The sequence below is a fragment of the Malaciobacter halophilus genome (assembly GCF_002837275.1).
GTDB lineage: Bacteria > Campylobacterota > Campylobacteria > Campylobacterales > Arcobacteraceae > Malaciobacter > Malaciobacter halophilus.
In genome coordinates, this window is the sequence record NZ_NXIF01000032.1 from 1 (window position 1) to 57,671 (window position 57,671).

The 57,671-nt window shown below is 27.7% G+C and carries 54 protein-coding genes, 1 tRNA gene, 1 pseudogene and 1 CRISPR repeat array (1 of these 57 running past the window's edge); of the genes and pseudogenes, 23 read left to right on the top strand and 33 right to left on the bottom strand.

Annotated elements, in window-relative coordinates:
• Positions 1-77: 77 nt before the first annotated feature.
• From CP960_RS08370 to CP960_RS08385, 4 genes are all read right to left on the bottom strand, one after another.
• A tRNA-Met gene (locus tag CP960_RS08370) sits at positions 78-154 on the bottom strand.
• A gap of 84 nt (positions 155-238) precedes the next feature.
• The gene (locus tag CP960_RS08375; RefSeq protein WP_101184965.1) at positions 239-694 is read right to left on the bottom strand and encodes a hypothetical protein; all 456 of its coding nucleotides are present in this window, start codon (positions 692-694) and stop codon (positions 239-241) included.
• Between the two features lie 9 nt (positions 695-703).
• Positions 704-1,204 (bottom strand): hypothetical protein, encoded by a 501-nt coding sequence (locus CP960_RS08380; protein ID WP_101184966.1) that lies wholly within the window; start codon positions 1,202-1,204, stop codon positions 704-706.
• Positions 1,205-1,247: 43 nt separating this feature from the next.
• Positions 1,248-2,102, bottom strand: coding sequence for a universal stress protein (locus tag CP960_RS08385; protein ID WP_162919086.1), 855 nt, complete (start codon positions 2,100-2,102; stop codon positions 1,248-1,250).
• 199 nt (positions 2,103-2,301) lie between these two features.
• Here CP960_RS08385 and CP960_RS08390 point away from each other — a divergent pair, with 199 nt between their 5' ends.
• A complete protein-coding gene (locus CP960_RS08390) occupies positions 2,302-2,964 on the top strand; it encodes a lysophospholipid acyltransferase family protein (protein ID WP_228152042.1) in 663 nt (220 codons plus the stop codon).
• Here the strand turns inward: CP960_RS08390 and CP960_RS08395 are convergent.
• Together CP960_RS08395 and CP960_RS08400 are read right to left on the bottom strand one after the other, a co-directional pair.
• Positions 2,961-3,665 carry an alpha/beta fold hydrolase gene (locus CP960_RS08395; RefSeq protein ID WP_101184969.1) on the bottom strand — a complete coding sequence of 235 codons (705 nt, stop codon included), beginning with the start codon at positions 3,663-3,665 and terminating at the stop codon, positions 2,961-2,963. The genes CP960_RS08390 and CP960_RS08395 overlap by 4 nt on opposite strands.
• Positions 3,666-3,676: 11 nt before the next feature.
• On the bottom strand, positions 3,677-3,976 hold the full coding sequence (locus CP960_RS08400) for a DUF6172 family protein (protein ID WP_101184970.1): 300 nt from the start codon (positions 3,974-3,976) through the stop codon (positions 3,677-3,679).
• Between the two features lie 170 nt (positions 3,977-4,146).
• On the opposite strand from CP960_RS08400, the gene CP960_RS08405 reads away from it, so the two are divergent.
• A complete protein-coding gene (locus CP960_RS08405; protein WP_101184971.1) occupies positions 4,147-4,428 on the top strand; it encodes a DUF3144 domain-containing protein in 282 nt (93 codons plus the stop codon).
• Positions 4,429-4,462: 34 nt separating this feature from the next.
• Here the strand turns inward: CP960_RS08405 and CP960_RS08410 are convergent, their stop codons facing one another.
• A complete protein-coding gene (locus CP960_RS08410) occupies positions 4,463-5,029 on the bottom strand; it encodes a pentapeptide repeat-containing protein (RefSeq protein WP_101184972.1) in 567 nt (188 codons plus the stop codon).
• Between the two features lie 262 nt (positions 5,030-5,291).
• Here CP960_RS08410 and CP960_RS08415 point away from each other — a divergent pair, with 262 nt between their 5' ends.
• On the top strand, positions 5,292-5,510 hold the full coding sequence (locus CP960_RS08415; protein WP_101184973.1) for a cold-shock protein: 219 nt from the start codon (positions 5,292-5,294) through the stop codon (positions 5,508-5,510).
• Between the two features lie 32 nt (positions 5,511-5,542).
• Here CP960_RS08415 and CP960_RS08420 read toward each other — a convergent pair whose 3' ends face one another.
• The 7 genes from CP960_RS08420 to cas13c all read right to left on the bottom strand — a co-directional run bounded on the left by CP960_RS08420 (position 5,543) and on the right by cas13c (position 12,595).
• Positions 5,543-6,010: an HAD family hydrolase gene (locus CP960_RS08420; RefSeq protein WP_101184974.1), complete on the bottom strand. Its 468-nt coding sequence runs from the start codon at positions 6,008-6,010 to the stop codon at positions 5,543-5,545.
• Entirely contained in the window at positions 6,000-6,893 is an 894-nt protein-coding gene (locus CP960_RS08425; protein ID WP_228152043.1) for a DMT family transporter, read from the bottom strand. Before CP960_RS08425 ends, CP960_RS08420 begins: the two co-directional genes overlap by 11 nt.
• Positions 6,894-7,437: 544 nt before the next feature.
• On the bottom strand, positions 7,438-7,962 hold the full coding sequence (locus CP960_RS08430; RefSeq protein ID WP_101184975.1) for a DUF7691 family protein: 525 nt from the start codon (positions 7,960-7,962) through the stop codon (positions 7,438-7,440).
• 177 nt (positions 7,963-8,139) lie between these two features.
• Positions 8,140-8,487: a hypothetical protein gene (locus CP960_RS08435; protein WP_101184976.1), complete on the bottom strand. Its 348-nt coding sequence runs from the start codon at positions 8,485-8,487 to the stop codon at positions 8,140-8,142.
• A gap of 121 nt (positions 8,488-8,608) precedes the next feature.
• Positions 8,609-8,956 (bottom strand): type II toxin-antitoxin system RelE/ParE family toxin, encoded by a 348-nt coding sequence (locus CP960_RS08440; protein WP_101184977.1) that lies wholly within the window; start codon positions 8,954-8,956, stop codon positions 8,609-8,611.
• Between the two features lie 6 nt (positions 8,957-8,962).
• Positions 8,963-9,235: a type II toxin-antitoxin system Phd/YefM family antitoxin gene (locus CP960_RS08445; RefSeq protein ID WP_101184978.1), complete on the bottom strand. Its 273-nt coding sequence runs from the start codon at positions 9,233-9,235 to the stop codon at positions 8,963-8,965.
• A gap of 245 nt (positions 9,236-9,480) precedes the next feature.
• Positions 9,481-9,977: a CRISPR direct-repeat array (repeat unit 36 nt; unit sequence GTTTTATTCCCCCTACAAACGAGGGTATAGTCCAAC).
• Between the two features lie 98 nt (positions 9,978-10,075).
• Complete coding sequence (gene cas13c / locus CP960_RS08450; RefSeq protein WP_101184979.1) at positions 10,076-12,595, bottom strand: type VI-C CRISPR-associated RNA-guided ribonuclease Cas13c; 2,520 nt, start codon at positions 12,593-12,595, stop codon at positions 10,076-10,078.
• 447 nt (positions 12,596-13,042) lie between these two features.
• Between cas13c and CP960_RS14095 the strand changes: the two are divergent.
• Positions 13,043-13,231 (top strand): annotated as a pseudogene (locus CP960_RS14095) (phage integrase N-terminal SAM-like domain-containing protein); the annotation flags it as partial.
• Positions 13,232-13,371: 140 nt separating this feature from the next.
• Here CP960_RS14095 and guaA read toward each other — a convergent pair.
• The 4 genes from guaA to nadB form a co-directional block, all read right to left on the bottom strand.
• Positions 13,372-14,907, bottom strand: coding sequence for a glutamine-hydrolyzing GMP synthase (guaA, locus tag CP960_RS08455; RefSeq protein WP_101184980.1), 1,536 nt, complete (start codon positions 14,905-14,907; stop codon positions 13,372-13,374).
• A 112-nt stretch (positions 14,908-15,019) separates the two neighbouring features.
• Entirely contained in the window at positions 15,020-15,205 is a 186-nt protein-coding gene (locus CP960_RS08460; protein WP_101184981.1) for a hypothetical protein, read from the bottom strand.
• A 72-nt stretch (positions 15,206-15,277) separates the two neighbouring features.
• On the bottom strand, positions 15,278-16,660 hold the full coding sequence (gene nhaD, locus CP960_RS08465; RefSeq protein WP_101184982.1) for a sodium:proton antiporter NhaD: 1,383 nt from the start codon (positions 16,658-16,660) through the stop codon (positions 15,278-15,280).
• Between the two features lie 145 nt (positions 16,661-16,805).
• Entirely contained in the window at positions 16,806-18,263 is a 1,458-nt protein-coding gene (nadB, locus tag CP960_RS08470; RefSeq protein WP_101184983.1) for an L-aspartate oxidase, read from the bottom strand.
• Positions 18,264-18,358: 95 nt separating this feature from the next.
• On the opposite strand from nadB, the gene CP960_RS08475 reads away from it, so the two are divergent.
• A complete protein-coding gene (locus CP960_RS08475) occupies positions 18,359-18,775 on the top strand; it encodes a hypothetical protein (RefSeq protein WP_101184984.1) in 417 nt (138 codons plus the stop codon).
• Here CP960_RS08475 and CP960_RS08480 read toward each other — a convergent pair.
• Complete coding sequence (locus tag CP960_RS08480; RefSeq protein ID WP_101184985.1) at positions 18,759-19,346, bottom strand: M48 family metallopeptidase; 588 nt, start codon at positions 19,344-19,346, stop codon at positions 18,759-18,761. The two genes, CP960_RS08475 and CP960_RS08480, sit on opposite strands and share 17 nt — an antisense overlap.
• 92 nt (positions 19,347-19,438) lie before the next feature.
• Between CP960_RS08480 and CP960_RS08485 the strand changes: the two genes are divergently transcribed.
• The 4 genes from CP960_RS08485 (at position 19,439) to CP960_RS08500 (ending at position 23,890) form a co-directional block, all read left to right on the top strand.
• The gene (locus CP960_RS08485; RefSeq protein WP_101184986.1) at positions 19,439-20,608 is read left to right on the top strand and encodes a pyridoxal phosphate-dependent aminotransferase; all 1,170 of its coding nucleotides are present in this window, start codon (positions 19,439-19,441) and stop codon (positions 20,606-20,608) included.
• Between the two features lies 1 nt (position 20,609).
• The gene (locus tag CP960_RS08490; protein WP_101184987.1) at positions 20,610-21,494 is read left to right on the top strand and encodes a cation diffusion facilitator family transporter; all 885 of its coding nucleotides are present in this window, start codon (positions 20,610-20,612) and stop codon (positions 21,492-21,494) included.
• Entirely contained in the window at positions 21,495-21,923 is a 429-nt protein-coding gene (locus CP960_RS08495; protein WP_101184988.1) for a rhodanese-like domain-containing protein, read from the top strand. It begins immediately after the preceding gene.
• Positions 21,924-22,018: 95 nt separating this feature from the next.
• Positions 22,019-23,890: a methyl-accepting chemotaxis protein gene (locus CP960_RS08500; protein WP_101184989.1), complete on the top strand. Its 1,872-nt coding sequence runs from the start codon at positions 22,019-22,021 to the stop codon at positions 23,888-23,890.
• A 39-nt stretch (positions 23,891-23,929) separates the two neighbouring features.
• Here the strand turns inward: CP960_RS08500 and CP960_RS08505 are convergent, their stop codons facing one another.
• From CP960_RS08505 to aceE, 6 genes are all read right to left on the bottom strand, one after another.
• Positions 23,930-26,053, bottom strand: coding sequence for a methyl-accepting chemotaxis protein (locus tag CP960_RS08505; RefSeq protein WP_101184990.1), 2,124 nt, complete (start codon positions 26,051-26,053; stop codon positions 23,930-23,932).
• Between the two features lie 172 nt (positions 26,054-26,225).
• Entirely contained in the window at positions 26,226-28,493 is a 2,268-nt protein-coding gene (gene metE / locus CP960_RS08510; protein WP_101184991.1) for a 5-methyltetrahydropteroyltriglutamate--homocysteine S-methyltransferase, read from the bottom strand.
• Positions 28,494-28,552: 59 nt separating this feature from the next.
• Positions 28,553-28,894 carry a hypothetical protein gene (locus tag CP960_RS08515; protein ID WP_101184992.1) on the bottom strand — a complete coding sequence of 114 codons (342 nt, stop codon included), beginning with the start codon at positions 28,892-28,894 and terminating at the stop codon, positions 28,553-28,555.
• A 102-nt stretch (positions 28,895-28,996) separates the two neighbouring features.
• Positions 28,997-30,427 (bottom strand): dihydrolipoyl dehydrogenase, encoded by a 1,431-nt coding sequence (gene lpdA, locus CP960_RS08520; protein WP_101184993.1) that lies wholly within the window; start codon positions 30,425-30,427, stop codon positions 28,997-28,999.
• 15 nt (positions 30,428-30,442) lie between these two features.
• Complete coding sequence (aceF, locus tag CP960_RS08525; RefSeq protein WP_228152044.1) at positions 30,443-32,098, bottom strand: dihydrolipoyllysine-residue acetyltransferase; 1,656 nt, start codon at positions 32,096-32,098, stop codon at positions 30,443-30,445.
• A 9-nt stretch (positions 32,099-32,107) separates the two neighbouring features.
• Positions 32,108-34,780: a pyruvate dehydrogenase (acetyl-transferring), homodimeric type gene (gene aceE / locus CP960_RS08530; RefSeq protein ID WP_101184995.1), complete on the bottom strand. Its 2,673-nt coding sequence runs from the start codon at positions 34,778-34,780 to the stop codon at positions 32,108-32,110.
• 406 nt (positions 34,781-35,186) lie between these two features.
• On the opposite strand from aceE, the gene CP960_RS08535 reads away from it, so the two are divergent.
• The 7 genes from CP960_RS08535 to CP960_RS08565 all read left to right on the top strand — a co-directional run bounded on the left by CP960_RS08535 (position 35,187) and on the right by CP960_RS08565 (position 44,254).
• Positions 35,187-35,906, top strand: a complete 720-nt coding sequence (locus CP960_RS08535; protein ID WP_101184996.1) for a lipoate--protein ligase family protein — start codon at positions 35,187-35,189, stop codon at positions 35,904-35,906.
• Positions 35,903-36,787 carry a lipoyl synthase gene (gene lipA / locus CP960_RS08540; protein ID WP_101184997.1) on the top strand — a complete coding sequence of 295 codons (885 nt, stop codon included), beginning with the start codon at positions 35,903-35,905 and terminating at the stop codon, positions 36,785-36,787. Before CP960_RS08535 ends, lipA begins: the two co-directional genes overlap by 4 nt.
• A 15-nt stretch (positions 36,788-36,802) precedes the next feature.
• The gene (gene mdh / locus CP960_RS08545) at positions 36,803-37,747 is read left to right on the top strand and encodes a malate dehydrogenase (RefSeq protein WP_101184998.1); all 945 of its coding nucleotides are present in this window, start codon (positions 36,803-36,805) and stop codon (positions 37,745-37,747) included.
• A gap of 285 nt (positions 37,748-38,032) precedes the next feature.
• The gene (gene abc-f, locus CP960_RS08550; RefSeq protein WP_101184999.1) at positions 38,033-39,991 is read left to right on the top strand and encodes a ribosomal protection-like ABC-F family protein; all 1,959 of its coding nucleotides are present in this window, start codon (positions 38,033-38,035) and stop codon (positions 39,989-39,991) included.
• A 34-nt stretch (positions 39,992-40,025) separates the two neighbouring features.
• The gene (locus tag CP960_RS08555) at positions 40,026-40,469 is read left to right on the top strand and encodes a GatB/YqeY domain-containing protein (protein ID WP_101185000.1); all 444 of its coding nucleotides are present in this window, start codon (positions 40,026-40,028) and stop codon (positions 40,467-40,469) included.
• Between the two features lie 12 nt (positions 40,470-40,481).
• Positions 40,482-41,741 (top strand): GGDEF domain-containing protein, encoded by a 1,260-nt coding sequence (locus tag CP960_RS08560; protein ID WP_101185001.1) that lies wholly within the window; start codon positions 40,482-40,484, stop codon positions 41,739-41,741.
• Positions 41,742-41,863: 122 nt separating this feature from the next.
• A complete protein-coding gene (locus CP960_RS08565) occupies positions 41,864-44,254 on the top strand; it encodes an HD domain-containing phosphohydrolase (protein WP_101185002.1) in 2,391 nt (796 codons plus the stop codon).
• 1 nt (position 44,255) lies between these two features.
• Here CP960_RS08565 and CP960_RS08570 read toward each other — a convergent pair whose 3' ends face one another.
• Positions 44,256-45,026, bottom strand: coding sequence for a TIGR02757 family protein (locus tag CP960_RS08570; protein ID WP_101185003.1), 771 nt, complete (start codon positions 45,024-45,026; stop codon positions 44,256-44,258).
• A gap of 60 nt (positions 45,027-45,086) precedes the next feature.
• On the opposite strand from CP960_RS08570, the gene CP960_RS08575 reads away from it, so the two are divergent.
• Entirely contained in the window at positions 45,087-45,671 is a 585-nt protein-coding gene (locus CP960_RS08575; protein WP_101185004.1) for a nitroreductase family protein, read from the top strand.
• Entirely contained in the window at positions 45,668-46,492 is an 825-nt protein-coding gene (locus tag CP960_RS08580) for an SDR family NAD(P)-dependent oxidoreductase (protein WP_101185005.1), read from the top strand. Before CP960_RS08575 ends, CP960_RS08580 begins: the two co-directional genes overlap by 4 nt.
• Positions 46,493-46,514: 22 nt before the next feature.
• Here the strand turns inward: CP960_RS08580 and CP960_RS08585 are convergent, their stop codons facing one another.
• The 5 genes from CP960_RS08585 to CP960_RS08605 all read right to left on the bottom strand — a co-directional run bounded on the left by CP960_RS08585 (position 46,515) and on the right by CP960_RS08605 (position 51,413).
• Entirely contained in the window at positions 46,515-48,221 is a 1,707-nt protein-coding gene (locus CP960_RS08585; protein WP_101185028.1) for a Na+/H+ antiporter NhaC family protein, read from the bottom strand.
• A gap of 110 nt (positions 48,222-48,331) precedes the next feature.
• Positions 48,332-49,126 (bottom strand): ABC transporter permease, encoded by a 795-nt coding sequence (locus tag CP960_RS08590; protein WP_101185006.1) that lies wholly within the window; start codon positions 49,124-49,126, stop codon positions 48,332-48,334.
• Positions 49,127-49,134: 8 nt separating this feature from the next.
• On the bottom strand, positions 49,135-49,728 hold the full coding sequence (gene rsmD, locus CP960_RS08595) for a 16S rRNA (guanine(966)-N(2))-methyltransferase RsmD (protein ID WP_101185007.1): 594 nt from the start codon (positions 49,726-49,728) through the stop codon (positions 49,135-49,137).
• 12 nt (positions 49,729-49,740) lie between these two features.
• Entirely contained in the window at positions 49,741-50,265 is a 525-nt protein-coding gene (gene purE / locus CP960_RS08600) for a 5-(carboxyamino)imidazole ribonucleotide mutase (protein WP_101185008.1), read from the bottom strand.
• Positions 50,262-51,413 (bottom strand): 5-(carboxyamino)imidazole ribonucleotide synthase, encoded by a 1,152-nt coding sequence (locus CP960_RS08605; RefSeq protein ID WP_101185009.1) that lies wholly within the window; start codon positions 51,411-51,413, stop codon positions 50,262-50,264. The genes purE and CP960_RS08605 overlap by 4 nt, the downstream gene beginning before the upstream one ends.
• Before the next feature lie 354 nt (positions 51,414-51,767).
• On the opposite strand from CP960_RS08605, the gene CP960_RS08610 reads away from it, so the two are divergent.
• On the top strand, positions 51,768-52,364 hold the full coding sequence (locus CP960_RS08610) for a hypothetical protein (RefSeq protein ID WP_101185010.1): 597 nt from the start codon (positions 51,768-51,770) through the stop codon (positions 52,362-52,364).
• A 34-nt stretch (positions 52,365-52,398) separates the two neighbouring features.
• Here CP960_RS08610 and rny read toward each other — a convergent pair whose 3' ends face one another.
• Together rny and CP960_RS08620 are read right to left on the bottom strand one after the other, a co-directional pair.
• On the bottom strand, positions 52,399-53,946 hold the full coding sequence (gene rny / locus CP960_RS08615; RefSeq protein ID WP_228152046.1) for a ribonuclease Y: 1,548 nt from the start codon (positions 53,944-53,946) through the stop codon (positions 52,399-52,401).
• 22 nt (positions 53,947-53,968) lie between these two features.
• Complete coding sequence (locus tag CP960_RS08620) at positions 53,969-54,508, bottom strand: 5-formyltetrahydrofolate cyclo-ligase (RefSeq protein WP_101185011.1); 540 nt, start codon at positions 54,506-54,508, stop codon at positions 53,969-53,971.
• Between the two features lie 61 nt (positions 54,509-54,569).
• Between CP960_RS08620 and CP960_RS08625 the strand changes: the two genes are divergently transcribed.
• The 4 genes in view from CP960_RS08625 to CP960_RS08640 are tightly spaced (at most 20 nt apart) and all read left to right on the top strand, a layout consistent with a single transcriptional unit that may run on beyond the window.
• Positions 54,570-55,130 (top strand): TlpA family protein disulfide reductase, encoded by a 561-nt coding sequence (locus CP960_RS08625; protein WP_101185012.1) that lies wholly within the window; start codon positions 54,570-54,572, stop codon positions 55,128-55,130.
• On the top strand, positions 55,131-56,189 hold the full coding sequence (ftsY, locus tag CP960_RS08630; RefSeq protein WP_101185013.1) for a signal recognition particle-docking protein FtsY: 1,059 nt from the start codon (positions 55,131-55,133) through the stop codon (positions 56,187-56,189).
• 20 nt (positions 56,190-56,209) lie between these two features.
• Complete coding sequence (locus CP960_RS08635; RefSeq protein ID WP_101185014.1) at positions 56,210-57,094, top strand: cache domain-containing protein; 885 nt, start codon at positions 56,210-56,212, stop codon at positions 57,092-57,094.
• Positions 57,091-57,671 carry the 5' portion of a response regulator transcription factor gene (locus CP960_RS08640; protein WP_101185015.1) on the top strand. 85 nt of this gene lie beyond the right edge of the window, so only the first 581 of its 666 coding nucleotides appear in the window; its start codon is at positions 57,091-57,093; the stop codon falls past the right edge of the window. Before CP960_RS08635 ends, CP960_RS08640 begins: the two co-directional genes overlap by 4 nt.

Consider the following 57,671-nt stretch of genomic DNA (forward strand, 5'->3'; position numbering starts at 1 on the left):
TAAATTTTAAGAAACAAACGATTTGATTTATTTCATTTCGTTATGTTCGATTTGAAATATTAATGAAGTATTTTAATTGGTTGCGGAAACAAGATTTGAACTTGTGACCTTCGGGTTATGAGCCCGACGAGCTACCTGACTGCTCTATTCCGCGTCAAACAAGGAACAGATTGTAGCCACATAAACTTAAATAGAACAAAAATATAAGAGTAAAAAAAAAGAATTTGAAAATTCTTTATTACTCTTCTTCTAATTTTAAGCAATCATTTTTATTTACACTATAATTAAATAAAGGTCTATAATCTCTATCTGTATAGTAATATTTTAAAACTAAACCTTTATTTATAATCATATGATTTAAAAAGTCCACTCTACAAACCATTTTTGAATCTTGGTCAAACATAACAGTTTTAAAATATTCTGATTTATTTTCCCATTTACCTTTCATGATTTCATGATTTAAATCAATACTTTTAAAGTAACTTATACTATTATCTAAAGCTATAACTTTAGTAACTGTTGTTATTGCATCAATCTTAATTGGAACAGCACTTGCAGTTTTATTTGCTAATATTCTAGCAAATTTTTCTACTGGCATGGCTTTTAATTTTTCTTTTAATTCTTCTTGATTATCGTCATTTAATCCTGCATTTAAAGAAAAAACAATTAACATACTTAAAATTAGTGATTTCATAACTTTCCTTTATTGTTCAATTATTTTTAGAGCTGATTGTTTAACCTCATTTGCTATATTATCTGTAATTAAATCTTTCCAATAAGCTGCTCTATCTTCAAGCTCATCATCAAAATGTAGTTGCATCTTTACATCAAAAAACTCATCTTTCATGATTTTTTCTTTATAAGAATTATAAACTTTTTCTTTATTTGTTAAATCACTATTTTGTTCTGTGAAATCTTTTAATGCATGTAAAAGAGAGTTTAGCTTAATATTGTCATCAAATATCTCTTCAAAATCTTTTTCATCACAAAATGAATCAATAAGTTTTATCATAACATTTAAGACATTTTCAACATCAATATCAAGCTTTAACTCTTCTAGCTTTTTAGTCATCTCATCTTTATCAAAACAAGTTTGTTTAACTAAAAGCCCCAATGCCATCTGGTAGTAGATTTGATACTTTGCAATAGTAAGTATCAAGTTTTGTTTATCAAATTTTTTATTTATTAGCTCTTTTTTTTTCATAGACAAATTTTAGTCTATATTATGTTGATTTTTGCTTAGTACTTTACTTTTTTGAAGGTACATATACTAAAACATCTGATGAAACAGACTTCATTAAAAATGAACTTTTTGACCCAAAAATCATTGAACTTGTAGTTCTCACTCCTGTTGAACCAAGAATAACTAAATCTTTGTCCTCTTTATTTGCATAATCTAGTAAAGCTTCATTAAAAGAGCCAGCCTCTTCTAAAACTTCAATATCTGAAAAACAAAGCTCTTTTTTAAATTTATCAATTTTCTCTTCTTTTTCCTCTTTTGCTTTTTTTATAAGTGCATTTGACTCTTCATTTATTTGATAATAATCAAGTACAAACTCACTTAATTTTTTTGAAGCATGCACTAATTTTATATCTAAATTATCAAAAAACTTTTGTGCAAACTTAATACTTTTTTTAGATACTTTTGACAAATCAGTAAAAGCAATAGCATTTTCATACTTTTCTACAAACATATTTTTTACAATCAAAACAGGCAGATTGCTTTTTTGAGCAATATTATGTGCATTTGAACCTAGAATTTTTGATTTTAAATTCTCTTCAGAGTATGCCCCTATAACTATAAGTTTGGCATCTAGTTTTTTTGCTTCATTTACAACAACTGTTGATACAGAACCACTTTTTACAATAATTTTAAAAGTTTTATTCTCTTTATTTATTGTTTTTAAACTTTTTTTAATCTTCTTTTTTGTTTGTGAAACAATCTCTTTTTTACCTTTTAATTTATTTATCCACGGAATATCAATACAATGAACAATATGCAATGTAGTATCTTTACTTGCTAAACTAAAAGCCCTTTTTAAAACTTCATTTGCCATGATAGAAGTATCAATAGCAACTACTACATTTTTTGATTTACTCATTTCATCCTCCATTAAAATTTGTAGTTTAATTATACCATTTTAGTGTAAATAGATTTTTAACCATTTTATATTGTACATAATGATGAAATAATTAAAATTACAATTTGTATATAATAAGATTAAAAGTGATATTGTGTTTTAATGATAAAAAATTTTGCAAAGGAAAATAAAAATCATTTTGAACTTAAAAAAGATAAAAATGGCTATTTATGCAATGTATCTTACAAATAGATACGGTATTAAATTAAAAAAAGCAAAATCATCACAAGAACAAATGAACTTAAGACTTCAGTACTCAAAAGAGTTACTTTCAAAATTGAATATAAAAATAAATGTAGAAAATAAAGAGTGCATTCCAACACAAGGTCAATACTTACTAATTTCAAATCATAGAAGTATTATAGACCCTTTGATTATTGAAATTGCTTTAGAAAATAGTAATATAAATGGATATTGGGTTGCAAAAAAAGAGTTATATAATTCATCTTTTTTTGGAACTTTTACAAGAAATGCAGGAACAATTTTACTTGATAGAGAGTCTTCAAATATGTCGGTTTTTTTTAAAAAAGCAAAAGAGGTTGTTAGTCAAAAACACTCTATTTATATATTTCCAGAAGGAACAAGAAATAAACAAAATACACCAATAAGTAGTTTTAAAGAAGGTTCAAGAATTATTGCATTAAAAAATAGACTAGATATTTTACCTGTGTATATAAAAACAAATGCAAATGATATTTTAAAAGAGGCAATTGAGAAAAGAACAAAAGATTTAACTATTAATATTTGTATAGGAGATATTATTAGCTATAAAGATAAAACACCTCTTGAAGAAAATTATAAAAAACAGTTTAATTTAGATTAAACTGTTTTCATCCACTCTTTAATATATTTTGCCAACTTCAAAGAGTGTTCTAAAGGAATATTGTGACTTGTTCCTTCAGTAAAAATGATTTTTAAATATTTTGAATCCATTTTTTTTAATTTTTCTACTGAGTTATAATTTAAAAGTCTATCATTTGTACTAAAAAAGTAATAAAGAGGAAAATTTAAATCTTTTATCTCATTATGTAAATCTTTTCTAAAAAAGGTACTTTTTAATTGTGAAATAAACTCATCTTTTCCAAGAGTTGTAAACATATCAACTATTAAACTAATTAACTGTTTATCTTCTTTATTTTGTTCTTGTACTAAAGTAGAAGCTTTTTCATAAGATAGAGTAAAAAAACCTTTTTTCTGTATTTGTAAAAGTTTTTGTTTTCTTCTTTTTATCTCTAATTCACTTGTATCACTTGGTGTTCCTGCAACTATAAAAAGTCGTCCAATTAAATCTTGATTATTAACTGCAAAATAAGTTGCAATATATCCACCAAGAGAAAAGCCTAAGAGATTTACTTTTTGTTCATCTTTAAAGAGTTTTTTTAATACTTCATTTGTCTTATCAAAATCAGTAGTTTTAGGAATAGGAATATGAATAAGTTTATACTCTTTTAATAAAGGTTTGACTCTTTGCCATAATCTTTCATCTGTCATTAGACCAGGTAATAAAAAAATTTTCTCTTTCATTAATATCTTACTTAATCTTCTAAATCTTCTTCTTTTTGTTTATATCCATTTGTTGCAACTATTTCTAAATATAATGTTTGAGCTTTATTAATAGCTGCTTCATCTATAACTTTAGTAATATCTAAAAATTCAATTGATTTAGGCTCTTCATCATTTATAGAACTTTTGCACTCAAACTTCCAAAAATCAACTCCTTGAGGTAAAACTTTTCTTTTCTCTCTTTTAATATATTTTCTAACTTCATGCTTAATTGCTTCAATAATTCTATCAGGATGTCTTTTTCCATCTTCTAATTTAAATACTTTTTTCACTAATTCTCTTTTATTTTAATTTATTAATTTCTAAAATTAATATATTATATTTTATCTAAATTATAAGGATTTACTACCCTACTTTTAATATAAAATGCAAATTAATCAAATAATTAAACTAAATATTGTAAAGTTAGCAAATAAAACTATATAATAATTAAGGAAATTTTATGAATAAAGAAGCATTTGTACAAAGAGCTGATGAACACATAATCTTAGCAAATAATCAAATGAGTGAAAAGATGATAACTCCAGGAGAAGCTAGTGCTTCTTTTATGTATGGATTAGCAAGATTCAATGCTTGGGTTGCAGCAACGGATTTTGAATCAGCACAAGATATGAAAGATGCTAAAGAAGAGATTATTGAATACTTTGCAAAAGAGTATAAAAATCTACTATCTCAACACATAGACCAACATATAGAATCATTTGATTTTACAAATAAACAGTAAACAATATCCCTTAGTTGGGGTATTTGTAGATATTTTATTTGATTTTTATGGGTAACAAACTTAAAAAACTCAATGCTTCAGGAAGAGAAAATATAGCATCTTGTATATCATTTAAATTGGGATTAATAAGATAATTTTTTGAGGTTTCAAAATCTGCTTTTTTTAGATTATTTTTAATAAAAGTTGTAAGTTCTAAATCACAATTGTCAAAAATAGCTTGTTGTAAATTGCACTCTTCAAAACCACTATCTTTAATAATAGAATTCTCAAACCTCATACATCTTAAATCTAACATATGAAATGAGTTTTGTGATATATTACAAGAATAAAAATTTATATTAAAAGGTTCTTCACAAGAACTCCAAGAAACTCCTATTAGTTTTGAGTTCTCAAATTTAACATCATTAAATGTAGAAGACTTTAAAATACTCAAAGACAAATCACAACCAATAAAAGTACACTCTGTAAATTTACAAGTATGTATAATTGATTTAGAAAAGTCACAATTTTTGAAAGTACAATTATCAAAATAGATTTTATACAAATCCTTTGATTTAAGATTAATAAACTCTTCTTCCCAATAATCATCTGTTTTAAACATTTTCGTAACTTTTTTGTTTGAATTCTATCATCATAGCATTAAATTAGGCTAAATTTCAATTCTTTCTAAAATCTAAGCTTATTTTAAGAATAAAAATAAAAAATTTCTGTATAATATGTTTTAAAAAAAAGATGGTTCGAGTTACATCTTTAGTCTGCTTTTTATTGATAACTTCTTGTTATACAGTACAATCATCCTAAGAGAGTCTCATATTATATTTTTTTTAGCCATTTTGGCACAATTTAACAAAGAAGGAATTACAATGGCAACATTAGTAAACGGAACTGTAAAATGGTTCAATAGTGAAAAAGGTTTCGGTTTTATCGAACAAAAAGACGGTGGTAAAGATGTATTTGTACACTATAGACAAATTAATAATGAAGGTTATGGAAGAGTAACATTAAACGAAGGTCAAGAAGTGACTTTTGAAATAGGTCAAACTGACAAAGGTCTTCAAGCAGAAAACGTTACTGCATTATAATAACTAAATAAAGTAGCTTTTGCTACTTTATATTAGTTTCTAAGAGTAGCGACTAATCTGTTTTTATTCTTTAAAAACTCAAAAACATCAAATATTGACTTTACTAAAATATCTGAATTCATCAATGTTTCAGTACAAATCCCCTCATCTTGTAATATACCAATACCTAAAATAGACTCTTTTAACATCAGTCTATCATTACGGCCATTTCCTACACTTAAAGTATTTGCACTACCTATTTTTTTTATAAAATCTAATTTTTTTATATCTTGAAAATCTTTTTCTATTTTTATAACTTTACATTTTGTATTTTGAAGTTGCTGTTCTACACTTCCATAAGTATCAGCAGTAATTACATAAAAATCAAAAATAGATGATAGTTCATCTATATAAGTTTGTACTCCTTCAATCAATTCTCCATCAATTGCAATAGTACCATTATAATCAAATACAATATTTTTTAGCTCAATAGTTTCACTATTAGGAATTTCAATTATCATTTTCTACCTTTTTATTATCTTTGTTACTTTTACTAACTAAAATACCACCTATTATAATAAGAATAATACCTAAAAGAGTATACAAATCAGGTAAGGAATCACCAAGTAATACACCAAATCCAACGGCAAATGGAATATTTGAGTAACTAACTACACCTACAATACTTGCTTTACTTAAACTATATGCACGAGTTAAAAACCATTGTGAAGCTGTTGAGATTATTGCCATAAAAATAATCAAAAACCAAATTGTTGGATTTGAATAAAGATGAAACTGCACAAAAGGTGTAAATAAAAATAATCCAAAAGGAATTATCATACCAATTCCCATAAAAGAAAGCATTATTACTCTTGCATCATAAATATTTTTGATTTTTCTTATTGTTGCATAAGCTGCTGCTGCAAAAAAACCACCTAGTACACCTAAAATATGTTCATAAGAAACCTCAATACCAAAAGGTTTCATTATAAAAATAATTCCTAAAAAACCAACAATTAAAGCAAAAAAAGTTGTTGTAGAAATACTCTCTTTCATCAAATAATATGCAAGAATTGTTACAAAAAAAGGTGAAGTTTTATTTAAAACTACTGCTTCTCCTAAAGGAATAGTTGCAATTGTATAAAAAAATAGAAGCATTGCTAAACTTCCAAAAATACCCCTTAAAAATAGTAGATGTAATTTAGAAGTATCAATTTTAACTTTAAATTTTTTTATACTATATAAGATAATTAAAACTCCCAATAAATTTCTATAAAAAACTACTTCAATGGGGTCCATAGTTTCGGATAAAAGTTTTGCAACTGCTCCATTAAGTGCTGAAATTAAAGCACTTAAAAGCATAAAAAGTACACCTTTATCCATTGATTTAAATTTTTCTGACATTAAAATCCTTTATTATTTGCAATTGTAGTCAAAGTTTTTGAAAATAAAGTTTTAAAAAGAAGTAGCAAAAAGATTTAAGAACTGCTATTATTAGTTATTTGCTTATAATATTTTTATAACTAAAGTTTGAATTATGCAAGAATACTTACGATTGAATTATAATCAGAGTTTTTATATATCAAAGAAGATTCTTGAAGATTTAAAGCTTCTTCTAGTTGAGTCATCAGTTTTGAATTATCTTTATTTTTAATATTTAAAACAAATTCATTTTCAAAATTTTTATCATCATATGCTAAGTGGGTTGAAGTATTAGTTGTTTGTGCATATACTGTATATGCATGTGTTCTTTTATCTTCTTCATCTAATTATTTTAAATATAGTTTTATTATCTATTTCTTGAGATTTGTTTAATATGGAAATATCTTTAAAAGAGTTATTAAATCCATTTGAATTTATCTGCATAGAAATACCTTTAAACTAGTATTAAGAATTGTAAGATTATAACCTTATGTATTTCTTAATACCAATAAAAAAGCGTATAGAGTTAATATGCAAAAAATACTAAATCTCTCTTATTTTCTTTTGCAAAATCAAAAATAGTGTTAACTTCATCTATATAATAATCTTCATGTGCATAAGATGGCTTAGTTAAAAATATCTTTTTAAAAGTATCTAAATCTTCATAAGCAATACTATAATAATCCGCACCTTCAAAATCTTTATCTGCTGGAATTTGTAAAAAAGCTGTTCTTGGAGTATCATCAATAGCATCTTCTAAATAACACATAAACTCTTCATGCTCAATCAACTCTCCATATTTTTGACAAAACATCTCATATAAAGAGTTGTAAATCCAAACATTATCATCTTCACCATAAGGCTTTGCATTTACTATTAAATCTAACCTACTTTCAAAATCGCTAAGATTTACATCAAAGTCTTCAGCTAACTCTTCAATCTCATCAGAGAATTCACTCATAAAATCACTAATAAAATCTTTATCTTTACAACCATATATCTCTTTAATCTTTTTTCTATCTACTGCATACGCAATAACTTCACTACTCATTTAATATCCTAAAATTAATTTAATTATTTATTCTATTATATAATTTTTTAATTAAAATTAGTTTTTGTATGAGCTATATTTGGGGGATTTAAAAATATCATTTACTAGACTTAGAATACTTAAAATTCAAAAGTATCTATAAGCAAATAACTTTTATCTGACTCTACTTTTAGTTTGTTAGAGAATCTCGAGCAAAACTTGGAAATCCCAAGCTTTTGGTTGAATAGGAAAAGAATAAACTTTACCTGGCTCTTCTTCTGCTTCCACTTTAAATTTTCTGCCATCAGTGAGCGTCAGACAATACTCTAAACCAGTAGTATCAATATCTTCTAAATACCCTAATTCTGGATGATAAATAGACAATATTTTACAATTAACATTTACAATAGGGATACCTGAAATAAATCCACTGTGTATTTCTAAAGGATTGCTATCTTGAATACAACTAAGAGCAGTAACTTCTCCAACTTTAAGAGCTTGATCCAATTCATACCAATAAAATCGATATTTACAAAGCTTCTGCATCTGTATGATTTCCTCCCTTATTACCAAATTCTCTAAAGGGGCAGTGATAACAATAACCCTAAACCTACCCCACCTATTCTAAAATAATCATAGTAAGAGTATTTTATTATTAATAAATATCCTATCCGGTGCTAGGTTTGTTATCAGTTTTAATTAATCGTTGAAATAAAATATCTTCTAAATTTCTACTTGAATCTACCATTAATAAAATATATGCTTTTTCATTTTCAATTTTATATATTACTCTCCATCTTTGATAGATAACTTCTCTATACTTTAAAATTCCAATTTGCTGAAGTTCTGGTACAATTCTCTTTCTCTGGGGAAAGTAATATAAATTATTACACTCTTCTTTTATAGCAAAAAATATTTTTTTTGCTGTTTCTATACTATCTGTTTTAATATATTCAATAATTGATTCCAAATCAAATTCAGCACTTTTTGTCCAGATGACTTCAAAGCTTTTCATTGAAAATTATCCAAAGAGTTTTTTTTCTAAATTATTAAACATATCTTCTTGACGGATAATATGATTATTTTCAATATCATTTTCACTTTGAACAATTAACTTTAACAAATTTAATGAATTTTGCATATTTTCGTAGCTCTTAATATCTTGAATAACTGCTTTTGCCTCACCATTTTGTGTGATAATAACTGATCGTTGATTTTCATTTACATTGTTTATTACATCAGCTGTCTTCGATTTTAAATAGCTAATTGGTTTTATATCTTGACTTAAATGCATAGGTGCAACCTTTTTAAGATATCGTTTTAACACAGTACTATATTTGAATTTAATTTAGTATTAAATGTTTTTTGTTAATAATTATTTTAATATATTTTATAATACTATTATAAATTTTTTACTATTCTGTTATTAAGTTATCGTTATCGCCTGACCCTACTCTCCAATTATATCTCCAATTATAAAATCATTTCTATTCTACTATTAAGTTATCGTTATCACCTGACCCTACTTTTCTACTTTTCTACTTTTTCCCCCTACAAACGAGGGTATAGTCCAACAAGCGACCTTTTAGGGATGCCTTCAATAAAGTTTTATTCCCCCTACAAACGAGGGTATAGTCCAACCACTTTACTAGCTGTTCCATCAAAAGTTCTGTTTTATTCCCCCTACAAACGAGGGTATAGTCCAACAGTTATAATACTTTTAATAAGTTATTCTTTGTTTTATTCCCCTACAAACGAGGGTATAGTCCAACAATGTAACAAAAGTAACTGATAGATTATATGTTTTATTCCCCCTACAAACGAGGGTATAGTCCAACTAATTATGAACATTCAAGAGAATCAACTTTGTTTTATTCCCCCTACAAACGAGGGTATAGTCCAACTAATTATGAACATTCAAGAGAATCAACTTTGTTTTATTCCCCCTACAAACGAGGGTATAGTCCAACAACTCAACCATCTAAAACAGAAATATATCAGTTTTATTCCCCCTACAAACGAGGGTATAGTCCAACCGATATTTTACAAAAGGCTAACCAAAGAGCTTCTTAAATGTTTTACCGCATAAAAAACAGGAAAATATCTATTATATTGAGTATTTTTAGTCCATTTTTTACTTATTATAACCCTTTTTTATTTGTTCTTCTTTTGCTATTGCATTTTTTATTTTTTCCTCATCTTTTGTTTCCCCTATAGCTTCGATAACTTTTTGTTTTAAAAGCTCTATCACTTTGAGTTTATAAATAAGATAATAATCATTTGGAACTAAGCTCTCTTTTTTGTGTATGTCAGCTATTTTACTTTCTTTTTGACTATGTATATTTAAAGACTTTAGATATTGTACTGTTTTCATAGTAAAATCATTGATAGGATTGTAGTGAAGAATCTCTTGCATTTTATGCTCTTTTTGAAGATAGTTTACTATCTCTTCTCTTTGTGCAAATATCTCATTATTTTCAAAAGCTTTTAACATATTTTCAATATTTTGATGGGCAATATCATTTCTAGTTTGTTTGATGTATTGTGTAGATTTTTGATTTTGTTCGTAGTTTGTATTAATCATAAAAGTTTTAAATAAAAGTGTTGAAAAATTATAATACCCTCTAAATTTCAAATCATCTCTTTTTGTTATATCTGATAACTTCTCAGTGATACTATTTTTATCTGCATATGTTAAGAGAGCATATATTTCAAAATCCCCTATAAGTTTATTTAAATTTATATAATACTTAATAACAGGTATTACCAAATGTATATCAAACTCATCTTGGTTGTGGGAGATTTCAAGACTTTTATAAACACTTTGCCAACGATTTCCTTTCTCATAAAAGAAGTGCTCTTTAGTATTGTAAAGTGTATTATGACTTAAGCTGTAGTTAAAAAGTTGTAAACCTCTTAAGTTTTTGGCTAATATTTTTAGCTTCAAAGAAAAAGAGTTTTGTGTATCTTCTATGCTTTTCTCATCCTCTTTTGTATCGTTTGTGATATTTTTAGTATGATGATATATTTTTAAAATAAACCCAACAAACTCACCTTGGAGCTCTTTTGGAATAAAAAGATATAAGAGAGTGATAATTTGTAAAAGAGGACTCTCTTTTACAAGTTCTTCTAAAGTTTCATTTTCTATTAAATTGAAAATATTTTTTTGTTTTGTTTCCTCTTTTTTAGTTTTTTTATTGAAAAACTTTACACAAAAGTGGAAAAATCTTTTTTCAATAAAAGTAGATTCAAAATACTCTTTTAACTTCTCATTCGAACTATTTTTAAATACTTTTATCTTCTGTTCTTTTTTTACATCAAGTGTAAATTTATCATTAAAGTTTTTAAAATTATAGTTATACTCATTTGCTATAAATCCAAAAGCAAGTCGCAATTTTACTTCAAGTCTATTAAGAGAGTTTTGTTTGGTAATCTTATTCATCTCATCTTTTAGTTTTTGGAGCTCATCATTATAGTTTTTAAGTTTTTGTCCATTTGGTTTCTCTTGCGATTCCTCTTTTTGTTTTTCTACCACTAGATTTTTATGTTTGATATAGATTTTCTTATACTCTTTGTTTGAGTGTATATCTTCAAAAAAATCAATTTTTTTAGTAGCTAAATAGCTTTTTAACTCTTCATTTGGCACTCCATCTTTTGATAAAAAACTATTTATAAGTTTATTAAAAGCTGGTTTCTTTTGAGATATTTTTATATAAAAATTATGAATCTTAGAAAAATTACTCTCTTTTTCATCAAAAAGAGTAAGAGTGTCACTATCTTCTATATAGTTGTTTTTTTCTTGATAGTATTTCTCCTCTTTTTCTTGAAGCATAGTTTTTATAAGAGAAATAGTACTTATATCAAATCTATTTTTATCAAGTTCATCATCAAAAAACTTTTGGATAAAATCAAAATCAAAATGTGCCAAAGCATGGCGAAAATCACTTAATATTTTTTGAATCTTTAAAAAATCATACTTTATCGTATCAGTTTTTTTAATAAACTGATTTAAACTTTGATTTTTAAAATCATCATTGAGGCGATAAACAATATATTTAACTACTTTATCTTTATTTTGTTCGATATTTAAACTATAAAAGTTTGTTCCTTTTGGTAAAAGAGGGCTAAAAAATTCTTCTATAAACTGAAAATAAAACAACATCTCATTTTTGAAATCGATGTAGCGTTTTATTTTATATATATCTTTTGAGGTAAGAGTATCAAATCCCGATATTTGTTTATATCTCATTAAAAGTGTATCATTTGGAAGTTCTCTCTCTGTACTTTTAAATCTTTTTTCTTTCTCATTATCTCTTAGATATTTATCCGTAATAGTTACCACATATTTTGCTTGTGTAATTTTTCCATCTCGCCTTTGTTTTGAGGCTCTTACATAAGCAGTTATCTCATAATTGTCAAACTCTATTTTTTGATTATCTTTGATAGTATGTTCTATACCATTTAAAAGTATTTTTTTAAACTCTACAATATTATCCCTTATCTCCATATCTTGAATAGTTATCTTATCAAGTCGTGCTAATTTGAGGTATTTTACTTTTATCTCTTTGATTTTGTTTTCATCATAATCACTTATGATGATACTAGGAATTGAGTTTCTATTTGAGGGTTTTTTGATTTTTTCTATACTATTCAATTAACATTTCCTTTTTCTATATAACTATTTAATAACAATACATTATATATATTTATTACTTAATTATCTAAATAACTAGACATTCACATAAAACATCTTTAAAATAGGTATTTAATGAAAAATTATTACACAATGTAATATTTTTGAATTGATTTTTTATTCTTAATTATAATTTAAATATATACTTTTTGTCTAGATAACTGTAATAACAATACATTATGTATGTTAATTGAAAAAAAACATAATAATACTACATTTTAGGAGATACAAATGGGTAAAAAATTACTTGATATAATGAGGGACAAAATAAGAGTAAAACATTATAGTATTAAAACAGAAAATATTTATATTTACTAGCAAAAAAATATATTTTATTTCATAATAAACGACATCCTAATACTATGGGAAAAGAAGAGATAGAAGAGTATTTAACTTAATTTAGCAAAAAATCAAAACGTATCTCCTACTACGCAGAACCAAGCATTTAATGCACTGTTATTTTTATATGAACAAGTTTTAAATATATCACTAAAAGATGAAAATATTCAAGCCTTAAGAACAAAAGAGATAAAGTATATTTCTATAGTTTTAACTATAGGTGAAGACGGAAGAGAAGAAAATCAACGATTGAGCTGATTTTATTACCTGACGCAGTATCGGCTTTATTTTCAAATAAAGCGATAGATTTTGTTTAGATTGCACTAGATTTAGATGAAGATGTACTAAAGGTACCTCAAATCTAAATCTAGTACAAGATGAATAAAAGCTATTCGCTTTTATTCCCACTCAATAGTTGCAGGTGGTTTACTTGAAATATCATAAACAACTCTGTTGATTCCATCAACTTCGTTGATGATTCTTCTACTTATTGTTTCTAAGATATCATGTGGAATATGTGCAAATGTCGCTGTCATTCCATCTGTTGCTTCTACTATTCTTACACAAACAGTATTATCATAAGTTCTATTATCACCCATAACACCTACTGATTTTACATTTAATAAAACTGTAAATGCTTGCCATGTAGTTTCATAATACCCAGTAGCATGAAGTACATCAAGCATAATAGTATCTGCTTTTCTTAAAAGTTCTAAATCTGGTTTATTCACATCACCCATGATTCTAATAGCAAGTCCAGGACCAGGAAATGGATGTCTTCCAATCATATCTTTTGGAAGTCCAAGCTCTAATCCTAACTCTCTTACTTCATCTTTAAAAATCTCTCTTAAAGGTTCAATAAGCTCAAAAGTCATCCAATCTGGTAATCCACCAACATTATGGTGAGATTTGATTGTTTTTGATGGTCCTTTAACTGATACTGATTCAATTACATCTGTATAAAGTGTACCTTGAGCTAAAAACTCTATTCCATCATGTTTTTTTGCTTCTTCATCAAATACTTCAATAAAAGTTTCACCAATAATTTTTCTTTTTGTTTCAGGGTCAGATACCCCTTTTAACTTATCTAAAAATATATCAGTAGCATCAACAGTAATTAAATCAATTCCTCTTGTTTTAAACATTGCTTCAACTTGTTCTCTCTCATTTGCTCTTAAAAGACCATGGTCAACAAATACAGGAACCAATTGTTCACCAATAGCTTCAGCTAAAAGTGTAGCAACAACAGAAGAATCAACTCCTCCACTTACACCACATAATACTTTTTTATTTCCAACTTTATCTTGAATCTTTTTTATTTGCTCTTTTGCAAATGAACCCATATTCCAAGTTGATTCACAACCACAAATATGTTTTGCAAAGTTTTTAAGTAATTTTGCACCCTCTTTTGAGTGATAAACTTCAGGGTGAAATTGAAATGCATAAACAAGTCTATTCATATCAGCAATGGCTGCATATGGTGAATTTTCACTAGTTGCGATTTTTTCAAATCCTTCTGGAATTTTTTCTACTCTATCTCCATGAGACATCCATACAGTTTGACCATCAGTTGTATCTTTAAAAATATCACTTTCTTTCTCAAATTTTAATTGTGCTTTTCCATATTCATGATGGTCTGCTGGGATTACACTTCCTCCAAAATGTTGAGAAATTAATTGCATCCCATAACAAATACCTAAAATAGGAAGACCAAGATTAAAAATCTCTTCATCTGGATGATATGCATCTTTTGCATAAACTGAAGCTGGACCACCACTTAAAATAATCCCCTTTGGAGTTCTAGCTTTAATATCTTCAATACTCTCACTAAATGGAACGATTTCACTATATACACCTGACTCTCTTAATTTTCTAGCAATTATCTGTGTATATTGACTACCAAAATCTAATACAACAATTGGTACATGTTTCATATATTATTTTCCTTAATTGATTTTAACACTGGAAGTGATTAATATTACTTTTAAAATTTAATCATATATAATATCTAAAAAGTAGTAAATTTTTAGTTAAATAATTTGAAGATTAAGAATTTTCTTTTTCTTGAAAATTTGTTTTTCCGCATTTGGGACATGGATTACCTTTGTTTGAGTAACAAGAGTAACAAAATCTTTCATCACACCCTTCACAAGTGTGTTTACAGTGTTTACATACAAAGGTATTTGCTCTTTTTATTTTTTTGTTTTTTTTCTTAAATATCCATGAAAACATAACAATCCTTTATATATAAAAAAAGCTACTAAGTAAAACTTAGTAGCTTTTATTTTAATAAAATAAATTTTATTAGTGTCCAATTCCTAATATTTGATATTGAACATACCAAACACTAATAGAAACGAAATATCCTAATACAATAGTCCAAGCGTATTTCATATGAGAACCAAAAGTATAAATACCATGTAGTTTACCCATTACACCAACACCTGCTGCACTACCAAAAGAAATCATAGAACCACCAATACCTGCTGCTAAAGTAACAAGCATCCATTGGTCAAGTCCCATTTCAGGACTAGCTTTCAATACAGCAGACATAACAGGAATATTATCAACGATAGCTGATAAGAAACCAACACCAATATTTGATAAAGTAGGTCCTAATACTGCTGGATCATAAACTACAGCAGCTAACGCTAACCATCCTAAGAAATATAATCCACCAACAGCAGCTAAAATACCAAAGAAGAACATTAATGTATTATTCTCAATTTTAGCAATCGAATGGAAAATATTAAAGTGGTCTTTACCATGCTTTCTTTTAAGACCATAAGAGTAAACTTTAAGTAAAGAAAGACCAAACATCATACCCCACATTGCAGGTAAATGTAATACTTGATGAGACATTACTGCACAGAAAATTGTAAAAATTCCAAGTCCCATAACTACTTTAGCACCATCAGCAAGTTCAGGTCTTTTCTCTTTTGTAGCATCAAAAACTGGAACTTCATTTGGAACAACTTTTGATAATAAAAATGCAGTTACTAAATACCCAATAATTGATGATGGGAATAAAAATAAGAAGTCTGCAAATGTACCTTTTCCAGCAGTCCAAGCCATAAGTGTAGTAATATCACCAAAAGGAGACCAAGCACCACCTGCATTGGCTGCAACTACAATGTTAATAGCACCAGGAACTAAGAAATCTCTTCTCTCTTTTTCAATAGTGATTAAAACTGTTGATAAAATAAGTGCTGTTGTTAAGTTATCTGCTATTGGTGATAAGAAAAATGCAATAAATCCTGTTGCCCAAAAAAGTCTTCTATATGTAAAGCCTTTTGAAATTAAGTTATATTTTAATCTATCAAATACATTCATATGAATTAATGACTCAATATAAGTCATCGCAACAAATAAGAAAAAGAAAATTTCAGCAATTTCTAAAATCAAATGTTGTGCTTGTGTATGAACTAAATTCATATCTAAGCCATTCATTGCATAATAAATAGCAATTAAAATAAAAATAAAAGTACCTATAAATAAAGCTGGTTTTGCCTTATCTATCTCATACTTTTCTTCTGCTGCAACAAAATAATATCCAACCACAAATATTATTAATGAAGCGAATCCAATCCATGTCATTGTTAAATCAGGAATCTCTGTTGTACTAGCTGTACTTGCACCAAATGCAAAAGCTGAACAAAGAATAAATGACAACATAATCTTTAACATTAATTCTCCTTGATTTCTTTACTATCTATTTTTTGATAGTTATAAAATAAATTTTGCCGTAAAAAGGCTTAAAAATAACTACTTATTTAATAAAATTTTAAGGTATATAAGAAAACCCTTAAACTATATTTAATAAAAGTTACTTTTAAGCGTCCTTATCTAAAAAGTGTGCCCCTAAAGACTCTTTTCTATTTATTGCTGCTTTTAAAATAGCTTGTGCTGTAAGAAGTCTTAATCTTAATAATCTTCCTACATCTTGTTGTAAAAAGTTTTCAACTTCATTTAATGCATACTGTAAGTTGGCTGTTTTTCTTACAATTGCAGCATTATTCCACATAAGCCTTCTTAGTGAATTTTTAATATCTTTATCAATTTGCTTATTTCTAACATATGATTTTATCTTATTTTTATAATTTTCATGTGATATTTTGAAGCAATTTTTTAAACTATGTTCAACAGCAAGTTTAGAAAAAACAACACCTTCTAATAAAGAGTTTGAAGCAAGCCTATTTGCTCCATGAATTCCAGTACAAGCTGCTTCACCAACAGCATAAAGATTCTTCATGCCATCAACTACACCATTTGTATTAGTAGGAATTCCACCCATAGTATAATGAAATGCAGGTGAGATAGGAACTCTTTCAAAAGGTAATTCAAAACCTAAATCTTTTAAATTTGAATAAATATTAGGAAACCTTTTTTTAAAAAACTCTTTCTCAAAGTTTTCAAATGATAAGAATACTCTTTTTTTATTTTTTTTTGCATAATCAAATATAGCACGACTAACAACATCTCTTGGTGCTAATTCACCATCTTTATGATAATCAAAAACAAATCTTTTACCATCTTCATCTACTATATGTGCACCCTCTCCTCTTAAAGCTTCACTTAAAAGTGGCTTTCTAGCAAAATGTGTACCTTTTACTACTGTTGGGTGAAACTGTATCATTTCCATATCTTTTAACTCTATGCCTTTTTCTATACATATACCTTGAACTTCCCCTGCAATTGTTGTAGAGTTTGTATGGTATCTATATAAAGAACCAACACCACCACTTGCAATGATAGTATTGTGAGCATATACTGTTTTTTCTTCTTTTTCATTTATAAAAAATTGTGCACCATAACATACACCATCTTCTATAAGTAAATCAGAAACAACAGCTTCAGTAAGCATTTCATGCTTAAACTGCTCAATTAAAAACATATGAATCATTCTTCCAGTAGCATCTCCATCTGCATGCAAAATTCTACTTCTAGAGTGAGCTGCTTCTTTTGTAAAAGCCAACTGCCCTTTAGAATTTAAGTCAAACTTCAATCCTGCATTAATCAAATCATGTATTGCACTCAATGAGTTTTTACTAAGAATTTCAACAGCACTTTTAATATTATGATTAACACCTGCTGTTAAAGTATCTTGAATATGAAGAGGAATATCATTGTCATCAACTGCTGTTGCTATTCCGCCTTGAGCCCAAAAAGTATTACACTCCCAAGGGGATTTTTTACAAATAAGTAATACTTTTTTATCTTTGGGAATTAATCTTGCAGCATTTAAGCCAGCAACACCTGAACCAATTATCAAATAGTCATATATTTTCATTATTTATTAGCTTCTTTTTTACTATCAACATAAACTGGACTAGCTTTATAGCCACATCCATTTAAAGCTAATAGAAAACCTGCTATAATGATAATATGAAAAAAGTTTCTACAATTCTTAATCATCTTAAACAAAATCCTGAATTCAGGAAAATCAATACAAATGAAGCAATTCAAAGGCTAATAAATGTATTACCTATGAAACTAAAAAAAGGTATAAAGTTTGGTTATGTTAAAAACGATACTTTATACTTTGTATTAACTCATCCTGTTTATAAAATGGAGTTTGAGTATAACAAAGCTTTAATAAATTCACTATTAAGTAGTGCGCATATGACCAGTATAAAAGATGTAAAATTTTTTGTAACAAATAAAAGAGAAAAAAAACAAGAAGAGATTATTTTTTATGAAAAGTATGATGAACGGTCTTATGGAATCTTTAAAAATAGCCTAAAAGACCCTAAACTTCATAAAATATTTGAAGAGATTAGAGAGATTATAAAAAGCTCTTAAGTAGCTCTTCTCTCTTTTTATAATCACTACAATATAGTTTTACTAAATCCCAAAATTTTTTTGAATGATTTTTATGTTTTATATGAGATAATTCATGTATTACAATATACTCAATTACTTCAAGGGGAAACTTAACTAATAATATATTGAAATTTAAGCCATTTTTATAGTTACATGAGCCCCAAGTTCTTTTATTTTTTCTATATTTTATTGAACTTGGATAAAGTTTCATCTGTTTTGAATATTTATCTACAAACATAGGAATTATTCTTTTTGCCTCTTTTTTATAAAAGCTATCTAAATCTCTACAATCTAAGTTTTTATATTTTACCCCAAGATAATAAAACTCATCTTCTTTTAATCTATTTTGACTCATTTTTTTGATATTTTTTTCTATCCAAGAGAACTTTTGTTCCACAAGTTTTTTTGCATCATCTAATGTAAAATATCTATTTGCCCTAATTTGTAACACTTCACTACTTAAAATACGTAAATAGCAGTGTTTTATCTTCGCTTTTTTTTCTAATTTGACTGTAATAAACTTATTGTTTACTTTAATTTTAAATTCCAAACGCTTCCTTAAGTTACTTTTAGATACAATATCTTCATTATATTACCCGTATAATATTAACATAATGAAAATTATTAAGAGGAAAAAAGCTAATGAAAATTGCCCAGAGAATGGAGAACTTATCTCCGTCGGTTACAATGGCTATTACTGCTTTAGGGAGAGAACTCAAAGCACAAGGTAGAGACATTTTAAGTTTTAGTGCAGGTGAACCTGATTTTGACACACCAGATGTTATCAAAAATGCAGCTATAAAAGCGATTAAGGATGGTCACACGAAATATACTGCTGTTGAAGGTATCACTGAAACAAAACAAGCAATAATTAATAAGCTAAAAAGAGATCATGGACTTGAATATAGTTTAGAGCACATAGTTATTAGTAATGGAGCAAAGCATTCACTATTTAATCTTTTTCAAATTCTGTTAGATAAAGGTGATGAAGTAATTATTCCTGCTCCTTATTGGGTAACATACCCAGAGCAAGTTAAATTCTCTGATGGTGTTCCAGTATTTATAGAAACAGATGATTCTTCTAAGTTTAAAATTACTGCTACACAATTAAAAGAGGCTATCACACCTAAAACTAAAGCATTAGTTTTAAATATGCCAGCAAATCCAACAGGTGCTGTTTACTCTAAAAAAGAGTTAGAAGAGATTGGAAAAGTACTTGAAGGAACTGATATATTAGTTTTATCAGATGAGATGTATGAGAAGATTATTTATGATGGTGGGAACTTTACTGCTGCTGCACAAATTAGTCAAGATATGTTTGAAAGAACAATCACTATAAATGGACTAAGTAAAGCAGTGGCTATGACTGGATGGAGATTTGGATATATTGCAACTCCAAAAATTGAGATTGTTAAAACAATGATAAAACTTCAAGGTCAAGTAACATCAAACGTAAATAGTGTAACTCAATACGCAGCAATTCCTGCACTTGAAGGAGAAGCTGATGAAAATATTGAAGCTATGAGAAAAGAGTTTGAAAAAAGAAGAGATATTGCGGTAAAAGCATTTAACTCAATTAAAGGCGTATCATGTATTGCACCAAAAGGTGCATTTTATCTATTTGTAAACATTAAAGAGGTTACAAATAACTCAATTAAATTTTGCGAACAACTTCTTGAAGAAGAAGGAGTTGCAGTTGTTCCTGGCCTTGCTTTTGGAACAGAAGGTTATTTTAGATTCTCTTTTGCTACTGACTTAGAAAGTATAGAAAAAGGTATCCAAAGAATCAAAAACTTTATAGAAAAAAAGTAATATGACACTTCAAAAAAAAGCTACGCTTATATCTTCAAGCGTAGCTGCACTTCTAACTTTAATCAAACTTATTATTGGTATTGCAAGTGGTTCAGTTGCTGTTTTAGCTTCAGCTGTTGATTCTGTTTTAGATATGTTTGTATCTATTTTCAACTATTTTGCTATTTCAAATGCTGAGAAACCAGCAGATAAAACTTTTAATTATGGAAGAGGGAAAATCGAAGCATTAGCTTCTGTTATTGAAGGTACTATTATTACTTTTTCAGGTCTTTTCTTACTATATCAAGCAGTAAAAAAAGCATACACAAATGAAAGTTCACAATATTTAGATATATCACTAACTGTTATGGTTATTTCATTAATTATTACAATCTCTTTGGTTTTATATCTAAATTTTGTTGCAAAAAAAACAAATAATATGGTAATAAAAGCTGATGCTTTACACTATAAAACAGATGTTTATACAAATATTGCAGTTTTAATTTCACTTATTTTAGTAAACTTAACAAACTATGAGATAATAGATGCTATTGTAGGTGGTTGTATTGCAATATTTATCATATATTCTGCATTTGAACTAATTAAAGATGGTGTTTTAGTACTTTTAGATAGAGCAGTTGATGATGAGATTGTAAAAGGTATTGAAAATATTATAAGAACAAACCAAAGAGTAAATACATACCATCTACTCAAGACAAGAGAAGCAGGAAATCAAACTTTTGTAGATGTTCATTTAGTTTTTGATTGTTTAATCACGTTAATGGATGCCCATAGAACATCAGATAAAATTGAAGAGCAAATAAAAAATTTAGATAAAAAAAGAGACTGGGTAATAACAATTCATATGGACCCATATGATGATTCTATAATAAATGAGGAGAAATAATTGAAAAAGTTTTTACTTTTTTTGCTACTATTTATAACAAATATCTTTGCAGTTGATTTTGCAAATGATACACTTTATAAAGCAGATATAAACTCAAAAACCGCATATGAAATGCAAAAAAATAAAGCAATATTAATTGACGTAAGAACAAAAGCTGAATTTAAACAATCACACCCTAAAGGTGCTATAAATATCCCTATATTTTTTGCTCAAAATAATCAAAGGGTATTTAACAAAAAATTTGTATATGATGTATATAATAAAGTAAATCAAAATCAATCAAAAAAAATCATATTAATTTGTAGAAGTGGTTCTAGAACTAAATTAGCTTCAAACTTATTGGCTCACAATGGTTTTACAGATGTATATAATATCAAGAATGGTTTTGCTTATGACTGGAGTAAAACAAACCTTCCAATAGAAAAATAGTTAAAAACTTTATAAATAAATTAAGAATATTTTCTATATTATTATGGATAATTTTTATCCTTTAAAAATAATTATCCATAATACAGGAGCTATTTATGCTAAAAAATTTAACAATTTCCAAAAAACTATATTCAGGTTTTGCATTTATGCTTTTAATAATTATACTAATCTCTACAATTGGTATAATAAAAGTAAACTTTATTGATAAAACTTTAAATGAAGTTGTAGAAATAAATTCAGTAAAACAAAGATATGCAATCAATTTTAGAGGTAGTGTTCATGATAGAGCAATTGCAATAAGAGATTTAGTATTATCAAAAGATAATCAAGATTTATTATTTAAAAACTCGTTAAACGATATAAGAAGATTAGAAAGTTTTTATATAAAATCTGCAAAACCACTTAACAAAATATTTGAAGAGGGATTAAATGTCGATGAAGAAGAAAAAATTATTTTATCAAAAATAAAACAGATTGAAAAAAAAACTCTTCCTTTAATAAACAAGATTATCAATTTAAAACAAAATGGAGAAGATATTCAAGCAAAAGAACTTTTGATTAATGAAGCAAAAGACAATATTACATATTGGTTGAAAGTTATAAATGAGTTTATTGATTATCAAGAACAAAAAAATCAAATTGCAACACCAAAAGCAAGAGAGGTTGCAAGTGAATTTGCTTATACTATGATTACTTTTTTAAGTATTGCTTTAATTTTAGGAGTTTTAATTGCTTACTTTATTTCAAATCAACTTATCAAATCAGTACAAAAAGTACAAAATGGTTTAGAAAACTTTTTTAGTTTTATTAATAAACAAACATTTTCTGCAAATATCATAGATTTAGATTCAAAAGATGAATTAGGTCAAATGGCAAAAATAATTAATCAAAATATAATTACAACAGAAAAGAATATAAAACAAGATGAAGCCTTTGTTAAAGATATTGCAAGATTTGCAAAACAAATAGGAGAAGGTAATCTTTGTGCCAAAATTCAAGTAAATAGTACAACTGACTCATTACAAGAATTAAAACAGATATTAACAAAAATGCAAAGCGAATTGGAACTAAATATTGCTAAAGATATTCCTTTACTATTAAAAGTATTGGAAAGTTATAAAAACCATGATTTTACAGTAAGATTTCCTAATGCAAAAGAAAAAGTATCCCTTGCAATTAATGAACTAGGAGAAGTTATCTCTAATTTATTAAAACAATCTCTTGAAGTTGGTAAAACATTAGATGAGTCATCTTCTTTACTAATTAATAATGTAAATGAATTAAATATTAGTTCAAGTGAAGCAGCAGCGTCATTAGAACAAACATCAGCATCTCTTGAACAAATTACACAAAGTGTGAAAAGTAATTCAAGCAATGTAGAAGAGATGTCAAAACTTTCAATTGAAGTTGATTCTTCTGCAAAACAAGGGCAAGCATATGCCAAAAATACATCATTATCTATGACAGAGATAGAAGAACAAGTTTCAGCTATAAATGAAGCAATTACAGTAATAGACCAAATAGCATTTCAAACAAATATTCTTTCACTTAATGCAGCAGTTGAAGCAGCAACAGCTGGAGAATCAGGAAAAGGCTTTGCTGTTGTTGCACAAGAAGTAAGAAACCTTGCAAATAGAAGTGCACAAGCAGCCAAAGAGATAAAAGATATTGTAGAAGCTGCTACAAATAAAGCTACATTAGGAAAACAAACAAGTGATAAGATGATTGAAGGATATGAAAAACTATTAGAAAGTATTGAAAAAACTACTACTACAATAAAAGAGATTGCTGTTTCTTCACAAGAACAAGAAAATAGTATTTCACAAATAAATGATGCAATTAATCTTTTAGATAAGCAAACTCAAAAAAATGCTTCAATTGCAGCACAAACAAAAGAGATTGCTTTAAAAAATGACTCGATTTCAAAAGAGATTGTTTTAAATTTAGAAGATAAAAAGTTTAATTAGTATATTAGATAAAGAGATTCTTCTTTATCTAATATTGTTCTACTCTCTGAATTTTTTCTCATTTACTGCTTTTAAAATTTCAGTAGCTATATTAGCTGTAGTTACTGCAATATTATGAGTTTGACTAGCAACTGAAGCATTATTTTGCGTTTGTTGGTCAAGTCTAGTAATTACATCATTAATCTGCTCAATACTAATTTTTTGCTCTTTTGAAGCATCTGAAATATCTTTAATGGCTTCTGTAGTTTTATTGATATTTTCATTTAAAGATTTATATCCCTCTATCATTTCAGAAGAGATAGCTTTACCTTCATTGGCTTTTAAAGTTGCATTCTCAACAATTGTTTTAATTTGATTAGCGGCTTGTGCACTTCTACTTGCAAGGTTTCTTACTTCTTGTGCAACAACAGCAAAGCCTTTTCCTGATTCTCCAGCTGTTGCTGCTTCAACTGCTGCATTAAGTGAAAGAATATTTGTTTGAAATGCTATTTGATCTATTACTGTAATTGCTTCTGCAATTGATTGTGTTTGCTCATTAATATCATCCATTGATTTTGCAGTTGAGTTTGCTAATTTATTACCTTGATTAATAGAATTAAGTAAATCATTTGAGTGTTCTGACATATCCCCTATTCTATTTGTGTTATTGATAATTGTACTTGTAATCTCTTCAACAGCAGCTGCTGTTTCTTCCAAAGATACTGCTGTATCATTAGATGATTTATTTAAAATATCTACATTTTTAAGTAATGTTTTAGAACTCTCTTCTAAGTTTTGCCCATTTTGCTTATTCTCTTTTAGCATTTTTGTAATAATAAGACATAAGTTATTTAAACCTTTTGAAACTTTACCATCAGGATTGTCAATCATATTTACAAAATTTAAATTAGCATACTCTTCAAGAACTTTTAAAATAGGATTAATATCACTATTAACATTTGCATTAATAGTCTCAATCATTTCGTTTAATATATTCTTTAACTCATTTAAAGATTTATTTGAAGTTGATTTTTTAACTTGTACATCAAGTTTTCCATCATTAATATGATTTACAACTTCTTTAACTTCTTCAATTAATAACTTATCCTCTTCAAAACTTTTTGAAACTTGATTCATCTCTTCATTGATTTTTAATGCCATGCTTTCAAATTCATCATTACTTTTAATATCCAAAATTTTTATATCTTTTTCTTCACCTTTTAAATATTTAAAAAAGAAATTTAACCCCTCTTCTAAAGTTTGTAAAGGAGAAAGAAGCTTAATTAAACTAAATAAAAGTACAGATAAAATTATTGCTAATAAAACAATATATAAAATCACTTCTTTTGTAATACTTGAATAAATCTCACTATATATTTCCTCTTTATCTAATTGTATAACAAAATTCCAACCTGTATCTTTTATACTTGAATAAGCTGTTAAAAGCTCTTTATCCCCAAGAGTAGCTTCTGAAAAATTTAATTTTTTATCTTTACTTTTTATTTGTTTAAAAACTACACTTTGTTTATTAACTAACTTTGTATTCTTATGAATTAATAGTGTCCCATCATCATGAACTAAATAACCAAAACCACTATTTTTAAGCTTTATATTTAAAACCGATTGAACAATTGTATCTATAAATATATCTGAACCAATTACACCTAATATTTGATTATCTTTTATAAAAGGTGTATATACTGTAACAACTAATTTTTTTGTTGATACATCAATATATGGCTTAGAAATTCCTGCTTTTTTCTCCTTAATAGCTTGTTTATACCAAGGTCTTGTTCTTGAATCATAATCATCTTTTTCAATACTTAAAATTGTTCCATCTGATTGTATTAACCTTCCATCATCTTCTATTCCTAAATATACATCATAAAAGTTTCCTGCTTTTATAGCTAAGTTTAACTTATCAATAATCTCTTTACTTTCATGTGAAATATCCGAAGAAGGTAGCTCTTGTGCTAATGCATTAACAATATCAATTTTTGATTGAAAAAAACTTTGTATATATTTGGAGCTATCGGTTGCTAGTTGAAGTTCTCTTTGCTTTATACTATTATATTGTGAATTATATTCACTACTTGCACTATCATATGCTAAAAAAGTAAAAGCGATGATTATACATATAGATACAATCGCTAAAACTTTACTCTTTAGTCCACGTCTTCCCATAATTAATCCTTTTTCATGATAAATTGATTTAATTATATTACTTTTTAAAAAAATTAAAAATAAATTAAAAAATAACTTTTTTAGAATTGAAAAGTTACAAAAAGACGGAGACTTTTTGATTACATTTGAAATAATAATTTAAAAAAGAGGACTAAAAATTATCCTCTTTTTATTACTTTTTATTTCTAACGATATTTACAGCTTTAACCATATTCTCTAAACTCTGTTTTACTTCAGGCCATTTTCTTGTTTTTAATCCACAATCTGGATTAATCCATAACTGCTGTTTTGGTAAAACTTCAAGTAATGCTTCTATTTGCTCAACCATTTCATCAATACTTGGAACTCTTGGACTATGAATATCATAAACACCTGGACCAACTTCTTGTTTATATCCTACTTTCTTAAATATTTTCAGTAATTCATTTCCACTTCTTGCTGTTTCAATAGAGATTACATCTGCATCCATTGCTTCTATAGTTTTAATAATATCATTAAACTCACTATAACACATATGTGTATGAATTTGAGTATCTATTTTAGCCTTACTAACACTTAATCTAAAGTTTTCAACTGCCCATTTTTCATATTTACTAATATTCTCATTTCTTAAAGGATACCCCTCTTTAAATGCAGCTTCATCAACTTGAATCATCTTTATACCTGCATTTTGTAAATCATCTACTTCATTTGCAATTGCTAAAGCTATTTGACGTGCAACTTCATTTCTTGGTTTGTCATCCCTTACAAAAGACCAATTTAAAATTGTTACAGGACCTGTTAACATACCTTTTACTATCTTTTTAGTTCTGCTTTGTGCATATTTAATCCACTCTACTGTCATAGGATTTTCTCTTGTAACATCACCAAAAATCAGGGGTGGCTTAACGCATCTACTTCCATAAGACTGAACCCATGCATTTTTAGTAAAAGCAAATCCATCAAGTAGCTCTCCAAAATACTCAACCATATCATTTCTTTCTGGTTCACCATGAACTAGCACATCAAGTCCTATACTTTCTTGAAAAGCTATACAATCATCAATATACTCTTTTATTTGAAGTTCATACTGCTCTTTTGAAATAAGACTGTTTTTATAATCTCTTCTATTTTTTCTAATTTCTTGTGTTTGAGGAAAAGAGCCAATTGTTGTAGTTGCTAAATCTTCATATTTAAAAAACTCTCTTTGTGCTTTTATTCTATCTTCAAACTTATCTTTTCTTTCATTTGTTTTTAGTTTTGATAACTCATCTTGAACTTTTTTATTATGAATTTTTGTAGAATTTTTTCTACTTTCATTATCTTCTTGATTTCTTTTTAATTGTGATTTATCTTCTAAACTCAGCTCTTCGTTAAAAAATAGTTTAGAAACTAATTTTAACTCAAGAAGTTTTTCTTTTGCGAAACTAAGCCATGACTTTATATCACTATCAAGTGCTGTTTCATACTCTAAAGTAAAAGGTACATGTAAAAGTGAGCAAGAAGTAGATACTAAAATCTTGCTTTTTGAAACTTTTTTAGCTATTTCATCTAAAAGTTCAACTTTTTTTGAAATATTACTTTTCCATACATTTCTACCATCAATAACTCCAGCAATTAAAACTTTATTTGAAGATTCAATCTCTTCTAATACTTCAAAGTTTTTACTTCCATAAACAAAATCAAGAGCAATTGCCCAAATTGGTGTATTTACTAAAATTTTTGTTGCTTCATTTGAGTGTTCAAAATATGTAGCAACTACTACTTTTATATTTGATGAAACCTTTGAAAGTTTGTCATATACAGGTTTTATTAAAGATAATATTTTTGAATCTAAATCCTTTACAAATAAAGGTTCATCAAACTGAACTACTATCTCTTCATCAAATAAACTAAGCTCTTCTAAAAGTTTACAATATTGTTCAACTACACTATTAATATGTAAAAAAGTATCACTATTATCAACTGATTTTGAAAGACCTAAATATGTAATTGGTCCTACTAAATTTATCTTTGTTTTTACTGCAAAATCTTTTGCCTCTTTATATTCACTAATTACTTTTTTACTATTTAATTTAAACTTTGTCTCTTTTGAAATTTCTGGAACAATATAGTGATAATTTGTATTAAACCACTTTGTCATTTCCATTGCAACAGCTTCTTTATTACCTCTTGCCATTGCAAAATATAACTCTTCATCTTCTAAGTTTTCAAATCTTTTTGGAATTGCTCCAAGTAAAATTGTAGTATCTAACATATTATCATAATATGAAAAATCATTTGAAGATATATAATCTACTTTTGCACTTTTTTGATATGCCCAATGCCTCTTTTTTAACTCATTTGCTACATATTTAACTTCACCAAAGTCAACTTCACCTGACCAAAAACTCTCTAAAACTTTTTTTAGCTCTCTTTTTTCTCCAATTCTTGGAAATCCAATAACATAATTTTTAGACATTACTTTATCCTTATATTTTTATTATTTTATTTTGATATGATTTTTATTGTTATTAAGAATTAGATAGTTTGTGGTGGATGTACGCCAGTTCTTCTAAACGCAAAGAACTTACAATAGTAAGGGCATCTTGGAATAAATTTAAAAAGTGCAACAGCTAATCTTGTCTTTCTTTTAAAGATACAATCACAATGACATGGTTTACTGCTTGCAACAAAACAGCTTAATAAAATTTGTTCTTCAAGACAGACTGTTTCTTCTTCAGACTCATCTGAATAACTAAATTTTTCAAAATTAAGGTATTGCTTAAAAGTTGTAGCCATGTCATGAAGTCTTTGTGATACAGCATATGCAAGTATTGATGACAGTGAAAAATATCTTTTTTTAAACCCAAGAGGTTTCATGACTACTCCTTTTTAAATTTTTAGTACATAATTATAACTTAAAAATATTAAAATTATAAGTATAAACTATAAAAATATTAAAAATTTACAAAAAAGAGTATATTATTTACTCTTTTTTGCTTTTGCATTTGGAAGGTCTGTTATACTTCCTTCATAAATTTCTGCAGTTAAACCAACTGATTCATGCAGTGTTGGATGAGCATGTATTGTAAGAGCAATATCTTCTGCATCACAATCCATCTCAAGTGCAAGTCCAATTTCACCTAATAACTCACCAGCATTATCTCCAACAATTGCTCCACCAATTAAAGTATTGTCTTTTTTATCAAAGATAAGCTTTGTAAAGGCATTTTCACTTACATCACTTGCTAAAGCTCTACCAGAAGCAGACCAAGGAAAAGTTGAAACTTCATAATCAATTCCAGCTTCTTTTGCCTCTTTTTCAGTCAATCCTGCCCATGCAATTTCAGGGAATGTATATGCAATTGATGGAATCATTTTTGGTTCAAAAAAGTGTTTCTTACCAGCAATTACCTCAGCTGCAATATGCCCTTCATGAACACCTTTATGTGCAAGCATTGGTTGACCAACAATATCACCAACTGCAAAGATATTATCTACATTTGTTCTTAGCTGCTTATCAACTTCAATAATACCCCAATCATTTACATTAACACCTGCATTTTCAAGTCCTAACATTTTTCCATTTGCAGCTCGTCCAATAGCAACTAAAACAGCATCATAAACTATTGGTTCAGCACTTACTCCTTCACCTTCCATAGAAACATGAATTCCATCATCTTTTGCTTCTACTTTAGCAACTTTTGTATTTAACATGATGTTAAATCTATCTTTATTTGCTTTTGTATATGCTTTAATAACATCTTTATCAGCAACTGGAACCAATTGGTCTTGCATCTCAACAACATCAATAGAAGAACCTAATTTTTGATAAACAGTACCCATTTCAAGTCCAATAATTCCACCACCCATAATAAGCAGTTTTTTTGGAACTTCTTTTAATCTTAAAGCATCAGTTGAATCCCAAATTCTTGGGTCTTCATGGGGGATAAATGGTAATTCAATAGGTCTTGAACCAGCTGCAATAATTGCATTATCAAATTTTACGATTGTTTCTTCATCACCATTTTTAACTGATACACTATTTTTATCAATAAAAGTTGCAGTTCCATTAACAACTGTAACTTTTCTCATTTTAGCCATAGCAGATAAACCATCTGTTAGTTTTTTTACAACACCATCTTTATATGCAGCAACTTTATCTAACTCAATATTTGGCTTTGAAAAACTTACTCCATGATGAGAAATCTCTTCAGCCTCTTCAATTACTTTTGCTACATGTAAAAGTGCTTTTGATGGAATACATCCAACATTTAAACAAACTCCACCTAAAGTATTGTGCTTTTCTACTAAAACTACATCAAAACCTAAATCAGCACTTCTAAAAGCAGCAGAGTATCCAGCTGGCCCTGCTCCTATTACTAATACTTGTCCTTTTACTTCTTTACTCATATTTACCTCGATTTATTATAAAAGTAATAATCTAATATCACTTAGTAATTTTGATAGTGTTGTTGTAAATCGTGCACCATCTGCACCATCAATAACTCTATGGTCATAAGATAATGATAATGGAAGCATTAATTTTGGCTCAAATTTTTCACCATCCCATTTTGGTTTTATTTCAGACTTAGATAATCCTAAAATTGCAACTTCTGGTGCATTTATAATTGGAGTAAATGCTGTTCCTCCTATTCCACCAAGACTTGAGATTGTAAAACAAGCACCTTGCATATCTTGTGCTTTCAATTTTCCATCTCTTGCTTTTTTAGAAATCTCTTTTAACTCTAAAGACAACTCTTCAATTCCTTTTTTATCAACATCTTTAAGTACAGGAACAACAAGACCATTTGGAGTATCTACTGCAACTGCAATATTTATATATTTTTTATAAATAATACTTTGACCATCAGGACTTAATGATGAATTAAAATTAGGATGCAATTCTAATGCTTTTGCAACAGCTTTTAATGCAAAAACAAGCGGAGAAATTTTTACACCACTTTCTTTTTTAGCTAATAACTCATTTTGTGCTTTTCTAAACTCTTCAAGCTCAGTAATATCAGCTTCATCAAACTGTGTAACATGAGGAATCCCTACCCAGTTTCTGTGTAAACTTGGTCCAGATATTTTTTGAATTCTACTCATTTCAACAGTTTCAATTTCACCAAATTTAGAAAAATCAACTGGTTTTAACTCTGGTAAATCAAAACCAAATCCTGAACCTGTATTTGAAGAAGTTTGAGAAGATGATGTTTTACTTAATTCTGATTTTATAAATAATCTTACATCCTCTTTTAAAATTCTATTTTTTCTTCCAGTTCCAGTAACTTTTGCTAAGTCTACTCCAAACTCTCTTGCAATTCTTCTAACAGATGGTGAAGCATAAACTTTTTTAGTAGTTTTAACTGGCTCTTCTTTTAGTTGTTCAGAACTAGTTTGTACTTCTTTTTTTTGTTCTACTTCAACTTTTGCAGTAGGCTCTTTTGTCTCTTTTTTAGCAACAGGTTTTGAAGAAGCAGTAGTTTCAACTACTTTTTCAATTTTACCTATTACTGTTCCAGTAGATACTTTATCTCCTGCTTTAACAGTTAATTCAACTATTTTCCCTTTAGCTGGTGCTGGAACATCCATAGTCGCTTTTTCTGTTTCTAAAGTAATAAGCCCATCTTCTTCTTCAACTTCATCTCCAGCACTAACAGAGATTTCAATTACATCTACTTCTCCGTCTTCACCTAAATCAGGAACAACTATATCTTCTACAACACTTGAAGTTTCAACACTTTGAGACTCTTCTTGTTCTTCTTTTACTTCTTCTTTTTGTGTTTCTTCTTGCTTTGGCTCTTCTTTTGCTTCTTCCTCTTTTGGCTGTTCGTCTTGTGTACTATCTTTTTTTTTCATAGTACATACTAAATCACCTTCAGAAAGTTTATCACCTGCTTTTACATTAATTGAGTCAATAGTTCCTGAAAAACTTGCAGGAATATCCATAGAGGCTTTTTCTGTTTCTACAACAATTATTGCCTCTTCTTCTTCAATAGAGTCTCCTGCACTAACACAAACTTCAATTACTTCTACTGCTTCTCCACCAACATCTGGTAGTTTAATTTCTTCTATACTCATTATTTTACCTTACGCTTTTAATGGGTTTACTTTTTCTGTATTGATGTTATACTTCTTAATTGTATCTAATAATACTGATTTTTCAAGTATTCCTTTTTCTACTAATTGAGAAATAGTAGTAAATACAACAAATTTAGCATCAACTTCAAAGTGAGCTCTTAAATTTTCTCTACTATCAGATCTACCAAATCCATCAGTTCCTAATGCTTTAAAACTTCCTTTTACATATGCTCTTACTTGTTCAGAGTAAAGTTTAATATAATCAGTTGCAGAAACAACTATATTATCTTCATTATTTCCTAATACTTGAGTTATATATGGTACTTTTTTCTCTTCATTTGGATGTAAAGTATTGTATCTATCAATATCTTGTGCTTCTCTTGTTAATTCATTAAATGAAGTAACAGAATAAACTTCAGAAGAGATTCCATAATCATTAGATAATATTTGTGCAGCTTGTCTTACTTGCTCTAAAATAGAACCACATCCAAGTAGTTTTACATTGTAATTATCTTTTGCTTCTACCTCTTCTAATTTATAAATACCTTTTATAATACCTTCTTCTACACCTTCTGGAAGTGCTGGTTGTTTATAATTTTCATTTAGTGTTGTTAAATAATAAAATATATTTTCTTGTTTTTCACCATACATTCTTTCAATACCATTTTGTACAATTACTGCTAACTCATAACCATAAGTTGGGTCATATGAAATACAATTTGGTATAGTATTTGCTAAAATATGCGAATGTCCATCTTGGTGTTGTAATCCCTCACCATTTAATGTAGTTCTACCTGATGTTCCACCAACTAAGAAACCTCTTGCTTGTAAGTCTCCTGCAGCCCATGCCATATCACCAATTCTTTGGAATCCAAACATTGAATAATATACATAAAATGGAATCATTGGACAATCATTTACAGAATATGAAGTAGCTGCTGCAACCCATGAACCCATAGCTCCAAGTTCATTAATACCTTCTTGAAGTACTTGTCCTTTTTTATCTTCTTTATAATATGCTACTTGATCTCTATCTTGAGGCACATATTTTTGCCCTTCATGAGCATAAATACCAATTTGTCTAAACATACCTTCCATACCAAAAGTTCTAGCCTCATCAGGTACAATTGGAACAATACTTTTTCCAATAGATTTATCTTTAACTAGTGAACTTAAAATTCTAACTAATACCATAGTAGTAGAAACTTCTCTATCTCCACTTCCTTTAAGTACAGCATCAAAAGCATCAAGTTTTGGAATATTTAGTTTTTCACTAAACTCTTTTCTTCTTTGTGGTACATATCCACCAAGTGCTGCTCTTCTTTCTCTTAAATACTGCATCTCTTCACTATCTTCAGCAGGTTTGTAATAAGGAAGTTCTTTCATCTGTTCATCTGAAATAGGAATATCAAATCTATCTCTAAATTTTCTTAATGTATCAAAATCAACTTTTTTAACACCATGTGCAATATTTTTACCTTCAGCAGCATCACCCATACCATAACCTTTAATTGTCTTAGCAAGGATTACTGTTGGTCTACCTTTTGTTTCATTTGCTTTTTTGTAAGCTGCATAAACTTTAACAGGATCATGTCCACCTCTATTTAATCTCCAGATTTCATCATCACCCATATTTGCAACTAACTCTTTTGTTTCTTCATATTTATTAAAGAAGTTTTCTCTAGTGTAAGCTCCACCTTTTTGCTTATAATTTTGATATTCACCATCAACAGTTTCATTCATAAGTTTTACTAACTTACCTGATTTGTCTTTTTCTAATAATGGATCCCAATATCTTCCCCAAATAACTTTAATAACTTCCCAGTTTGCACCTCTAAATTCACCTTCAAGCTCTTGGATGATTTTACCATTACCTCTTACTGGTCCATCAAGTCTTTGTAAGTTACAATTAATAACAAAGATTAAATTATCTAAACCTTCACGTCCTGCAAGTCCTATTGCACCTAAAGATTCAGGTTCGTCACACTCTCCATCACCCATAAAACAATATACTTTTTGATTACTACAATCTTTAATACCTCTATCAGTTAAGTATTTCAAAAATCTAGCTTGATAAATTGCTTGTATTGGTCCAAGTCCCATAGAAACAGTAGGAAATTGCCAATACTCTGGCATTAGTTTTGGATGAGGATATGATGAAAGTCCTTTTCCATCTACTTCTTGTCTAAAGTTATCCATTTGTTCTTCAGTAATTCTACCTTCAACAAAACTTCTAGCGTAAATACCAGGAGAAATATGTCCTTGGAAAAATATTAAATCTCCACCATCTTTTTCACTTGGTGCTCTAAAAAAGTGATTAAATCCTACATCATAAAGTGTAGCAGATGAAGCAAAAGATGCAATATGCCCACCTAGTTCTAAGTTCTTCTTTGAAGCTCTTAAAACCATTGTTTGTGCATTCCATCTAATAATTGATCTTATTTTTCTTTCAAGTAATAAGTTTGCTGGCATCTTTGGCTCTTGATGCACAGGAATAGTATTTAAATATGCAGTTGTAGCTTTATATGGAAGATAAGCTCCATTTCTTCTAGCTTTATCGATAAGTTTTTCAAGTAAGTAATGTGCTCTTTCTGTACCATCTTCTTCGATAATCGTTTCTAGTGCCTCTAACCATTCACTCGTTTCGTTAGGGTCTATATCTTTTAATTGTATATCTGACATATATACTCCTTTTAAATTTTATTTGGGTTCACTAGCAAATAATATTAAAATAATACAATAATTAACTTATTTAATTGTTATTTGACCAAAGTATTAAAACATTATAAGATTTTATAGTTACATAATAGAAATATATCAAAAAAATTTTCTTTTTTTTCTAATACTAATAATTTTTCTTAAGTTTTAAATAAGACTGTAACCATTTTGACAACTTTTGTTTGATATAATCCTTATATATTAATTAATTATGTAAATTTTATGTTTATAAAGGCTTATAAATTTAATTATAAATTAAAAATCTATGGTAATGCTTAAGGCTTAATGCATTTGCCTTCAATAAAAGCTATAATTTTACCTAAAGATATTTTGATTTATTCAAATAAAAATTAAAATATGAAAGAGTACTATGAAGAAAAATAAAATTTTTAGATTAATTCTTTCTGATAATGAAACTGCAATGTTTAACATGACACTTGATAAAACACTTGTAAGTTTATTTGAAGAACAGAACCTACCTATTTTGCGTCTTTATACATGGCAAAACTCTTTTTCTGTTGGATTATCACAAAAATGTGAAGATTATCCAACTTATGTTAAAAAATTTAAAAATAACTGTGCAAAGAGAATAACAGGTGGTGGAGTACTTTTTCATGGACATGACTTATCATATAGTCTTGTCTTACCAAGTAGTGATTTTGAAGGTTTAAGTGTAAAACAAAGTTATGAAAACATATGTCAGTTTTTACTAAAGTTTTATAAAGACTTAGGTTTAAATAGCTGTTTTGCAAAAGACTCACAAGATGTTACACTAAGTAAAAGTGAATTTTGTCAAGTTGGATTTGAAGCTTATGATATTTTAGTAAATAATACTAAAATTGGTGGAAATGCGCAAAAAAGAACAAAAAAAGTAATTTTTCAGCATGGCTCAATACCAATAAAAGGTATAAAAAATGATGAAAAAATTGGTTCAACACTAGAAGATTTTAATATAAATCTTAGTTTTGAAGAAGCAAAAAAAAGAGTAATCAAAGCTTTTGAGAATAGCTTTAAAGCAACATTAAAAAATTCATCTTTAACAAAAGAAGAGAACGAAAAACTAATACAATTATTAGGGGAAAATAAATGACAGTAGCAACAAAAAAAGTAGATTTTAAAAAGCCTGATTGGCTTAGAAAAAAACTAGTCCCAACAGCTCAAAAAGAGATGGAAGCACTACTAGGAAAACATGGACTTCATACAATTTGTCAAGAAGCAAAATGCCCCAATATTAGTGAATGTTATGCAAAAAGAAATGCTACATTTTTAATATTAGGTAATATCTGTACAAGAAGATGTACATACTGTAATGTACACACAGGAAAACCTACTGAAGTTGATTTAGCAGAGATTGATGGAGTTACAGAATCTGTAATAAAACTAGGACTTAAATTTGTGGTTATAACAAGTCCTGCAAGAGATGACTTAAAAGATGGTGGAGCTAAACAGTTTTATAGAGTTACTAAAAATATTTTAGAAAAATCTCCAGGAACACAAGTAGAGATACTAATACCTGATTTTCAAGCAAAAGAAGAATCATTAAAGACTGTTGTAGATAGTGGAGCAGTTATTATTGGACATAATATAGAAACTGTTCCTTCTTTATATAGAATAAGAAAAAATGCTTCATATAAAAGAAGCCTACAAGTTTTAAAAAGATTAAAAGAGCTTGGTGGAGATAAAATCAAAACAAAAAGTGCTTTAATGGTTGGACTTGGAGAAACAGAAGAAGAGATGATACAAGTATTTAAAGATTTACTTGAAGTTGGTTGTAAATTTTTAAGTATAGGTCAATACTTAGCCCCTTCAGGAGATTATGAAAAAGTAAAAGAGTTCGTAAAACCAGAGCAGTTTGAAAAATATAAAAAAATTGCCTTAGATTTAGGCTTTGATTTTGTACATAGTACTCCATATGCTAGAAGTTCATATTTAGCACATGAATATTTATCAAATGAAAAAAACTCAATATAAAAGAAAGGATAAAACTTGAATAATAAAAAAGTTGGAATCGTAGGTGTAGGAAATGTAGGTGCTACTTTAGCTTTTAATTTAGCATCTAAAAATCTATGCGGTGAAATTGTACTTAAGGATTTAAGAGAAAATATTGTTGAGGCTATGGCTTTAGATATTTCACAATCTGCAAATGCAGCAAATTCTAAAACAAAAGTAAGTTTTGCACACAATGCGGAAGATTTTGCAAATTGTGATGTTATTGTTATTACAGCAGGAATACCTAGAAAACCAGGTATGAGTAGAGATGATTTACTTTTAACAAATGCAAAAATCATGACATCAGTTATCAATGACATAAATGAACTAAATCCAAATGCTATTTATATAATTGTATCAAATCCACTTGATGCTATGGTTTATACGGCACTTAAAGCTTCTAAACTTGATAAAAATAAAGTTTTAGGAATGGCAGGTATTTTAGATAGCGCTAGAATGAGTCACTTTATTTTTGAAAAATTAGGATATGGAGAAGGTGAAATTGATGCATCTGTAATGGGTGGACATGGTGATGATATGGTTCCTTTAGCAAACTATTCAACAGTTGAGGGAAAACCACTTGATAAAATTTTGAGTGAAGATGAAATAGAAGAGATAATAAATAAAACTAGGCATGGTGGTGCACAAATTGTAAAATTACTTGAAACAGGTTCTGCTTATTATGCACCTGCATATTCAACATCACTTATGGTTGAAGCAATATTATCAGATAATAAAAAAGTATATCCTTGTGCAGTAATGTTAGAAGGTGAATATGGATATGAAAATATCGTTGCAGGAGTTCCTGTAAGATTAGGTAAAAATGGTGTTGAAGAAGTAATTGAATTAAAACTTGATGAAAAACAAACAGCTGAATTTTCAAAATCAATTGACTCTGTAAAAGAGCTTGTTGATACACTTAATAGTAAATTTTTTATATAAAACTACACAAAAAGTGTAGTTTTATAAATCTCAAAATAATTCTACTTTCATTTTTCTTAAGCAATTAACTTTGTGTTTTTCCACCCCATAAAACTCTGGGGTACGACAAATAGTACAATTACAATCAATAATTTTTCTATCTTTTTTTATTTAAAATTTTATTATCTTTAATATGCTAATAATTCAGATAAAAAAGTATTATTACTTATTAACACACTTTTAGATATACTATTATTAAATATTAAACAATTTTTTAAATGGCTAAAAAGGATTTTTTCAAAACTTATGGCACTAATAGACTTACAAAACATAAATAAACAATACGATACAAAAGTAATCTTAAAAGATGTAAATTTTACTTTAACTTCAGGACAAAGAGTTGCAGTAATTGGACAGAATGGACAAGGAAAATCAACTTTGCTTAAAGTAATTATGGGTGAAGTTGAACCAGACTCAGGTGAGAAATCAATAGATAAATCAATAAAAATAGAGATGTTAGCTCAACAACCAAAATTTGAACCAGAGGTGACTGTTAGAGAAGCTATTGAGAAACAGCTAACACAACTAAATGAAGCAAAAATCAGATATGAAGAAGTTACACAAGAACTTGCGATTGATTATGAAAATAGTGATTTATTACAAGAACAAAGTAAATTAGCAACTTATATAGATTTTCATAATGCTTGGGACTTAGATAATATGATTGAAAGAGTCTTAAAAGAGTTTAGACTAAAAGAGTATGAAAATAAAGATGTAAATTTATTAAGTGGAGGAGAACAAAGAAGAGTAAGCCTTGCTGGATTACTTCTAAAAAAACCAGATATTTTACTATTAGATGAACCTACCAATCATCTTGATGTATATATGGTAGAGTTTTTAGAGTCACTTCTAATGAAGAATAACTTTACTTTACTTTTTATTTCCCATGATAGATATTTTATTGATAATATTGCTACAAGTATTGTAGAAATAGAAGGTGGTAATCTTAAAAAATTTAATGGTGGGTATAGTGACTATTTAAAGCAGAAAGAAGAGATGCTTTCAAATATGCAAAAAGAGCATGAAAACTTAATAAGACTTGTAAAAAGAGAAGCTCACTGGATGCAAAGGGGAGTTACTGCAAGAAGAAAAAGAAATGAAAGAAGAAAAGCAGAATATTTCGAACTTAAGAAAAAAGCCAAATCAAACCCAGCACAAATAAAAAAGATGAGTTTAGAACTACAAAGAGAACAAAAATCTTTTAATGCACCAGAGGGACAAAATAAAAATAAAAGAAAAATGCTTTTTGAACTAGACAAAGTAAAAAAATCATTAGGAAATAAACTATTAATTAAAAACTTTACTACAAGAATTTTACAAAAAGATGTTATTGCAATTGTAGGACCAAATGGAACAGGTAAATCTACGATGTTAAAACTTTTTACAGAAAAGTTAAAAATAGATGAAGGAAGATTTAAAAAAGGTGATTTTACAATTGGTTATTTTGACCAACACAGAGAGATGTTAGATGATTCAAAAACACTAATTGATATATTTTGTCCAAATGGAGGGGATAGAGTTGTCTTAGATGATGGAAGAAATATGCATGTTTTTGGCTACTTAAAGAACTTCTTATTTCCAAGAGAGTATCTTGACAAGAAGATTGGTGTTTTAAGTGGTGGAGAAAAAAATAGAGTTGCCTTAGCACTTCTATTTACTAAAAAATATGATTGTTTAATTTTAGATGAACCTACAAATGACTTAGATATTCCAACAATTAACATCTTAGAAGAGTATTTACAAAATTTTCAAGGTGCACTAATCTTTGTTAGTCATGATAGATACTTTGTAGATAAAATTGCTACTAAACTTTTCGTATTTAGAGGAGTTGATGGCTTAGTTGAAGAGAGTTATCAGCCATATACTGAATATTTAGAAGTAGAAAAAGAGATAAAAGACTTAGAAAACTTTGAAAAAGAGCTTGAGAAAACTTTAAAAAATGAACAAAAAAAGACAACTCAACCTAAAAAACAAAATAAATTAAGTTATAAAGACCAAAGAGAATATGATAGTTTACCACAAGAAATAGAACAGTTAGAAAAGAAAATAGAAGAGATAAATAACTGTCTAGCTGACCCTAAATGTTATGAACAAAAAGGAATTGTAGCAGTTTCACAAGAATTAGAAGAGATAAAAAGTGTCTATGAAATAAAAGTAGAGAGGTTTTTAGAGCTTGAAGAATTAATAGAAAGCTTTAATTCATAAAAAGATATAATACAAAAAAACGATAAGGATTTTCATGAGTTTAAAAGAACAATTAAAAGCTGACTTAAAAGATGCAATGAGAGCAAAAGAGTTAGTAAAAAGAGACTCAATTAGAGCAATAAATACAATGATTAAACAAATTGAAGTAGATGAAAGAAAAGAGTTAAGTGATGAAGATATTTTAAAACTTATTCAAAAAGGTATCAAACAAAGAGAAGAAGCTATTATTCAATATAAAGAAGCAAGTAGAGATGAATTAGTTCAAAAAGAACAAGAACAAATAGATGTATTTAAACTATATTTACCAAAGCAATTAACAGATGAAGAGCTTGAAGCTGGAATGAAAGAAGTTATTGCTGAAGTTGGTGCACAAACGATAAAAGATATGGGTAAAGTTATGGGAGCAGCAACTAAAAAATTTGCAGGTGTTGCTGATGGAAAAAGAATAAATGAAATGGTAAAAAAACTTTTAGCTTAAAAGGCAAAACTTATGGGAAATAATATCAAATTAGTTGCAAAAGAAACTATAAAAAATCTATTTACTAAAGGCATTGAACCTACACCAAATGAGTATCATAAAGAGTTTTGCTCAATTGCAAAAGAGTATAAACTAAATACTAAAGAGTGTATTCAATTTAAAGAACTTGTTAGTAAACTAAATAAAGAAGAACAAGAAGAGATAAAAAGTAAAAATATTACAACTTTTGAAGATATGATTCCCATACTTTTAAATAGAGTTGCTACAAAAAATCTTAAAACTTTAACATCACTTTTTCAAGACTCTATGACACCATCTATTTCAATAGGTTTAGATGAAAAACTCACAAAATTTTCAGTAAAAATAGGTAATTCCCCTGCTTTACTTTTTGAAGAAGATATTCAAAAAGAGATGCAAAGCTTTATTACAAAAAGATTTGAAGCTGATAAAAAAGTAGTACAAGAAAAAACAGCTGAAATTGCTAAACTTGTAACACTAATGGGAAGACATCTTAATGAAGCTATTTCAAGTAGCGGAAATAGTGGAACTGAAGTATCAAATATTAAAGATGAAATTCAAGCAATAAACCTTTCAAATAATGGTATTCAAGAACTTACAAACTTACAAAGTAAACTTATAAATGCTGCTATGTCTATTGAAAATGAGATGAATCAAGTAGGAGAGAAGTTATCTTCTGGAAAAGATAAAGTTGAAGAACTTGAAGAAAAAGTAAAAAAACTTGAAGATGAACTTTCTAAATCAAAACAAGAGAGTTTAAAAGATCACTTAACAGGTGTTCTTACAAGAAAAGCATATGAGTATGAAGCTAAAAAAGTAGAAGAGAATTACAAAAGAAATGATACACAATATGCTATTGTATTTTTTGATATTGACCACTTTAAAGCTATCAATGATACATATGGACATGCTGGTGGTGATATGATACTCTCTACTTTTGGAAAAATTTTAAGTAAATATACAAGAGATATGGATATAGTAGGAAGATATGGAGGAGAAGAGTTTATTGCCATAATCCATTTTAACTTAAAAAGAGAACTTCTAAAATATCTAAAAAGAATAAAAAGTATCGTAAATGAAAATAATTTTGTTTATGGGAAAAATAAGATTAGGATTACTTTCTCAGCTGGAGTTACTATTAGAAATGACCATGAGTCTTATGAAAGTGCAATACAAAAAGCTGATGTACTTTTGTATAAAGCAAAAGAAGATGGTAGAAATAAAATTATTTTAGAAGATAATACTTGTATATAAAAAAGTAAGTTTACACTTACTTTTTTTCCCAACTAAATAATAAATATCTAATAATACTAGATTTTTCCAGCTAATTTCTTTTAATTGTGTTAAAATAATGTATATCAACAAAAGAAATTATCATGGAAAGAAAAAAATTCTATATAAAAATCAGACCAACAATTTCTGTTATATTAGTCTTACTAATAGCTTCGGTTATATCATTTACCCTAATTTTACAATACAATTTTTCATTGGATTTAGCAAAAAATGCAACGAAAGATAATTTTTCACAAATATCAGAAAAACTTGAACAAAGATTAGAAAATTTAGATAAACGCCATAATGATTTGATTTCAATACTTCAGCTATACAAACAAATCGATAAAACTCCTGAAAAAAATAAAAGACATCCACTTTTAAAACTAATAACAACTGCACTTGATAATAATAAACATATTTATGCTTTATATGTAGGTCACAAAGATGATAGCTTCTATGAAGTAATCAACTTAAATATAAGTGAAAGATTAAGAAAAAAGTATCATGCAAAAAAAGATGATAGATGGCTTATCGTAAAAATCTATAAAGAAAATGGTTTAACTATAAGATATGATGAGTATTTAAATAAAGATTTAAAACAGTTAAGAAGTACAAGAACTAAATCTACTTATCGCCCTACTTTAAGACCATGGTACAAACAAGCAATTAAAGATAAATCTATTATTAGAACTGAACCATATTTATTTACAAATTTAAACAGTCTAGGAGTTACATATGCAAAGAAAACAAACAATCAAAATTCAGTTATAGGATTAGATTTATCATTGGAAAGTCTTGATAATTTTCTAAAAAATCAACTTTTAATAGAAAAACAAAATATCTATTTAGTAAAAAAAGGTGTAAAAGTCATCTCTAAAGCAGGAATAAATTTAAAACAAAAAGAGTTAAATAAACTACTTAAAAACAAAATAGAAAATTTAATAAATAACAACACAAATCTAAAATCTTTTATTATGCAAATTGATAATATAGACTACTTTATACACTTTTCAAAAATCAAATCAATTTATAAAAATAAAGACTATTTACTAATTACAGTACCACAAGATATTATTATGCAACCCTATACTGATAGAATTTTTTATTCTTTTTTGATGACTTTAGCTCTTTTAACTTTTACTATTCCACTTATATGGTACTCAACTAAAGTTTTAGTAACTCCTATTGAAGAATTAGAAAAACAAAATAATAAAATATTAAAAAGAGAGTTTACGAAAGTAAAAGATATTAATACAAATATCAAAGAGTTAGATGAGCTTTCAAAATCTCTTGTAAATATGTCAAAATCACTTAAAGATTATGAAGACAAACAACAAGAGCTTATGGATTCATTTATCAAGCTTATTGCAAGTGCAATTGATGCAAAATCAAAATACACAGGTGGTCACTGTGCTAGAGTTCCAGAACTTACTATGTTAATAGCAAAAAAAGCCACTATATGTGATGAAGGAATTTTTAAAGATTTCAATTTAAAAAGTGAAGATGAAAAAAGAGAACTAAGTGTAGCTGCATGGTTACATGATTGTGGAAAAGTTACTACACCTGAATATGTTGTTGACAAAGCAACTAAACTTGAAACTATTTATAATAGAATACATGAAATTAGAACTAGGTTTGAAGTGATGTATAGAGATAAAGTTATACAAATGTATAAAAATATCGTAAAAGGAGAAGATAAAAAGCAAGAAGAAACAAAACTACATCATGAATATATTAAACTACAAGAAGAGTTTAAAATAGTTGCAAACTCAAATATTGGTTCTGAATTTATGAGTGATGAAGATATAGAAAAAATCAAACAAATATCAAAGAAAGAATGGATTAGATATTTTGACAATACTCTTGGTTTATCAAAAGATGAAGAAGCAAGGCTTGATAAAAGTAAATCTCAAACTCCATGCAAAGAGTATTTACTTAGTGATAAAAAAGAGCATATCATAAAAAGAAATAGTGATGATATAAAAGATTATGATAAATATAATTTTAAAGTTGATATTCCAAAACACTTATATAATCTTGGAGAAATATACAATTTATGTATAAAAAAAGGAACCTTGACAAAAGAAGAAAGATTTAAAATCAATGAACATATGATGATGTCAATTATTATGCTTGAACAACTTCCTTTCAATGAAAATTTAAAAAGAGTTCCAGAGTACGCAGGTGCACATCATGAAACTCTTATTGGAACAGGTTATCCTAGAAAATTAAAAAAAGAGGATATGTCAATACCAGCTAGAATTATGGCAGTTGCAGATATATTTGAAGCACTTACAGCTTCTGATAGACCTTATAAAAAAGCCAAAACTTTAAGTGAATCTATCAAAATTCTTAAGTTTATGGTAGAAGATAAACATATTGATGAAGATATATTTAAACTCTTTTTAACATCAGGTGCATATAAAGAGTATGCTAGAAAATATCTAAAACAAGAACAAATTGATGATGTAGATATATCTTTATATATTTAAGCTAAAATACTATCTTCTCCTGACCAATTCTATATAAAGCAAAATCATACTTTATTGGGTCTAATTCATCAAACTCTTTTAGTTTTTGTGTTAGTAATATTGCAGATTTTAAGTCATATGTTTTTCTTTGAAGTAATTTCAATTTTTGTGATACTTTAAAAGTGTGTGTATCAAGAGGTATTATCAAATCTTTTTTATTAACCTTACTCCATAAACCTAAATCTAAATTATCATCTCTTATCATCCACCTTAAATACATCATCCATCTTTTATATGGAGCATTTCCTATTTGTTTGATTTGTAAATTTTTATCTCTTTTAAGTGGACTTGATATTAAAAAAGTAAAACCTTGAGAATTATAATTCGCAACATCATAGATTTTTCTAATTAGATTATCTAATCCTTCAAGAAGACTATTATCTTTTTTATAACCTTGAATAAAAATATCATTTAAACTATCAATTTGTTTTAATCTTCTAAAAGTTTTAAATACTGTTTTTACATCTTCACTATTTTGAAAACGATAATAAAATTTATCAAGCTCTTTATCTATAATTTGCTCATTTTCATTTAATAACTCAAAATTTAAACTATCTAAAAATTTTACGATCAAAGAAGCTTTTCCATATCCAAATAATGCACATAAAAGTATTACATACTCATCTTCATATCTACTTGCCACTAATAAAGGGTCTGGTTTATCATAAGAAAGTTCACAATTGCTATTTCTATTACAAACTTCATTATTTAAAAGCTTTTTTATATCTTGCATTATCCAACCTAAAGTTTTTGATTTGGTATAATATCAACAATTTAAAAAAAAGAGTGTTAAATGGAATATAATAAATTAGAAAAATTAGTAAAAAACAGTAGATGTACAAGAAGGTATCAAAAAGATATTAAAGTAGATATTCAAGATTTAGAAGAACTAATCAATTTAGCAAGAGTATCTTCAAGTGCAAAAAATATGCAACCTTTAAAATATATTTTAGTAACACAAAAACAAGCAGTAAAAAAATTAGCAAAAACAGCTACATGGGCTGCTCATCTTACTGATTGGAATCAAGATGAAGATGAAATACCAAGTGCTTTTATATTAGTATTAAATGATACTTCAATTGATGGCTTTGCCATGTTTGATGCAGGAGTAGCTTTTCAAACTATTAGTTTAGCAGCAACTTCAAAAAATTTAGATGTTTGCGCACTTGCATCTATTGATAAAAACCTTTGCAAAGAGTTATTCAAAATTCCTTCATCTTTTGAAATACTAATAGGTATATCTATTGGAAAAGCAAATGAAATAATTAAGTTAGTAGAAGTAGAAAATGAAGATACAAACTATTATAGAGATACAAAGGATACACATTGTGTTCCCAAAAGAGATTTAAATGATATTATTTTAAGTAGGCACCAATGAAAAATATCTTAATTACTGGATGTTCTACAGGTATTGGTCTTCAAACTGCAATTACACTAAAAGAAAAAGGTTTTAAAGTCTATGCCACAGCTAGAAAAAAAACAGATGTACAAAAGTTAAGAAACTTAGGATTAATTAGTTATAAACTAGATATAACAAAACCTAAAAATATAACAAAAGTTTTAGAAAAAATTTTACAAGAAGATGGAAAACTAAATGCTGTTTTCAATAATGCAGGATATGGTCAACCAGGTGCTGTTGAAGATATTTCTACAAATGTTTTAAAAGAACAATTTGAAACAAATCTTTTTGGTTTACATGAAATGACAATTCAAACTATGAAAATATTTAGAAAGCAAGGCTTTGGAAAGCTTATTCAGCATAGTTCTGTTTTAGGAATTATCTCTCTTAAATTTAGAGGTGCATACAATGCAAGTAAATATGCAATTGAAGGATTAACTGATACTTTAAGACAAGAATTGATAAATAGTAATATAAGTGTTAGTTTGATTAATACTGGACCGGTAACTTCTAAATTTAGAGAAAATGCTTTAAAAAAATTCAATAAAAATATTACTATTGAAGGAAGCTATTTTGAAGCAATTTACAAAAATGAAGTGAAAAAAAGATTAGAATCAACTGATGATACAAAAACACTATTTAATCTTCCAGCAAGTTCTGTTGCAAATGTTGTTTTAAAAATTATGAATAGTGAAAAACCAAAACCTAGATATTATGTAACTAAAGCTACTTATATTTTAGGATTTGCAAAAAGAGTTTTAAGTACAAATTTACTTGATAGATTATTAAATAGAGTATAAAAAAAGAGCAAATGCTCTTTTTTTATTTTGTTTCTTGATTTAAAAATGGTTTCCCATAAAATCTTATTGTTAGAATAATAGCAACAATTCCAAGAGGAAGTAAAATAGCTGCTGAATATCCTAATGCAGCTGGAATATATCCAAATATAATTGCAATTGCACCTACAAATAATGCATAAGGTAACTGTGTAGAAATATGGTCCATATGGTCACAACTAGCACCCATTGATGAAAGAATTGATGTATCAGAAATAGGAGAACAATGATCACCAAAAATTGCACCTGTTAAAACAGCACCAATATTTAAAATAATATAATCACTTAATGCCATAGGCTCTAAACCTACATGAAGTCCAACAGCATTTGCTAAAGGAATAGTTAAAGGCATTAAAATTCCCATTGTACCATATGAAGTACCAGTTGAAAATGAGATAATAGAACCCAAAATAAATATTACAGAAGGTAAAATAAACTGTGGAGTTGAATCAGATAATAACGATACTAAATAAATTGAAGTTCCAAGCTCTTTAATCACAGCAGAAATAGACCATGCTAAGATTAAGATTACAGCAGTAATAACTAAAGCTTTTACACCTAATACCCATGTTTCAAGTGCTTCACTTAGATTAAATATTTTTTGTTGCATACCCATAGCAATAGCAACAATTGAAGCAAAAAGAGCAGCTTCAAAAAGTACAATTGAAGCATCAGCCGCACCAAAACAATCACGAATAGAACTAAATGCATAAGGATTTTCTTGAACAGCTTTTAAAGTCTCTCCCTCTAAAGCACTTAATCCATTAAAATAAAAACCTAAAAAAGCAACTACTATTAGTGAAAAAATAGGAATAATTGCATTCCACATTGAGTATTCTACATCTTCTTTTGGAGCAAGTGTTGATGACTCTTGATTTAGGTGTTCTTCTTGTCTTTTATGTCTTGATACTTTACCAGTATTTGCTGCTCTAATTGCTGCTGTTCTCATTGGTCCAAACTCTCTTAGAAAATATGCAGAGAAGAAAACAAATGCTAACATCAAAATGTTATAAAATCTATAAGGAATAGTTTCAACAAAAATAGCATAAGCATTAATATCAGGTTGTCCTATCATTACATATGCATCTTTAATAAGTGAAATTTCATATCCAATCCAAGTAGAAATAAGTGCAATCCCCGCAATTGGTGCAGCAGTAGCATCGATAACAAAAGCAAGTTTTTCCCTTGCTATTTTAAGTTTATCAGAAACAGGTCTCATAATAGGACCAATAATTAGTGAGTTTGCATAATCATCAAAGAAAATAAAAAAACCCATAAGCCAAGTATATATTTGAGCACTTGCTGGAGTTTTTGCTTTAGTTGCAAGTTTTTGAGCGATTGCTCTTGGTCCACCCATTTTAGTAATTACAGCGATTAAACCACCAATTGTAAGTACTTGTAAGATAATTCCCGCATTCCAAGAATCAGCCATTGAACCAATCATCTTTCTTACAACATCTACAAATGCTCCTGCAAATGCTAGAAATACATTACCATCAACTACATTTACCATAAATGTACCTACAAAAATACCCATAAATAGTGAAAAAATCACATTTCTTGTGATAAAAGCCAACACAATAGCTACTAATGGAGGAAGTAAGGTCCACACTCCAAACAGCTCAGCATTAGCGTTTTTGTCAGCTAATAGCATCACAGGTAAAAATGCCATTAACAACACGCTTTTTGTTATTCTGTTCAAATTAAAATCTCCGTTTAAAAAATTTTGCTATTTTAACATAAAAATCATTTAATTGTTATTTATAAGTTTCATCAAGAATAGATGCAAAAGATAATATGAAATTATAAAATATCTTTTGTATTCGCTTTTTGTTGTAAAAAATCAGATATTTGAATAAGACTAAAAGTTACAAGAAATATCATAAGACCAGGGAAAAAACTAACCCACCAAGCTATATCAATTACTGCTTTTCCATCACTTAATAAACTACCCCAAGACATATTAGGAGGATTTACTCCTAATCCTAGAAAAGAGAGTCCTGACTCAGCTAAAATTGCACCACCTACTGTAAAAGTAAAAGAGATAAGAAAAATTGGGGCTAAAAGAGGAGCAAAATATTTAAATATGATTTTTGTATTTGAAACATTTGCTAATTTTAATATCTTTATATATGGTTTATTTGAAATTGCAAAACTTTCACTTCTTATAAGTCTAGCCATACTCATCCAACCGGTAATTGAAATTACTATAATTAAAATTATTGTAGAAGCTTGAATATAAGAAACTAATGCTAAAAGTAGAAAAAAAGTAGGAAAAGTTAAAAACAAATCTATTAATACTGTAATTGTTTTATCTACTTTTCCTTTAAAAAAACCTGCATTTATCCCAATAAAAAGCCCAATAATAGAAGTAATCATAGCAGATAAAAAACCAATAATTAAAGAAGTCTGCCCACCTTGTAAAACTCTTGCTAAAACATCTCTTCCTAATCTATCTGTTCCAAAAGGATGCATAAAAGAAGGCGAAGACAAAATCTCATTTGGATTTAATGCGTATGCAGATGTAGTATAAAAAAAAGGTAATAAAAAAACAGCTATTACTAAAGATATTAATACTACAACTGCAACTTTAAACATATATACTCTTATTTATGAATATAATATGACAACGAACTTTTTCCAAACTTTTTAGTTTTATTTAACTTAAAAAGACCTAACTCTTCTGGCATATTTAAAGTTGATACATGCTCAAAAGTTATTAAAAAAATATTTTTATTTTTGATATTTCTTACAATTTCAAATGATTTTTCATAAATATCATCCATTCCATCTCTATAATCAAAGGGAGGATCAATATAAACTATTAACTCATCTGTTGAGTTTTTTAAACTATCTAAAATAGCTGGTAATTGAACAAAAGTATCTCCATGTAAAGTTTGACATTTATCTACTTCTATTGCTTTACAATTTTTAACTAATATATTATATGAATTTTTATCTTTTTCTACAAAATAAGATCTTTTAGCATCTCTACTAACTGCTTCTAAACCTATACTTCCACTTCCTGCAAAAGCTTCTATAAAAATTTTATCTATAATATCAAACTGCAAAACATTAAAAAAGGACTCTTTTAGTCTTGATTTTGAACTTCTCGTAACATCTAAAGAAGGTAATTCAATTTTTTTACCTTTATATTTACCTGCAATTATTTGTGTTGTTAATATATTATTTTTTTTCATATTTCCTAAAACTTATTTTGATATTGTTTTTAAATACTCTTCATATTTTATATCTTCTAATTTATCAATTTTAACTTGAACTTCATCAAGCATACTTTTTTTGTACTCTTTGATTTTTTTTCTTATTTCTTTACTTTTTACACCAAGAATTTGTGCTGCTAGAATACCTGCATTTTTTGCCCCATTAATTGCAACTGTAGCAACAGGAACTCCACCTGGCATTTGAACAATAGATAAAAGTGAATCCATTCCTTCTAATGATGAACCTTTAACAGGTACTCCAATTACTGGAAGAGCAGTAAGAGAAGCAACCATTCCAGGTAGATGTGCAGCTCCTCCAGCTCCTGCTATAATCACTCTAATTCCTCTTTTTTCTGCACTTTCTGAATATTTTACTAATCTTTTTGGCGTTCTATGTGCTGATACTATCGTAACTTCATACTCTATTCCAAACTCTTCACACATTTGTGCAGCAGCTTTCATAACAGGAAGGTCTGAATCACTTCCCATAATAATTCCAACTAATGGCTTACTCATACTTTTTTGCTCCCTTTTATTTTTAAAATATTTTTTGCTTTATTTGCTTTTTCTAAAGCTTTATTAATATCATCATCTAAAACTGTAATATGTCCCATTTTTCTAAATGGCTTTGTAACACTCTTACCATAAAAGTGAAATGATAATTCAGGAATATCCAAAGCCTCATGAATACCCTCTATAAATGGTTCTCCTTCATATCCCTCTTCTCCAAGCAAATTAACCATAACAGCAGGTGATATAAGTTTAGTAGAACCTAAAGGTAAGTTTGTAACTGCTCTAATAATTTGTTCAAATTGTGAAGTAGCACATGCTTCAACTGTATAATGCCCTGAATTGTGAGGTCTTGGAGCAATTTCATTTACTAAAACTTCTCCTTTTTTAGTTAAAAATAGTTCTACTCCAAAAATACCCACACCATCTAAAGCTTTAATTGAATCAATAGATACATCAATAGCTTTTTGTTCTATGTGTTTTGAAACTCTTGCAGGAGCCATCACACTATCACAAATATTTACTCTTTCATCAAAAAGCATTTCTACTACTGGATAACATTTAATTTCACCTTCAATATTTCTAGCAACAATAATAGCAAGCTCTTTATCAATATCAACTAACTCTTCAATAAATGATTCTGCTTTAATACAATTTTGTATATCTTGAGGTGTTTTTAACATTTGTACACCTTTACCATCATAACCACCTAATTTAGCTTTTTGAATCACAGGAAATCCAAAAGAAGCTAAATCATCATTATTTTTTACATCCTTATATGCAGGTACAGGAATACCCTTTTCATCAAGAAGCTTCTTTTGTTCATATTTATTTTGTATTAATTCCATTACATAAGGAGATGGATGAATATTATGACCGGCATCATACAGCTCTTTTAATACAGAAGTATCAATATGTTCTAACTCAAAAGTTGTAACATCACTCTCATTTACAATTTGAGTTAATTTCTCTTTGTCATAAAATCCACCTATTATTTGTCTATCTGAAACTTGTGCTGCAGGGCAGTTTGGAGTTGGGTCAAGAATAGTTACATTAAATCCCATTTTTTTTGCTTTTTGAGACATAATTTTACCTAATTGTCCCCCACCAATAATTCCTAGTTTTAACCCTGAGTAGTTAAAGTCTTTGTTCATCAATAATTTCTCCATACAAAATTTTAATTATTTTTAAATAACACCAGCTTTTCTAAAGTAGAGCCTATTATTAGTTTATCAACTATTTTAAATCAAAGTAACAATTTTAAATTAAGTTATAAAATAGAGATATTTACTTGTAAGATAAAAAGGCAAATAAATTGTTTGAATTATCAAACATATATAATAATCAGTCTCCACACATAATTAACACCTAATTGTTATATTATAGCACTTACTTCATTAAAAGTTGTTCAGGCATATAAAAACCTTTGTTAAGCTTAGATTAACATTTGAGTAAAATAAGATTAATATTTAAAGAGTACAATTTCAAAAAAAAGGAGATATAATAAAGTGAAAAAAAGTAAAAACTTATCACAAAAATTTAGACAATGGCATAGAGACTTAGGTTACTTAGTAATAGGTATAACAATTATATACTCTCTTTCAGGAATAATGTTATCATTTAGAGATTTACATATTTTTGAGAAAGAATATATATTAAATACAAAGATAGAAAAAAATGCAACTAATGTAGAAACAAAAATAATTGATGCTTTTTCAAATATCAAACAAAAACAAGAACTTCCTTCACATGTAATAAAAAAATCAGTAATTGATTCAATAAAAATTATTGAAGATACAGATACTTATACTAAGTATCAAGTTTCAAGAAAAAAGAACATGAAGATTATTACTTATTATAAAAATAGTGGAGAAGTTATCTACTCAATTAGTGCTTATCCAACATTTATAAAACCTTTTATTGATGCACATAAATCATCATCTCAAGATAGATGGGCTTATTTAGCTTTAGCTTACTCAATAATACTATTTTTTCTAGCTATATCTGCTATTTTTATGGTAAAAGGAAAGTATGGATTTAAACAAAGAGGAGTATATTTAACTTTATTGGGAGTTTTAATTGTTGCAGCATTTTTATATATATAATCTTATGCAATTAGCATAAGATTATATATTTAGATTATCTAGCGTAACTTTCAGCTCTAGATTCTCTAATAACATTAACTTTAATCTCACCTGGATATTGAACTTTTGCTTCAATATCCTGCGCGATTTCATTTGCAAGAAGTACAGCTTCATCATCATTAACTAATTCAGCTTTTACAATAACCCTTACTTCCCTTCCAGCATTAATAGCAAAAGCATTTAATACTCCTGTTTTAGAAGTAGAGATATTTTCAACCTCTTCTACTCTTTTTAAGAAGCTTTCTAATACTTCTCTTCTAGCACCTGGTCTTGCAGCACTTAAAGCATCTGCTGCACAAACAGCAGCACTTTCAACATTTATAGGCTCTTCATGTCCATGATGTGCATAAATAGCATTTATAACTGTTTCATTCTCTTCATACCTTTTACACATCTCTGCCCCTAAGTGTACATGAGAACCGGGCATATCATGAGTTAATGCTTTTCCAATATCATGTAAAAGACCTGCTCTTCTTGCTAAGATTGCATCTCCACCCATTTGAGCAGCTAATAATCCAGCTAAATTTGCAACTTCTAAAGTATGCTTTAATGCATTTTGACCATAAGAAGCTCTATATCTTAATCTTCCTACTAATTTTACTAATTCTGGATGCATAGAACCAATGCCAAGTTCTAAAATAACATCTTCACCCTCTTTTTGAATATTTTTATCAAACTCATGTTTTACTTTTTTGTAAATCTCTTCAATTCTTGCTGGTTGAATTCGTCCATCTTCTAAAAGCTCTTCAATAGTTTTAGTTGCAATTGCACGTCTATAAAGATTAAAAGATGAGATAGTAATAGTATTTGGAGTATCATCAATAATAATATCTACTCCTAAAAGCATCTCAAGTGCTTTAATATTTCTACCCTCTTTTCCAATAATTTTTCCTTTTGTTTCTTCATCACTTAAAGGAAGATTATTTATCAATCTTTCTGCTGCAAACTCACCAGCATATCTTGTAACCGCTTGAGAAAGCATATTATTTATCTCTTCTTTAGCATTTATTTCAGCTGCTTTATACTGCTTTCTAAAAATAGATGCTATTTGTGCTCTACTATCTTCTTTTACTTTTTCAAGCATTAACTCTTTTGCTTCTTCTTGAGTAAGTCCAGAAGCATTTTCTAAAACTTTAATTGCTTTACTTATTTTATCTTCATAAGTTTTTTGTTGTTTTTTTAAACCCTCTTTAATTGTAGTAATTTTTTTATTTTTTTCTACAATCTCAGCTTTTTGTTCTTGGATTACTTTTAGTTCAGTTTCAAGATGTTTATTTAGCTCTTTTTCTTTTTTTTCTATTTTAAAAAGCATATCATCATACTCTTTTTTAGCTGCTCTAAACTCTTTATCGTAATCTTTTTTTGCTTTTATTTGAGCATCTTTTAATACTACCTCTGCTTCATGCTCAATTACTTTTGCTTTTGCTTTTGCTTGTTCAATTAAAATATCAAACTTCGCACTATAAAACTTTTTAACTATTAGTACACTAACCAAAGCTGTAAGAATGGCAGTAATAACCCCTACAACAATTGATTCCATCATTATTAATTCCATATTCAAAACCTTAATTTGTAATTATATAATTAGCTTGAATATCGTAATCATTAGATAATATTTTTGGCGTTTTACAAAGTTTTAATTGGGTAAAAACTATACATGGTGTATAGCCTAACCGATAAAAGAATCTATCATACATCCCTTTTCCAAAGCCAATTCTTTTGCATAGTCCATCCACTCCTACAACAGGAACTATTGCTAAATCAATCTTTCTTGCTTTGAAATTTGAATTTGGTGGTTCTTTAATACCAAATTTTTTCCTTTTCAATGGTAATCTATATTTGACTGCTTTAAAACTATCTTCTACCATATACGGCACATAAACTTCACACTCCCTCTCCTTGCGAAGTTTTTTTAATAGTGGCATAACGTCAACTTCTATTCCCATTGGAATGTATAAAAGTACTCTTTTTGCTTTATACTTTTTTATAAATGTATATAAATCTTTAACTACTTTTTTGTCTTTATAAATCTTTGAAAAACGACTCTCAAATTCTAATCTTTTAATACACGATTTTCTAAAATCACGTTTGTGACTCTCTTCCATATTTAAGCCTTACTTGGATAAAATTCTTACCCAGCAAATTATTTTACCAAAAGGAATTAAAATGCAGTTTAAGAATATCGCATTTGTAGCAATTTTATCTATACTTTTTTTCACAGGTTGTGGTGATTCTAAAGTTAATGAGGATGGTAAAACTGAAGCTGAAATAAAAAAAGAATTCCAATTAAACAATATTGATGGAACAAATTTTACAATTAATAAAGAGGGTGAAAAAATTATTTTTGAAGAGCAAAAGAAAAAAATTGTTTTGTTACATTTCTTCACTACTTGGTGTGAACCTTGTAAAGCAGAAGTGCCACATTTTAATAATTTATTTCAAAAATACCCTAATGATTTAGAAATTGTTGCTGTAAGTTTAGCACAAGAGGATGGTAAACCTACATCAAATGAAGCTTTAGAAGTTTTTAAAAACAAATACAATATCCAATATAAAATAGTAAATAGTGAAGAAAACTATAAATTAGCAAATGCTTTAGGAGGAATAAAAAATATTCCAACAACGTTTTTAATTACAAGTAATGGTACAATTGTACAAGAATACACAGGAATTGTTCCAGAAGAGATGTTAGAAACAGATATAAAAAAATCACTTGGGAAAAAATAGATGTTTAGTTTTTTTAAGAAGAAAAAAGAGGAAAAAACACAAGAAGAGCTACCTTTAGAAAAAGAGCTTATTCAAGAAGAGATAAAACAAGAGCAAGAGATTTCTTTAGATGAAGTAGAAACTGCTCAAGTTGATAAAGAAGAACAAAAAGAGCAACTATCAAATGAAGAGTCTCAAGAACACAAAGGCTTTTTTTCAAAAGCTTTAGAAAAAACATTTGCAAATATAAAATCTGTTGTTCCACACAGAAAAGAAAAAATTAGTTTTGATGATATAGAAGAACTACTTATTGAAGCAGATGTGGAGTATGAAATTATTGAAAAAGCCATGGATGGACTTCCAGAAATGATTACAAGAAAACAGTTAAGACATAGACTTGTAATGCTTTTTGAACATGCTCCAAATGTAGATTTATCAAACTTACCTAAACCTTTTGTAAGATTAATTATAGGAGTTAATGGTGCAGGGAAAACTACAACAATCGCAAAACTTGCTAATAAAGCTAAAAAAGAGAATAAAAGTGTAATTTTAGGTGCAGGAGATACATTTAGAGCTGCTGCTATTGAACAACTATCATCTTGGGCACAAAAAATTGATGTTCCAATTATTAAAACAAAACAAGGTCATGACCCTAGTGCAGTTGCATATGATACAATTTCATCAGCAGTTGCAAAAGATATTGATAATGTTATTATTGATACAGCAGGAAGACTACAAACACAAACAAACTTAAATAATGAATTAAAAAAGATTGTAAAAGTTTGTAATAAAGCACAAGAAGGTGCACCTCATCAAAAATTACTTATTATTGATGGAACTCAAGGAAATAGTGCCATATCTCAAGCAAGAGCATTCAATGAAATGGTACAAGTAGATGGTATTATAGTGACAAAACTTGATGGTACAGCTAAAGGTGGTGCACTATTTTCTATCTCTAATCAACTTGAATTACCAATTTTTTATGTAGGAATTGGTGAGAAACAAGATGATTTAATTGAATTTAGTCCAGATGAATTTGTTGATAGTTTATTAGACGAAATATATACTCAAGAACAATAAAATATAAAATGAGGTGAAGATTGCAATTTATAAAAGCAAACAAGTACTTAATTACAATAGTACTTGTAACCTCATTTTTTATTCTACTAACATTTTATTTTTTAAAAAATCTAAACAATAGTGATGATTTATTAAATAGATTAGAAAACTCTTTAAGTACAACAAAAAACCTTTTTAATGAACAAAAAAGATATGCTTTATCTTTATCTATTCTTTTAGCAGAAGATAAAGAGATAATAAATAGCTTTTTAAAAAATAATAGAGAAGAGAGTTTTGATGTAATAAATAAAAAAATCAATAGATTAAAACAGTTACAAAATAGTAGTTTTGAAGTGCAAATACACAATAGTGATATGACAACTTATTTAAGAAGTTGGGATATTAGTATTAAAGATATACCTCTTAGTAGTTTTAGACAAGGTATAGTAAAAGTAAAAACAGATAAAAAACCAATTGTATCAATAGAACTTGGTAAAAGATTAAATATAAAAGCTATCTCTCCTATGAAAAAAGATGGTAAATTTATAGGTTCTATTGAAGTAATAGTAGGTTTTAGCTATCTATCAAAACAACTAAAACAAAAAGGCTACTCTTTATATGTATTGTTAGATAAAAAACATTTAAATATTGCAACAAAATTAAAAAATAGACCTAAAATAAAAAACTATATTTTAGTAAATAAGGAAAATATTAAAAATTTAGAAAACTTAGATTTAGAAAATCTAAAAGATTATGGTTATATATCTACAAAAAAACACTCTTTTGCATATTTTTCATATTATGATTTAAATAATAAGCATTTAGGATATATTTTTACTTCTATAAAAAATAAAAATCATATTAATTTAAATAACTCTTTTGATTATGAAAGAGTTGATAATAGCACAAAGGTTGAAATAAAATGAGACTTTTACTACTTGAAGATGACTTAGAATACAAACTTAGTATTAAAGACTATTTAGAGTCTTTAGGATATGAGATTGATGACTTTGAAGATGGAGAAGATGCCTTAAGTGCAATACACGAAAATAAATACCATTTACTAATTTTAGATATAAGAGTACCTAAAATGAATGGATATGAAGTAGTAAAAAGCATAAGAGAAAATAATGATAATACTCCTGTTATTTATATAACTTCATTAACTGATATAAATAATTTAAGTTTAGGTTATGAACTTGGATGTAATGACTATATAAAAAAACCTTTCTCTCCTAAAGAGTTAAAATATAGAGTAGAACAATTAATAAAACTTTTTTATGCAAATGAAAATAGTAAAGAAATAGAGCTAAAACCAAATTTTACATATGACATATTAAAAAAACAGTTATTTAAAGACTCAATACCAATAATGCTAACAAAAAAAGAGACGGAAGTTGTTTTTTGTTTAGTATCAAATAAAAATCAATTTATAAGTATAGAAAAGCTAAGAAGCGAAGTTTGGGAAGACAAATATATTTGTGAAGCAGATATAAGAGTTTG

Bases quoted from the DNA above. Each gene is read 5' to 3' on its own strand.
- CP960_RS08375 (WP_101184965.1), bottom strand. From the start codon at position 694: ATGAAATCACTAATTTTAAGTATGTTAATTGTTTTTTCTTTAAATGCA.
- CP960_RS08380 (WP_101184966.1), bottom strand. From the start codon at position 1,204: ATGAAAAAAAAAGAGCTAATAAATAAAAAATTTGATAAACAAAACTTG.
- CP960_RS08385 (WP_162919086.1), bottom strand. From the start codon at position 2,102: ATGAGTAAATCAAAAAATGTAGTAGTTGCTATTGATACTTCTATCATG.
- CP960_RS08390 (WP_228152042.1), top strand. From the start codon at position 2,302: ATGGCTATTTATGCAATGTATCTTACAAATAGATACGGTATTAAATTA.
- CP960_RS08395 (WP_101184969.1), bottom strand. From the start codon at position 3,665: ATGAAAGAGAAAATTTTTTTATTACCTGGTCTAATGACAGATGAAAGA.
- CP960_RS08405 (WP_101184971.1), top strand. From the start codon at position 4,147: ATGAATAAAGAAGCATTTGTACAAAGAGCTGATGAACACATAATCTTA.
- CP960_RS08410 (WP_101184972.1), bottom strand. From the start codon at position 5,029: ATGTTTAAAACAGATGATTATTGGGAAGAAGAGTTTATTAATCTTAAA.
- CP960_RS08415 (WP_101184973.1), top strand. From the start codon at position 5,292: ATGGCAACATTAGTAAACGGAACTGTAAAATGGTTCAATAGTGAAAAA.
- CP960_RS08420 (WP_101184974.1), bottom strand. From the start codon at position 6,010: ATGATAATTGAAATTCCTAATAGTGAAACTATTGAGCTAAAAAATATT.
- CP960_RS08425 (WP_228152043.1), bottom strand. From the start codon at position 6,893: ATGTCAGAAAAATTTAAATCAATGGATAAAGGTGTACTTTTTATGCTT.
- CP960_RS08430 (WP_101184975.1), bottom strand. From the start codon at position 7,962: ATGAGTAGTGAAGTTATTGCGTATGCAGTAGATAGAAAAAAGATTAAA.
- CP960_RS08435 (WP_101184976.1), bottom strand. From the start codon at position 8,487: ATGCAGAAGCTTTGTAAATATCGATTTTATTGGTATGAATTGGATCAA.
- CP960_RS08440 (WP_101184977.1), bottom strand. From the start codon at position 8,956: ATGAAAAGCTTTGAAGTCATCTGGACAAAAAGTGCTGAATTTGATTTG.
- CP960_RS08445 (WP_101184978.1), bottom strand. From the start codon at position 9,235: ATGCATTTAAGTCAAGATATAAAACCAATTAGCTATTTAAAATCGAAG.
- guaA (WP_101184980.1), bottom strand. From the start codon at position 14,907: ATGAAACATGTACCAATTGTTGTATTAGATTTTGGTAGTCAATATACA.
- CP960_RS08460 (WP_101184981.1), bottom strand. From the start codon at position 15,205: ATGTTTTCATGGATATTTAAGAAAAAAAACAAAAAAATAAAAAGAGCA.
- nhaD (WP_101184982.1), bottom strand. From the start codon at position 16,660: ATGTTAAAGATTATGTTGTCATTTATTCTTTGTTCAGCTTTTGCATTT.
- nadB (WP_101184983.1), bottom strand. From the start codon at position 18,263: ATGAAAATATATGACTATTTGATAATTGGTTCAGGTGTTGCTGGCTTA.
- CP960_RS08475 (WP_101184984.1), top strand. From the start codon at position 18,359: ATGAAAAAAGTTTCTACAATTCTTAATCATCTTAAACAAAATCCTGAA.
- CP960_RS08485 (WP_101184986.1), top strand. From the start codon at position 19,439: ATGAAAATTGCCCAGAGAATGGAGAACTTATCTCCGTCGGTTACAATG.
- CP960_RS08490 (WP_101184987.1), top strand. From the start codon at position 20,610: ATGACACTTCAAAAAAAAGCTACGCTTATATCTTCAAGCGTAGCTGCA.
- CP960_RS08500 (WP_101184989.1), top strand. From the start codon at position 22,019: ATGCTAAAAAATTTAACAATTTCCAAAAAACTATATTCAGGTTTTGCA.
- CP960_RS08505 (WP_101184990.1), bottom strand. From the start codon at position 26,053: ATGGGAAGACGTGGACTAAAGAGTAAAGTTTTAGCGATTGTATCTATA.
- metE (WP_101184991.1), bottom strand. From the start codon at position 28,493: ATGTCTAAAAATTATGTTATTGGATTTCCAAGAATTGGAGAAAAAAGA.
- CP960_RS08515 (WP_101184992.1), bottom strand. From the start codon at position 28,894: ATGAAACCTCTTGGGTTTAAAAAAAGATATTTTTCACTGTCATCAATA.
- lpdA (WP_101184993.1), bottom strand. From the start codon at position 30,427: ATGAGTAAAGAAGTAAAAGGACAAGTATTAGTAATAGGAGCAGGGCCA.
- aceF (WP_228152044.1), bottom strand. From the start codon at position 32,098: ATGAGTATAGAAGAAATTAAACTACCAGATGTTGGTGGAGAAGCAGTA.
- aceE (WP_101184995.1), bottom strand. From the start codon at position 34,780: ATGTCAGATATACAATTAAAAGATATAGACCCTAACGAAACGAGTGAA.
- CP960_RS08535 (WP_101184996.1), top strand. From the start codon at position 35,187: ATGAAGAAAAATAAAATTTTTAGATTAATTCTTTCTGATAATGAAACT.
- lipA (WP_101184997.1), top strand. From the start codon at position 35,903: ATGACAGTAGCAACAAAAAAAGTAGATTTTAAAAAGCCTGATTGGCTT.
- abc-f (WP_101184999.1), top strand. From the start codon at position 38,033: ATGGCACTAATAGACTTACAAAACATAAATAAACAATACGATACAAAA.
- CP960_RS08555 (WP_101185000.1), top strand. From the start codon at position 40,026: ATGAGTTTAAAAGAACAATTAAAAGCTGACTTAAAAGATGCAATGAGA.
- CP960_RS08560 (WP_101185001.1), top strand. From the start codon at position 40,482: ATGGGAAATAATATCAAATTAGTTGCAAAAGAAACTATAAAAAATCTA.
- CP960_RS08565 (WP_101185002.1), top strand. From the start codon at position 41,864: ATGGAAAGAAAAAAATTCTATATAAAAATCAGACCAACAATTTCTGTT.
- CP960_RS08570 (WP_101185003.1), bottom strand. From the start codon at position 45,026: ATGCAAGATATAAAAAAGCTTTTAAATAATGAAGTTTGTAATAGAAAT.
- CP960_RS08575 (WP_101185004.1), top strand. From the start codon at position 45,087: ATGGAATATAATAAATTAGAAAAATTAGTAAAAAACAGTAGATGTACA.
- CP960_RS08580 (WP_101185005.1), top strand. From the start codon at position 45,668: ATGAAAAATATCTTAATTACTGGATGTTCTACAGGTATTGGTCTTCAA.
- CP960_RS08590 (WP_101185006.1), bottom strand. From the start codon at position 49,126: ATGTTTAAAGTTGCAGTTGTAGTATTAATATCTTTAGTAATAGCTGTT.
- rsmD (WP_101185007.1), bottom strand. From the start codon at position 49,728: ATGAAAAAAAATAATATATTAACAACACAAATAATTGCAGGTAAATAT.
- purE (WP_101185008.1), bottom strand. From the start codon at position 50,265: ATGAGTAAGCCATTAGTTGGAATTATTATGGGAAGTGATTCAGACCTT.
- CP960_RS08605 (WP_101185009.1), bottom strand. From the start codon at position 51,413: ATGAACAAAGACTTTAACTACTCAGGGTTAAAACTAGGAATTATTGGT.
- rny (WP_228152046.1), bottom strand. From the start codon at position 53,946: ATGATGGAATCAATTGTTGTAGGGGTTATTACTGCCATTCTTACAGCT.
- CP960_RS08620 (WP_101185011.1), bottom strand. From the start codon at position 54,508: ATGGAAGAGAGTCACAAACGTGATTTTAGAAAATCGTGTATTAAAAGA.
- CP960_RS08625 (WP_101185012.1), top strand. From the start codon at position 54,570: ATGCAGTTTAAGAATATCGCATTTGTAGCAATTTTATCTATACTTTTT.
- ftsY (WP_101185013.1), top strand. From the start codon at position 55,131: ATGTTTAGTTTTTTTAAGAAGAAAAAAGAGGAAAAAACACAAGAAGAG.